The organism is Granulicella rosea, from assembly GCF_900188085.1.
In the GTDB taxonomy this organism is placed as follows: Bacteria; Acidobacteriota; Terriglobia; order Terriglobales; family Acidobacteriaceae; genus Edaphobacter; species Edaphobacter rosea.
Genome location: NZ_FZOU01000003.1, coordinates 113,585 through 169,529, shown reverse-complemented (window position 1 = coordinate 169,529; position 55,945 = coordinate 113,585). Strand labels below are relative to the sequence as shown.

54 protein-coding genes and 2 tRNA genes (2 of these 56 cut by a window edge) are annotated in these 55,945 nt (G+C 63.6%); 25 read left to right on the top strand and 31 right to left on the bottom strand.

The window, feature by feature from the left end; genetic code table 11:
- Positions 1-892 carry the 3' portion of a pyridoxal phosphate-dependent aminotransferase gene (locus CHB87_RS09985; protein WP_142988295.1) on the top strand. The gene continues 191 nt to the left of window position 1, outside the view, so the window shows 892 of its 1,083 coding nt (coding positions 192-1,083); its start codon lies beyond the left edge, outside the window; the stop codon is at positions 890-892.
- Here the strand turns inward: CHB87_RS09985 and CHB87_RS09980 are convergent.
- Complete coding sequence (locus tag CHB87_RS09980; protein WP_089408289.1) at positions 889-1,908, bottom strand: ROK family protein; 1,020 nt, start codon at positions 1,906-1,908, stop codon at positions 889-891. The two genes, CHB87_RS09985 and CHB87_RS09980, sit on opposite strands and share 4 nt — an antisense overlap.
- Positions 1,909-1,956: 48 nt before the next feature.
- Between CHB87_RS09980 and CHB87_RS09975 the strand changes: the two genes are divergently transcribed.
- Both CHB87_RS09975 and CHB87_RS09970 read left to right on the top strand, forming a co-directional pair.
- Positions 1,957-3,363 carry an outer membrane beta-barrel protein gene (locus tag CHB87_RS09975; RefSeq protein WP_245817919.1) on the top strand — a complete coding sequence of 469 codons (1,407 nt, stop codon included), beginning with the start codon at positions 1,957-1,959 and terminating at the stop codon, positions 3,361-3,363.
- A gap of 87 nt (positions 3,364-3,450) precedes the next feature.
- Complete coding sequence (locus CHB87_RS09970) at positions 3,451-3,966, top strand: hypothetical protein (protein ID WP_089408287.1); 516 nt, start codon at positions 3,451-3,453, stop codon at positions 3,964-3,966.
- Between the two features lie 159 nt (positions 3,967-4,125).
- Here the strand turns inward: CHB87_RS09970 and CHB87_RS09965 are convergent, their stop codons facing one another.
- On the bottom strand, positions 4,126-5,136 hold the full coding sequence (locus CHB87_RS09965) for an acetamidase/formamidase family protein (protein ID WP_089408286.1): 1,011 nt from the start codon (positions 5,134-5,136) through the stop codon (positions 4,126-4,128).
- 389 nt (positions 5,137-5,525) lie between these two features.
- Here CHB87_RS09965 and CHB87_RS09955 point away from each other — a divergent pair, with 389 nt between their 5' ends.
- From CHB87_RS09955 to CHB87_RS09945, 3 genes are all read left to right on the top strand, one after another.
- Complete coding sequence (locus CHB87_RS09955) at positions 5,526-6,677, top strand: YeiH family protein (RefSeq protein ID WP_089408284.1); 1,152 nt, start codon at positions 5,526-5,528, stop codon at positions 6,675-6,677.
- Between the two features lie 225 nt (positions 6,678-6,902).
- On the top strand, positions 6,903-8,066 hold the full coding sequence (locus CHB87_RS09950; protein WP_089408283.1) for a pyridoxal phosphate-dependent aminotransferase: 1,164 nt from the start codon (positions 6,903-6,905) through the stop codon (positions 8,064-8,066).
- A gap of 23 nt (positions 8,067-8,089) precedes the next feature.
- Positions 8,090-8,983 carry a VOC family protein gene (locus tag CHB87_RS09945; RefSeq protein WP_089408282.1) on the top strand — a complete coding sequence of 298 codons (894 nt, stop codon included), beginning with the start codon at positions 8,090-8,092 and terminating at the stop codon, positions 8,981-8,983.
- Between the two features lie 35 nt (positions 8,984-9,018).
- On the opposite strand, the gene CHB87_RS21875 is transcribed toward CHB87_RS09945, so the two are convergent.
- Together CHB87_RS21875 and CHB87_RS09930 are read right to left on the bottom strand one after the other, a co-directional pair.
- Positions 9,019-9,657, bottom strand: a complete 639-nt coding sequence (locus CHB87_RS21875) for a DUF3617 family protein (RefSeq protein WP_142988294.1) — start codon at positions 9,655-9,657, stop codon at positions 9,019-9,021.
- Between the two features lie 86 nt (positions 9,658-9,743).
- Positions 9,744-11,375 (bottom strand): DHA2 family efflux MFS transporter permease subunit, encoded by a 1,632-nt coding sequence (locus tag CHB87_RS09930; protein ID WP_089408279.1) that lies wholly within the window; start codon positions 11,373-11,375, stop codon positions 9,744-9,746.
- A 149-nt stretch (positions 11,376-11,524) separates the two neighbouring features.
- On the opposite strand from CHB87_RS09930, the gene CHB87_RS09925 reads away from it, so the two are divergent.
- From CHB87_RS09925 to CHB87_RS09905, 5 genes are all read left to right on the top strand, one after another.
- On the top strand, positions 11,525-12,154 hold the full coding sequence (locus CHB87_RS09925) for a TetR/AcrR family transcriptional regulator (protein WP_089408278.1): 630 nt from the start codon (positions 11,525-11,527) through the stop codon (positions 12,152-12,154).
- A gap of 2 nt (positions 12,155-12,156) precedes the next feature.
- Positions 12,157-13,230 (top strand): family 43 glycosylhydrolase, encoded by a 1,074-nt coding sequence (locus tag CHB87_RS09920; RefSeq protein ID WP_089408277.1) that lies wholly within the window; start codon positions 12,157-12,159, stop codon positions 13,228-13,230.
- A gap of 214 nt (positions 13,231-13,444) precedes the next feature.
- Positions 13,445-16,570, top strand: a complete 3,126-nt coding sequence (locus CHB87_RS09915; protein ID WP_142988293.1) for an efflux RND transporter permease subunit — start codon at positions 13,445-13,447, stop codon at positions 16,568-16,570.
- A 138-nt stretch (positions 16,571-16,708) separates the two neighbouring features.
- On the top strand, positions 16,709-17,203 hold the full coding sequence (locus CHB87_RS09910) for a TadE/TadG family type IV pilus assembly protein (protein WP_089408276.1): 495 nt from the start codon (positions 16,709-16,711) through the stop codon (positions 17,201-17,203).
- A gap of 32 nt (positions 17,204-17,235) precedes the next feature.
- Positions 17,236-17,736: a TadE/TadG family type IV pilus assembly protein gene (locus CHB87_RS09905; RefSeq protein ID WP_089408275.1), complete on the top strand. Its 501-nt coding sequence runs from the start codon at positions 17,236-17,238 to the stop codon at positions 17,734-17,736.
- On the opposite strand, the gene CHB87_RS09900 is transcribed toward CHB87_RS09905, so the two are convergent.
- The 9 genes from CHB87_RS09900 to CHB87_RS09860 form a co-directional block, all read right to left on the bottom strand.
- Complete coding sequence (locus CHB87_RS09900) at positions 17,737-19,095, bottom strand: RsmB/NOP family class I SAM-dependent RNA methyltransferase (RefSeq protein ID WP_245817918.1); 1,359 nt, start codon at positions 19,093-19,095, stop codon at positions 17,737-17,739.
- The gene (fmt, locus tag CHB87_RS09895; RefSeq protein ID WP_089408274.1) at positions 19,092-20,024 is read right to left on the bottom strand and encodes a methionyl-tRNA formyltransferase; all 933 of its coding nucleotides are present in this window, start codon (positions 20,022-20,024) and stop codon (positions 19,092-19,094) included. The genes CHB87_RS09900 and fmt overlap by 4 nt, the downstream gene beginning before the upstream one ends.
- A gap of 315 nt (positions 20,025-20,339) precedes the next feature.
- A complete protein-coding gene (def, locus tag CHB87_RS09890) occupies positions 20,340-20,852 on the bottom strand; it encodes a peptide deformylase (protein WP_089408636.1) in 513 nt (170 codons plus the stop codon).
- An 83-nt stretch (positions 20,853-20,935) separates the two neighbouring features.
- Entirely contained in the window at positions 20,936-22,111 is a 1,176-nt protein-coding gene (aroC, locus tag CHB87_RS09885; RefSeq protein ID WP_089408273.1) for a chorismate synthase, read from the bottom strand.
- Positions 22,112-22,176: 65 nt separating this feature from the next.
- A complete protein-coding gene (locus CHB87_RS09880; RefSeq protein ID WP_089408272.1) occupies positions 22,177-23,097 on the bottom strand; it encodes a polysaccharide deacetylase family protein in 921 nt (306 codons plus the stop codon).
- Positions 23,098-23,199: 102 nt separating this feature from the next.
- A complete protein-coding gene (locus CHB87_RS09875; RefSeq protein WP_245817917.1) occupies positions 23,200-23,454 on the bottom strand; it encodes a HigA family addiction module antitoxin in 255 nt (84 codons plus the stop codon).
- Between the two features lie 8 nt (positions 23,455-23,462).
- The gene (locus tag CHB87_RS09870) at positions 23,463-23,735 is read right to left on the bottom strand and encodes a type II toxin-antitoxin system RelE/ParE family toxin (protein WP_089408270.1); all 273 of its coding nucleotides are present in this window, start codon (positions 23,733-23,735) and stop codon (positions 23,463-23,465) included.
- Positions 23,736-23,778: 43 nt separating this feature from the next.
- Positions 23,779-24,861: a 3'-5' exoribonuclease YhaM family protein gene (locus CHB87_RS09865; protein ID WP_089408269.1), complete on the bottom strand. Its 1,083-nt coding sequence runs from the start codon at positions 24,859-24,861 to the stop codon at positions 23,779-23,781.
- A 69-nt stretch (positions 24,862-24,930) separates the two neighbouring features.
- The gene (locus tag CHB87_RS09860) at positions 24,931-26,976 is read right to left on the bottom strand and encodes a peptidylprolyl isomerase (RefSeq protein ID WP_176441687.1); all 2,046 of its coding nucleotides are present in this window, start codon (positions 26,974-26,976) and stop codon (positions 24,931-24,933) included.
- Positions 26,977-27,242: 266 nt separating this feature from the next.
- Here CHB87_RS09860 and CHB87_RS09855 point away from each other — a divergent pair, with 266 nt between their 5' ends.
- Together CHB87_RS09855 and CHB87_RS09850 are read left to right on the top strand one after the other, a co-directional pair.
- Positions 27,243-28,874, top strand: coding sequence for a S41 family peptidase (locus CHB87_RS09855; RefSeq protein ID WP_089408267.1), 1,632 nt, complete (start codon positions 27,243-27,245; stop codon positions 28,872-28,874).
- A gap of 82 nt (positions 28,875-28,956) precedes the next feature.
- A complete protein-coding gene (locus tag CHB87_RS09850; protein WP_089408266.1) occupies positions 28,957-29,178 on the top strand; it encodes a hypothetical protein in 222 nt (73 codons plus the stop codon).
- 41 nt (positions 29,179-29,219) lie between these two features.
- Here CHB87_RS09850 and CHB87_RS09845 read toward each other — a convergent pair.
- The 4 genes from CHB87_RS09845 to CHB87_RS09830 all read right to left on the bottom strand — a co-directional run bounded on the left by CHB87_RS09845 (position 29,220) and on the right by CHB87_RS09830 (position 32,196).
- Positions 29,220-29,294 (bottom strand) — tRNA-Gly (locus CHB87_RS09845).
- 67 nt (positions 29,295-29,361) lie between these two features.
- Entirely contained in the window at positions 29,362-30,009 is a 648-nt protein-coding gene (locus CHB87_RS09840) for a LutC/YkgG family protein (RefSeq protein ID WP_089408265.1), read from the bottom strand.
- On the bottom strand, positions 29,999-31,456 hold the full coding sequence (locus CHB87_RS09835; protein WP_089408264.1) for a LutB/LldF family L-lactate oxidation iron-sulfur protein: 1,458 nt from the start codon (positions 31,454-31,456) through the stop codon (positions 29,999-30,001). The genes CHB87_RS09840 and CHB87_RS09835 overlap by 11 nt, the downstream gene beginning before the upstream one ends.
- Positions 31,453-32,196, bottom strand: a complete 744-nt coding sequence (locus CHB87_RS09830) for a (Fe-S)-binding protein (RefSeq protein WP_089408263.1) — start codon at positions 32,194-32,196, stop codon at positions 31,453-31,455. Before CHB87_RS09830 ends, CHB87_RS09835 begins: the two co-directional genes overlap by 4 nt.
- Positions 32,197-32,325: 129 nt before the next feature.
- Between CHB87_RS09830 and CHB87_RS09825 the strand changes: the two genes are divergently transcribed.
- Complete coding sequence (locus tag CHB87_RS09825) at positions 32,326-33,513, top strand: L-rhamnose/proton symporter RhaT (protein WP_089408262.1); 1,188 nt, start codon at positions 32,326-32,328, stop codon at positions 33,511-33,513.
- 111 nt (positions 33,514-33,624) lie between these two features.
- On the opposite strand, the gene argG is transcribed toward CHB87_RS09825, so the two are convergent.
- The 4 genes from argG to fbp all read right to left on the bottom strand — a co-directional run bounded on the left by argG (position 33,625) and on the right by fbp (position 36,536).
- Positions 33,625-34,965 carry an argininosuccinate synthase gene (gene argG / locus CHB87_RS09820; protein WP_089408261.1) on the bottom strand — a complete coding sequence of 447 codons (1,341 nt, stop codon included), beginning with the start codon at positions 34,963-34,965 and terminating at the stop codon, positions 33,625-33,627.
- Positions 34,966-35,130: 165 nt separating this feature from the next.
- Positions 35,131-35,206 (bottom strand) — tRNA-Ala (locus CHB87_RS09815).
- A 77-nt stretch (positions 35,207-35,283) separates the two neighbouring features.
- The gene (locus CHB87_RS09810; protein ID WP_245817916.1) at positions 35,284-35,550 is read right to left on the bottom strand and encodes an alanyl-tRNA editing protein; all 267 of its coding nucleotides are present in this window, start codon (positions 35,548-35,550) and stop codon (positions 35,284-35,286) included.
- The gene (gene fbp / locus CHB87_RS09805) at positions 35,550-36,536 is read right to left on the bottom strand and encodes a class 1 fructose-bisphosphatase (RefSeq protein ID WP_089408259.1); all 987 of its coding nucleotides are present in this window, start codon (positions 36,534-36,536) and stop codon (positions 35,550-35,552) included. The genes CHB87_RS09810 and fbp overlap by 1 nt, the downstream gene beginning before the upstream one ends.
- Before the next feature lie 94 nt (positions 36,537-36,630).
- Between fbp and CHB87_RS09800 the strand changes: the two genes are divergently transcribed.
- Positions 36,631-37,893, top strand: coding sequence for a M24 family metallopeptidase (locus CHB87_RS09800; protein WP_089408258.1), 1,263 nt, complete (start codon positions 36,631-36,633; stop codon positions 37,891-37,893).
- Between the two features lie 74 nt (positions 37,894-37,967).
- Here CHB87_RS09800 and ispF read toward each other — a convergent pair whose 3' ends face one another.
- The 3 genes from ispF to ispD are packed head-to-tail and all read right to left on the bottom strand — an operon-like array spanning position 37,968 to position 39,824.
- On the bottom strand, positions 37,968-38,582 hold the full coding sequence (gene ispF, locus CHB87_RS09795; protein WP_089408257.1) for a 2-C-methyl-D-erythritol 2,4-cyclodiphosphate synthase: 615 nt from the start codon (positions 38,580-38,582) through the stop codon (positions 37,968-37,970).
- Positions 38,583-38,584: 2 nt separating this feature from the next.
- Positions 38,585-39,049 carry a GxxExxY protein gene (locus tag CHB87_RS09790; RefSeq protein ID WP_089408256.1) on the bottom strand — a complete coding sequence of 155 codons (465 nt, stop codon included), beginning with the start codon at positions 39,047-39,049 and terminating at the stop codon, positions 38,585-38,587.
- A gap of 58 nt (positions 39,050-39,107) precedes the next feature.
- A complete protein-coding gene (gene ispD / locus CHB87_RS09785; protein WP_089408255.1) occupies positions 39,108-39,824 on the bottom strand; it encodes a 2-C-methyl-D-erythritol 4-phosphate cytidylyltransferase in 717 nt (238 codons plus the stop codon).
- Between the two features lie 61 nt (positions 39,825-39,885).
- Here ispD and tilS point away from each other — a divergent pair, with 61 nt between their 5' ends.
- The 6 genes from tilS to holA all read left to right on the top strand — a co-directional run bounded on the left by tilS (position 39,886) and on the right by holA (position 46,060).
- On the top strand, positions 39,886-40,923 hold the full coding sequence (gene tilS / locus CHB87_RS09780; protein ID WP_089408254.1) for a tRNA lysidine(34) synthetase TilS: 1,038 nt from the start codon (positions 39,886-39,888) through the stop codon (positions 40,921-40,923).
- A 271-nt stretch (positions 40,924-41,194) separates the two neighbouring features.
- Entirely contained in the window at positions 41,195-43,117 is a 1,923-nt protein-coding gene (gene ftsH, locus CHB87_RS09775; protein WP_089408253.1) for an ATP-dependent zinc metalloprotease FtsH, read from the top strand.
- 97 nt (positions 43,118-43,214) lie between these two features.
- Positions 43,215-43,826 (top strand): acyltransferase family protein, encoded by a 612-nt coding sequence (locus CHB87_RS09770; protein WP_176441686.1) that lies wholly within the window; start codon positions 43,215-43,217, stop codon positions 43,824-43,826.
- Positions 43,823-44,284, top strand: a complete 462-nt coding sequence (locus CHB87_RS09765) for a hypothetical protein (protein ID WP_176441685.1) — start codon at positions 43,823-43,825, stop codon at positions 44,282-44,284. The genes CHB87_RS09770 and CHB87_RS09765 overlap by 4 nt, the downstream gene beginning before the upstream one ends.
- An 82-nt stretch (positions 44,285-44,366) precedes the next feature.
- Entirely contained in the window at positions 44,367-44,891 is a 525-nt protein-coding gene (gene lptE, locus CHB87_RS09760; protein WP_089408250.1) for an LPS assembly lipoprotein LptE, read from the top strand.
- Entirely contained in the window at positions 44,891-46,060 is a 1,170-nt protein-coding gene (holA, locus tag CHB87_RS09755; protein WP_089408249.1) for a DNA polymerase III subunit delta, read from the top strand. The genes lptE and holA overlap by 1 nt, the downstream gene beginning before the upstream one ends.
- Here holA and CHB87_RS22570 read toward each other — a convergent pair.
- Together CHB87_RS22570 and CHB87_RS09745 are read right to left on the bottom strand one after the other, a co-directional pair.
- Complete coding sequence (locus CHB87_RS22570; RefSeq protein WP_089408248.1) at positions 46,055-46,429, bottom strand: type II toxin-antitoxin system VapC family toxin; 375 nt, start codon at positions 46,427-46,429, stop codon at positions 46,055-46,057. The genes holA and CHB87_RS22570 overlap by 6 nt on opposite strands.
- A gap of 3 nt (positions 46,430-46,432) precedes the next feature.
- Positions 46,433-46,681: a type II toxin-antitoxin system Phd/YefM family antitoxin gene (locus CHB87_RS09745; protein WP_176441684.1), complete on the bottom strand. Its 249-nt coding sequence runs from the start codon at positions 46,679-46,681 to the stop codon at positions 46,433-46,435.
- 83 nt (positions 46,682-46,764) lie between these two features.
- Here CHB87_RS09745 and CHB87_RS09740 point away from each other — a divergent pair, with 83 nt between their 5' ends.
- Positions 46,765-47,790: a tetratricopeptide repeat protein gene (locus CHB87_RS09740; protein WP_176441683.1), complete on the top strand. Its 1,026-nt coding sequence runs from the start codon at positions 46,765-46,767 to the stop codon at positions 47,788-47,790.
- A gap of 74 nt (positions 47,791-47,864) precedes the next feature.
- Here the strand turns inward: CHB87_RS09740 and CHB87_RS09735 are convergent, their stop codons facing one another.
- Both CHB87_RS09735 and CHB87_RS09730 read right to left on the bottom strand, forming a co-directional pair.
- Positions 47,865-48,524 carry a hypothetical protein gene (locus tag CHB87_RS09735; RefSeq protein ID WP_142988291.1) on the bottom strand — a complete coding sequence of 220 codons (660 nt, stop codon included), beginning with the start codon at positions 48,522-48,524 and terminating at the stop codon, positions 47,865-47,867.
- 329 nt (positions 48,525-48,853) lie between these two features.
- Positions 48,854-50,074, bottom strand: a complete 1,221-nt coding sequence (locus CHB87_RS09730) for a GGDEF domain-containing protein (RefSeq protein ID WP_176441682.1) — start codon at positions 50,072-50,074, stop codon at positions 48,854-48,856.
- 133 nt (positions 50,075-50,207) lie between these two features.
- Here CHB87_RS09730 and gltX point away from each other — a divergent pair, with 133 nt between their 5' ends.
- A complete protein-coding gene (gene gltX / locus CHB87_RS09725) occupies positions 50,208-51,719 on the top strand; it encodes a glutamate--tRNA ligase (RefSeq protein WP_245817915.1) in 1,512 nt (503 codons plus the stop codon).
- Between the two features lie 115 nt (positions 51,720-51,834).
- Here the strand turns inward: gltX and CHB87_RS09720 are convergent, their stop codons facing one another.
- Both CHB87_RS09720 and CHB87_RS09715 read right to left on the bottom strand, forming a co-directional pair.
- The gene (locus CHB87_RS09720; RefSeq protein WP_089408243.1) at positions 51,835-52,308 is read right to left on the bottom strand and encodes a protein-disulfide reductase DsbD domain-containing protein; all 474 of its coding nucleotides are present in this window, start codon (positions 52,306-52,308) and stop codon (positions 51,835-51,837) included.
- Positions 52,305-52,928 (bottom strand): TlpA family protein disulfide reductase, encoded by a 624-nt coding sequence (locus tag CHB87_RS09715; protein ID WP_245817914.1) that lies wholly within the window; start codon positions 52,926-52,928, stop codon positions 52,305-52,307. Before CHB87_RS09715 ends, CHB87_RS09720 begins: the two co-directional genes overlap by 4 nt.
- A gap of 135 nt (positions 52,929-53,063) precedes the next feature.
- On the opposite strand from CHB87_RS09715, the gene CHB87_RS09710 reads away from it, so the two are divergent.
- On the top strand, positions 53,064-54,077 hold the full coding sequence (locus tag CHB87_RS09710; protein ID WP_089408241.1) for a KpsF/GutQ family sugar-phosphate isomerase: 1,014 nt from the start codon (positions 53,064-53,066) through the stop codon (positions 54,075-54,077).
- 55 nt (positions 54,078-54,132) lie between these two features.
- Here the strand turns inward: CHB87_RS09710 and CHB87_RS09705 are convergent, their stop codons facing one another.
- Positions 54,133-54,882, bottom strand: a complete 750-nt coding sequence (locus tag CHB87_RS09705) for a Crp/Fnr family transcriptional regulator (protein ID WP_089408240.1) — start codon at positions 54,880-54,882, stop codon at positions 54,133-54,135.
- 268 nt (positions 54,883-55,150) lie between these two features.
- Here CHB87_RS09705 and CHB87_RS09700 point away from each other — a divergent pair, with 268 nt between their 5' ends.
- Positions 55,151-55,945 carry the start of a proline--tRNA ligase gene (locus tag CHB87_RS09700; protein ID WP_089408239.1) on the top strand. Its footprint extends 978 nt past the window's final position, so only the first 795 of its 1,773 coding nucleotides appear in the window; its start codon is at positions 55,151-55,153; its stop codon lies beyond the right edge, outside the window.

The window sequence follows — 55,945 nt, the reverse complement described above, 5'->3', positions numbered from 1 at the left end:
GAAGCAAGCCATTGCCAGCTACGCGCAGGTCACGGCGCAGAATATCGTCGTTGCCAACGGCTTTGTGCCGCTGCTCGAAGCTGTGCTGCGTACCCTGCCGATTCGCCGCTGCCTGCTGCCCGTACCCGCGTTCAACGAGTACCGTAAGGCGCTCGCGCGTGCGCGTGTGGAGGTCGTACCGCACCCCTTGTCGGAGCACTTGAACTTTCGCTACGACCTAGACAGCGCTCCCCGCACAGACGCGATCCTGATGGCCAATCCGCAGAACCCCACCGGCGTGCTCCACGATCTTGCAACCATCCTCGCGATCGTGAAACGGGCAGCGCGCGAGGGCGTCCATGTCCTGCTCGACGAGGCCTTCATCGACTACACGCCGGAGCACTCGCTCGCGCCGCTGGTTGAACGCTATCCCAACCTGATCGTCTTTCGCTCGGTGACGAAGTTCCATGGCATCCCAGGTCTTCGCGTGGCCTACCTTGCTGCAAACCCCGCGCTGACGGCGGAGATGGAACTCAACCTGCCGCCGTGGCCCATCACCACGCTGGCCGCCGAAGCTGTCCGCGCGGCTCTTACCGACCTGCCATATGCAGAACGCACCCGCATGCTGAACCGGGAGCGCCGCGAATATGTGCAACACGAGTTACATAATCTCGGCATCGCCACTTACCCCGCCGCGGCCAACTATCTGCTGCTTCGTCCGCCGTCGCACATGGACACGAACAACCTGTGGCAGCGCCTCATCCGCGAGCACGGCATCGTGCTGCGCGACTGCGCCAATTACGAGGCGCTCGCGCCCGGCCATCTGCGCGCGGCCATCCGCACCGAGCCAGCAAACGAACGCCTCATCGAAGCTCTACGCCAAGCGATGCAAGGCCCGGCCAAGCAGTCCTAGCCCTTCTTCTCGAGCGGCCACAGCCATGCGGCGCCGCGCACGCCGCTGGAGTCGCCATGCTTGGCTTGCAGCACCGGCGTATCGGCGCCGCCACCGAAGACCAGTCCAGGCAGCGCCGCCGCAATCGCGGGATAGATCCTTCCAATCCGGCTGACGCCGCCGCCAATCACGATCGCATCCGGGTCCAGTACGTCGACGATGCAGGCCAGTCCACGCGCGATCCGATCTTCAAGCCTCACCAACGCAGCGTCGGCCGAAGCCTCCCCGGCCTCGGCAGCCGCCACGATCTCCGCGCCGGTCTTCGCACGACCCGTGGCGCGCTCATAGTCCTGCATCAGGCCGGTACCCGAGATCCACATCTCCATGCATCCCCTGCGTCCGCAAAAACAGGCCGGACCGGGAAACTCCTCCTCTGTGGCCCAGGGCAGCGGCATGTGTCCCCACTCGCCCGCCACGCCATTGCGGCCTGCATGCACCTGGCCGTTCAATGCAATCCCGCCGCCACAGCCCGTGCCCAGGATCACTCCGAAGACCACCCCAAGTCCAGCCGCCGCGCCGTCCGTCGCCTCCGACACCACGAAGCAGTTCGCATCGTTCGCCACGCGCACCTCGCGGTTCAGCGCGACGGAGAGATCCCGGTCGAACGGCCGCCCGTTCAACCAGGTCGAGTTCGCATTCTTCACCTTGCCCACGCGCTCCGCGCCTACGCCATGGAACTCCATCGTGCCCGGTATGCCGACGCCGACCGTCGCCGGTCCAACCTCAGACTCCAGTCTGCGCACAAGTCCTTCAACCGCCTTCACCGTGCCATCGTAGTCGCCGCGCGGCGTCGCCACCCGATACCGCGCCAGTTCCACGCCCGCGCCATCCATCGCCAGCGCCTCAATCTTCGTGCCACCCAGATCCACACCAATCCGTGTCAAAACATCTCCCCCACTCTGTTCCCGTTCCCAGCCGCCGGTGTACCACCCATCCGTGACAAATCCCAGCTCCGGCCGCTCGCCGGATGCGGCCATTGCATCTATCTTCTGATGAAAGTCGTATTCTCGACGTGCAGTAGGCATATGATACCGTTGTCTATCCTGTTCTGGTGTACAAATTCTCACGCCCAGACAGTGACCCAGCCGCAACCTCAAACGGCAGCCGCCGCCACGCTGCCGGAAGCTCCGCATCCCGAGTCCTTCCTCGGACGCTTCACCGATTTCTACCGCCAGGACTGGCATCCGGCGCCGACCGCCGATCCCGCGCCCGAGCGCCGCGGTCTAGCCTCGCCGCTCGACTCTCCGCCCTTTCCCAGTTCGGACTGGTCCTATGGCGGCTCGCCGGTCCTGGGCGAACCGGATACCAACAGCTACCCGATCATGACCGCGCTGAAGCTCGCCGGCAGCCGGACGAAGTTCTACGGCTGGGTGTCGCCCACAGGCAACGTCAGCACCTCCGCGCACAGTAACTCGCCGACCGGAGACGATGCTTACTCCAACCGCGTTGAACTTGGCCAGATCGTCTTCTACCTGGAGCGTCTGCCCAATACCGTGCAGCGCGAACACATCGATATCGGCTATCACTTTACAGCGCTCTATGGGACAGACTATCGATACACGCTGGACAAGGGATATCTCAGCAACCAGTTACTCGTGCATAACCATCAGTATGGCTTCGATCCTGCTCTGGAGTATGTCGATTTGTATCTTCCAAAGATAGCCAAGGGGATGAATATCCGTGCCGGCCGATTTATCTCCATCCCCGGCATCGAGGCGCAACTTACTCCGAACAACTATATGTACAGCCACTCGCTGCTTTACTCCATCGATCCGTTTACCGACACTGGAGTCCTTGCCACGGTGCAGTTATCCGATCAGTGGCTCGTGCAGGCCGGCATCACCGCCAGCCACGATGTCGCGCCCTGGACCGTGGACGCGCAGCCTACCTTTACCGGCTGCGCGAGTTATACGACAAAGTCGGTCGATAATAATTTTTATGTTTGCGCGAATGGTATCAACGACGGAAAATATGCATATAACAACACCCAGCAATACGACGCTACCTGGTACCACAAGTTCTCGAAGAGCTGGCACATGGCGACCGAGGCGTTTGGCATGTATCAGCGCGACGTGCCCACCGTCGGCGGGTCGCTTCCCATCCAGACCAACACCAACGGCGCCGTCTGCCAGGCCGGCCAGACAGCCTGCTTCGCGCCGGAGTGGGCCGTCGTGAACTATGTCAATAAGGAGTTATCCCCGCATAACTTCGTCGGCTTTCGCAGCGACTTTCTGAACGATGAGAAAGGCCAGCGCACGGGCTACAACACGAAATATACCGAGAACACCCTCATGCTCAGCCACTGGATCGGCACTACCATCCAGATGCGGCCCGAGATACGGCTCGATCACGCCTGGGATCGCAGGGCTTACGATCGCGGCACGAAGCAGACCCAGTTCACCCTGGCGACCGACCTGATCTTCCACTTCTAGCCGTTGGCGGATCGGTTACCTCCGGCGGTTTTGGCCTCCATTCCACGATGCAATTCGGCATCATTGAGGATTGGAGGGCCTCTGGCTATGAACCGTAAATCTGTACTTCTGCTCCTGCTTGCCGTGGCGGCGACGGCGCGCACGGCTCATGCGCAGATCGCCGCCGGCATCTCCATCACCGGCCAGAATCTGTCTCAGTACTACACGCCCGGCGCGTCGGAGTGGATCTACGGTCCCACGATCTCGCTGCAGGACGAGCACGGCCACATCCTCAAGCTGGGCGGCGATCTGCGCGCTTCGTTCCTGCGCCGCGACGGCGTCGGCGTTAACTCCTTCGCCGTCGGCCCGCGCGCCTCGTTCAAGCTGCCCGTCGTACCGATCCGCCCATATGCCGAGGTGCTGATCGGAGTGATCGGTGTGCGCTCGACCAACACCGGTCCCTTCACCACGCATGTGGAGTACCAGTACGTCTTCGGCGTCGACCACGCCGTACTGCCGCATGTCGACTGGCGGGTGCTCGAGTACAGCCACGGCGGCGTCATCAACTCGTCCGAGGACAAGCGCGACCAGCTCAGCACCGGTCTGATCTTCCGCTTCTTCTAGCCCAATCTTGTCATCCAGTCCAGGCTGGCTTGTCCTCTTGAGCGAAGCGAAAGACCTGCTTCTCGGACGCACCCAAACTCCTGCGGCAGTCCCCAAAAGCAGATCCTTCGCTACGCTCAGGACGACAGGCGTGGAGGGCTGAATGCTCAAGACACGGCTCTAGCGGCCAGCGAAGATCTTCTTCGGACACATGGCGTGGACACCCACATTTCCATCCACCAGCTGCGTGATGTCCAGATCCACCGCGACGCTCGAGAGCATGTACGCCTCGTCCCGGCTGAGGTGCTTTTCGGTCATCAGGAAGTCGATCATATCGCGCAGTGCGTGCTCGGTCGCCTCCTTCAGATCCTTGCTGAAGCCCATGGAGATGTAGTAATCCGGCGTCTCCGCGCGCGGCCAGATCAGATGCTTTTCCTTGTGGACGATGAACTTGAAGGTGCCCGTGAGGTAGGTCTCGAGCGCCGTAATATCGACCTCGCCGTTGCCCTGCCCGGCGTGACCGTCGCCTGCCTCGAACAACGCGCCCTTGGCCGCGACAGGAATGTACAGCGTCGTGCCGGCGACAAGCTCCTTATTGTCCATGTTGCCCGCATGCGCGAATGGCGGCGCGGAGTCGATCTTGCCGCCCGCCGGCGCCACGCCCATGCTGCCAAAGAACGGATGCAGCGGCAGGTCGATGCCGGGCGCGAAGTGTCCGATCATCTTCGTCCGGTCCAGCGGGATGATCTTCGTCTTGCCATAGGGATACTCCATCGGCAGGAAGCCGCGGTTCAGCCCGAAGCTGTTGCAGGCGAAGTCCGCGTCGAGGTCGATTTTGAGGATCTGCACCTCCAGCACATCGCCCGGCTCGGCCTCGGCGATGGCGACCGGTCCGGTCAGAATGTGCCCACCCGGCCCCTTGTCTTCGGCCCTCACCTCCTTGTAGATGGCGGCGGTATACGGCGGAATCTCTTCCGGCTTCACTCCATTGGCGATCATGCGCTCAGGCGAGCCGCAGGTGGAGAGCGTCTGCATCTTCACCGTCTCGCCCGTATGCACGGTCAGCGCGGGCTTCGCGAGACCGGAGTAGTATCCCCACGCCACGGTCGTGGGCGTCGCCAGCAACGTATGATCCTGCGCTAAAACAGGCGTTGCCAGAGCCAGACCGACCACCATCCAAGCAAAACGCATAGGACCTCACACTGAAGAATGGAAGAGCTTTCGTCCAGTGTAAGCGGAAAATTCATTTGTGACTCAACGCGCCACGTGGTACATCTGTAAGAACATGCAGAGCACCCGCCAATTCGTTGTGCCGTGCCGCATCGCCCCCCGCTGTTGTCGTTAGACAACGGCGCACCCTCGCACATCTCCATCTAAAAAAGCCGCACACGGTCGTTCGTGTACGCGCGTTTGTCTTCCACTCCAGGAGAGTTCTCCATGTCAGTCCCTGCAAAAAAATCCGCCCTTTCGCTCGATGTCTGGGCCGTCATCCTCTCGCTCGCGCTGGCCGTACTGGTCAAGGCTGGCGTCATCCACTCCGTATCCTGGTAATCCAGGGAACGCAGACCCAAGGAAAATTCATGTCTGAAGCCACCCTCGCCCCACCCATCGAATCCGTATCCAGCAAGACCGCGCCCGACAATCCGTACGGCATTGTGGGCCTGATCCCCGGCATCGCCCTGCTGGCCGCCGTCGGCTATGCAGGCAAGTTCATCGAACAGTCCATCGCGCGCTACGGCAAGGCTCACCACCTCGTCCTGCCCAACATCGAGTACGTCCTATGGGCGATCGTCATCGGCGTGATCATCGCCAACACCATCACCCTGCCGCGTATCTTCCGCGCCGGCGTCGCGACGTACGAGTTCTGGCTTAAAGCCGGCATCATCCTGCTGGGCGCGCGCTTCATCCTGGGCGACATCCTCCACCTCAGCGGCATCTCCTTCGTGCTCATCTTTATCGAGCTGGTGCTGGCGCTGACGTTCATGACGTACCTCGGCCGCGGCTTCAACCTGCCGCCGAAGCTCATCACCCTGCTGGCCGTGGGGTCGAGCGTCTGCGGCGTCTCCGCCATCATCGCCACGCAGGGCGCCATCGAGGCCGACGAGGAAGACTCCTCAGTCGCCATCGCGGCCATCCTCGCGCTCGGCGCGATCTCGCTGGTCTTCTTCCCGCTCGTCGGTCACACGCTGCATATGTCCGATCACGCCTACGGTCTGTGGACCGGACTGGCGGTCGACAACACCGCCGAAGCGACCGCCGCCGGCGCCCTCTACTCGGACGCCGCAGGCAAGTTCGCCGTGCTCGCCAAGACCTGCCGCAACGCCTGCATCGGCTTCATCGTGCTGGGTTACGCCATCTACTGGGCGCGCAAGGGACAGGCCGCCGTCATCGAGAACAAGGGCGCCTTCCTCTGGAAGAAGTTCCCCAAGTTCGTGCTGGGCTTCCTGTTCATCTCGCTGGTGGCGACCATCGGCACGCTCGATCCGAAGCTCTACCCGTCGCTCGCCGGGCTGATCAAGTACGGCTTCACCCGCCCGCAGATCGCCGCGCTTGGCAACCTCAGCCGCTGGGCCTTCCTGCTCACCTTCGCCGGCGTGGGCCTGCAGACGAACTTCAAAGCCCTGCTGAAGCAAGGCGTGAAGCCGTTCCTCGTCGGCGCCATCGGCGAGATCGCCATCGCCGTCATCACGCTGGTGCTGGTGCTCGGCGCGGACCACTACTATCACCTGTAAAGAAACGTGCGGTATGGCTGAAGCGCATTGCTTAAGGGCATGGCTTCAGCCATGCCGAAAAGAGCCACCACAAATCCGGCTTCAGCCGCTGGGGTACGCTTTGATTTGGGCTCACGCCGGAAGCGAAACGTGCCTCAGCGGCTGAAGCCGCATTGCAATCCATGCGGTGACGGCACGGCTGAAGCCGTGCCCTTAACACGACTTGACGCCACTAGAATGAGAATCATGCCGACCAATCTCCGCCTCTCCGACATCGCCCCCACCGTCATTCAGTCGGAGATCCGCGCCATGTCGGTCGAGTGCGACCGGGTCGGCGGCATCAACCTCGCGCAGGGCATCTGCGACACGCCGCTGCCGCCCATCGTCGGCAAAGCGGCTACGCAGGCGATTCAGAACGGCTTCAACATCTACACCCGCCTCGACGGCTTCGCGACGCTCCGGCAGGCGGTGGCCGACAAACTCCAGCGCTGGAACCACCTCACCGTCGACCCCGAGACCCAGATCCTCGTTACCTCCGGCGCCACCGGCGCGCTCTACGCCACCGCGCTTGCCCTGCTCAATCCCGGCGACGAGGTTATCCTCTTCGAGCCGTTTTACGGTTATCACGTCAGCACCCTGCTCTCGCAGCGCATCAACCCGGTCATCGTGCCGCTCGACGAGCCGGACTGGACGCTCGACCCCGAAAAACTCGCCGCCGCCATCACGCCGAACACCCGCGCCATCCTCATCAATACACCGTCGAACCCGGCGGGCAAGATCTTCAGCCGTGCGGAGCTCGAAGCCGTCGCCGCGCTCGCCGAGCAGCATGACCTCTTCGTCATCACCGACGAAATTTACGAATACTTTGTCTACAACGGCGCCGAGCACCTCTCGATCGCCACGCTGCCCGGCATGGCCGACCGGACGATCACCATCTCCGGCCTGTCGAAGACCTTCAGCATCACCGGCTGGCGCATTGGCTACCTGACCGCCTCGCCCCGCTGGATCGCCGCCATCGGCTACTTCCACGACCTCACCTATATCTGCGCGCCAGCCCCGCTGCAGATGGGCGCCGCCGCCGGTCTGCGCCAGCTCGCCGACACCGGCTTCTACACCGCGCTCGCCAGCGAGCACCAGCATAAGCGCGACCAGCTCTGCGCCGCGCTCGCCGACGCCGGCCTGCCGCCCGCGATTCCGAAGGGCGCCTACTATATCCTGGCCGACGTCAGCCGCATCCCCGGCGCCACCGCCAAGGAAAAGGCCCGCGCACTGCTGCGCGAGACCGGCGTCGCCGCCGTCGCGGGCTCTGCCTTCTTCCGCCCCGGCGGCGGCGAACATCTGCTGCGCCTCTGCTTCGGCAAACAGGCCGTCGACCTCGACCGCGCCTGCGAACTGCTTCTGAAGCTCTAGCGACCCGCTATCATCGAATCAACATGAGCCACCAAGACCCGGGCATCCACCCGCCAAGCTATCGCCTGCCCGCAACCGCCCACGTGGGCCGCGTCCGCCTGGCGGTCTCGAACCTCGAGCGCTCCATCGCCTTCTACCGCGACATCATCGGCCTTGCCGTCCAGAGCAGCGACGCGCACACGGCCTCGCTCGGCCCGCACGATACGGACAAAGTTTTGCTGGAGCTTGAGGAGCAGCCCGGCTTGAAGCCTGTCCGCGCCCGCAGCCGCCTCGGCCTGTACCACACGGCATTTCTGCTGCCAACGCGCGACGCGCTCGCCAGCTTCGTCCAGCACCTCGCCGATCGGGGCGCGCAGTTCGGCGCGGCCGACCATCTCTTCAGCGAGGCCCTTTACCTCACCGACCCGGACGGGCTTGAGGTCGAGGTCTACGCCGACATCCGCCGCGACCGCTGGGTCTACGAGCGGCGCGCGGAGGGAGTCGAACTAATCGGCGCCGTCAAACCGCTGAACTTCGCCCATCTCCTGCAGACCCCGCCCGAAAAATGGCAGGGCGCGCCCGCCGGAACCACCGTCGGCCACATGCACTTCTACGTCGGCGACCTCGCCCAGGGACGCGCCTTCTACCACGCCGCCCTCGGCATGAGCATCGCCAGTTGGAGCCTGCCGAACGCGCTCTTCGTCTCCGCCGGCGGCTACCACCATCACGTCGGGTTCAACACCTGGGCAGCGCGCTCAGGCCCCGCGACCGATCAGGATGCGCGCCTGCTCTGGTGGGAGCTGATCCTGCCCGACGCGGAGTCGATCCGACAGACCAAAGCGAGCCTCGAAGCTGCGGGCTATCCCGCCGCGGACAATACCTTCGCCGATCCCTGGGGAATCCGCATGGCGCTTAAGGTAGATACAGCCTTGCTATAAAACAGCCAGGACGCTGGTCCGTAGCGGAGCGCCAGCTACTTCACCGACACAACTTTACCCGGTCCGACCGTCCCGCAGTCATCGCTCACGAAGTGGCTCAGCACCTCGGTGTCGGCGATCATCGTTCCTCCGGCAATCGGCCCGAAGGCCGCGTAGGTCGTCGTCGTGTGGACGTGGGAGTGCGCCTTCTCGGTGCTGTCGACGGTGGTCGTGGCCTGCACCTCCATCGTCACCGCCTTGCCCGCCGCGCAGGTCATGCGGGAGAAGATACCCTTCGGCGTCGGGACCGTCTTGGCCGCGGCGCAACCATTGGTCGGTGTGCTGGTCAGGTTCAGCAGCTTCTGCCACGTGTCGGCCGTCAGGCAGGTCTGCGTCTTGGCCGAAACGGTGCTGCCATCGTCCGTGGTCGTCGTGGTGGAGTACTTCTTCTTCAGCTCCGCCAACTGCGGCGGCAGCTTCGTCACCGCCGAGTTTTCCCACAATCCCAGCCGCACCGAAGGCGCGCCCGGAACCGGCGACGCCGTTGCGGGAGCCGGCGGCGCGGCAGACGCAGGCGCAGGGGCCGTCTGGCCCCACGCCGAAGCCGTACAACCCAAACCCAGGGCCAACATCATCCACACACGCATCGCGGTCTCCTCGTACAGCGCCGCCACCAACTCGAAGCCAGTGCCCAATTATGCCGCCGCAGGCGCCTGAAAGAAAAGGAGATTCGCCAGACGGTTCCGCGCCAGCCAACAAACTCGCGCGCTCAGAATGAAAATCAGTGCGCGTCTAGTTCTATATGCTTCTGGACCGGCGGACGCTTCAAAAAGAAGACGAGCGGCAGCATGCAAAGCATCATGACCGCCAGCATCTTGAACTGGTCCATGTAGGCCAGCAGCGTGGCCTGCCGCTGCATCTGCGCGTACAGGTTGGCCAGGGTGAAGTAAGCCTGATCCGGCCCCTGGCCGCGCACCGCCTGCTGGACCGCGCCGGTCGTAGCCGTAATATGCTGGCCCAGCGTCATCTGAAACATCTGCGTCCGGCGCTGCAACATGGTGCTGACCAGCGCAATGCCCAGGCTGCCGCCCTCGTTCCGCACCAACGCGTATAGACCCGCCGCCTGCGAGCTCTCCGTTTTCGGGATGAAACGGAAGACCATCGTGCTGACCGGCACCGTGATCAACCCAAGTCCCAGCACCTGCACGATGCGCGGCAGGATCATGCTCTTCTCCGAGATATCCAGGTTCAGCGAGCCCATCCACCAGCACGCGGAGGCGATCAGGATCATGCCCGAGAAGACCATCTTGCGCGGGTCGTACCCTCGCGTCAGCACGAATCCGACGATGGGCACCTCGATCATCGTGAAGAGTCCCGCAGGCGAAAGAGCCAGGCCGGCGGTGGTCGCGTCGTAACCCAGCATCTGCTGCATGAAGACCGGCAGCAGGTAGGTCGTCGCGTACAGCACGCCGTAGAGCCCCAGAATGATGAGGCAGCAGAAGAGAAAGTTCCGCTCCTTCAGCAGCCGAAGGTTCACCACGGGGTGATCCGTATAAAGCTCCCATAGAACCGCAGAGACGAGCGCAATCAATGAGATGGAAGCAAAAGCTACAATAAAGGATGAACCGAACCAGTCCAACTCCTGCCCTTTGTCGAGGACAATCTCAAGCGTCGCGAGGCCGATCGAGATGAAGCCCAGGCCGGCCCAGTCGACCGAGAGCTTGCGCGCCCTGGCCTTCGCCTCGATCATATGCGGCGGATCCTGCAGGACCATACGGGTCAGAAAGACGCAGAGCATGCCGACGGGAATGTTGATGTAGAAGATCCAGCGCCAGGAGTAGTTGTCTGTGATCCAGCCCCCGAGCGTCGGCCCCAGCACCGGCGCAACCAGAATCGCAACCGTGTAGAGCGCCATCGCCATGCCGCGTTTCTGCGCGGAGAAGGTGTCCGCGAGAATCGCCTGGACAGACGGCTGCAACCCACCGCCGGCCAGCCCCTGCGCCACGCGGAAGAGGATCAACATCCCAAGCGTCGGCGCCAGGCCGCACGCGGCGGAGAAGACGGTGAAGAAGAAGACCGAGATCAGGTAGAAGCGCTTCCGGCCCAGGATCGACGACAACCATCCGCTGATGGGTAGAACGATTGCGTTTGCAACAAGATAGCTCGTCAGCACCCATGCGCCCTCGTCCTGCGAGGCGGAGAGACTGCCAGAGATGTGAGGCAGCGCCACGTTCGCGATCGAGGTGTCGAGCACCTCCATGAAGGTGCCGATCGTGACCACCAGCGCGACAATCCACGGGTTGAAGACGCGCGGCGCGGCCGCCGGTTGGTTGTCGAAGGCGGGAGCGGCCTCGGCGAGCGATTGCTCGGCCTCGGCGATGACGTGTTCGTGCGGTTCTGCGGTAGCTGGCATGTGAAATGACTCTTCGGTCTATGAGATGACCGGTCGGTCATTTTGGTCGCAGGAGTATTTTCCTGGATGATATAAAGGTCGTCTATCTCCCTGAACGGCGCTCGACGCGCCCACGCCAAATCAAGGTTCGCCGGTTTACTCTGAATAAGATGAGTTCCGCTCCCCCCATCCTCGAGATCAAAGACCGCAAGCAGCAGCTCGTCGCAGACCTTCGCCGGTCGGAGATCCTCGCCGCCGCGACCCAGGTCTTCGGCGACAACGGCTTCGAAGCCACGCGCATGGAGGAGATCGCCCGGGCGGCGCAGCTCGCCAAGGGCACCCTCTACCTTTATTTTCAATCCAAGGACGAGATCTACCAGGCCACCGTGCAGCAGGCCATCGTCGAGCTGGCCGCGCTCACCGAGGAGCACATCGGCAAGGAGTCTCACTTTGCCGGCCGGTTCGCCGCGTTCATCCGCGTCCGCATCGCGTTCTGGCAGGAGAAGCAGTCGCTCTACCGGGTCATCCTGTCGCTGAGCCGCGACAACCACCACCGCCAGCGCAGCATGGCCTGGCAACTGGGAGCGGTCCGGCAGCTTCAGGCAATCTTCGAGACGGCCGCAGCAGCCGGTGAGATTCCGCCGCAGGACTTTCTGGCCGCCGCATGGACCACCATGGACGCGATCCGCGGGGTGAACGAGCGCCGCGTCTTCGCCGATCAGGATGCGCGCTCGACCGAGGACGATACGTTGTTCCTCACCCAGTTTCTGCTCACCGCACTGGGAGCGGCTGGTCGGTGAGGATGGTTGGTGGCGCAGGCAAGACGCAGATTCTTCGGCTGCGCTGCGCTTCGCTCAGATTGAAAGGCCCTGCAACGATACGAGCGATTTCTCTTTCGATTCTTTTATTTACGGCGATTACCTCAACCTTCGCGCAAAGCCCTGAGGCCTATCGGCTCTCCGGCGATGTCGCGGGCGCGCACGATCCGTCCATCATCCGCCAGGGCGATCGCTGGTATGTCTTCACCACCGGCAAGACCCGCGACGGCGGTCTGCTGGGCATCCGCTGCTCGTCCGACGCGCATGAGTGGAGGCTCTGCGGGCATGTCTTCGACACAATGCCGGCCTGGATCGCCCAGCGCAGCCCAGGCACGCACGACCTCTGGGCGCCGGACATCACGTTCGCGAACGGCGTCTACCGGCTCTATTACTGTTACTCGCTCTTCGGGAAGAACGCCTCCGGCATCGCGCTCGCGACCAACAAGACGCTCGACCCGGCCAGCCCGGACTATCGCTGGGTCGACGAGGGGCTCGTCCTGCAGTCCCGCGCTGGAGACGACTTCAACGCCATCGACCCGGCCTGGGTCGCCGACGAGCAGGGCCACGGGTGGCTGACCTTCGGCAGCTTCTGGAGCGGCATCCAGCTCGTCCGGCTGGACGACGCCACTGGCAAGCTGCCCACGCCCGTCACCGGCGTCATGGTCTACCCCCTCGCCCGACGGTCGAAGGAGGACGGCCACGCGGTGGAGGCGCCGTCGATCCTCCACCACGACGGCTGGTTCTACCTCTTCACCTCGTGGGACGCCTGCTGCCGCGGCGCGAAGAGCACCTACCGGACGGTGGTTGGCCGCTCCCGTCGTATCGCCGGGCCGTACCTCGACCGGTCCGGCAAACCGCTGCTCGAAGGCGGCGGAACCGAGCTTCTGACCGGCAACGCCCGCTGGGCCGGGCCGGGTGGCGAGACTGCCTATGCCACGGCAACCGGCGACCTGCTGGTCTTTCACGCCTACGACGCGACGACCGGCAAGCCTTATCTACAGATCTCGCCGATCGATTGGGTCGACGGATGGCCGAAGGTCGCGCTGGGCGCCCCGTGATCGTCGGCGCAGAGCGCTTTAGCCTTTTCAAAATCCCAAGCCCACGATCGCTTTCGCTTCGTTCGAGCGATCATGGCGCACCCAGATTCAAGCCAAAATTCGCCAATCCAATCCAGCCGATACGCCCTCGCGCAAGCGCTCCTCCGAGCCTCCGCGAGTGTCGTATGGTGGAGTCAGTCCGTTCATTTTCAAGCCCGAAGGCCCTTCAGCACACGTGACGCACATCTCCGCGCCCTTCATCCGACGCCCCATCGCCACGACGCTGCTTGCGCTGGCGTTGATGCTGGCGGGCGTGCTGGCGCTGGTGTATCTCCCTGTCGCGTCGCTGCCCCAGACGGAGTTCCCCACCATCTCCGTGCAGGCGCAGTTCCCCGGCGCGAGTCCGGCGGTGATGGCGTCGTCCATCGCCACGCCGCTCGAACGCCAGTTCGGGCGCATCGCCGGCGTCAACGAGATGACCAGCGTCAGCAGCCAGGGCGCCACCACCGTCAACCTCCAGTTCGACCTCGACCGCAGCCTCAACGGCGCCGCGCGCGATGTGCAGGCCGCCATTAACGCCGCGCGCAGCCAGCTTCCGTCCGACCTGCCGGCCGAGCCCAGCTACCGCAAGGTCAACCCCGCCGAGCCCTCGATCCTCATCCTCGTCATCGAGTCCGACACGATCCCCCTGCGCGAGCTGTACGACATCGCCGACACGACCATCGGCCAGAAAATAGCGCAGGTGCAGGGCGTCGGGCAGGTGACGCTGAACGGCAGCGCCAAGCCCGCCGTCCGGGTCGAGGTCAACCCGCTCGCGCTCAACGGCTACGGCCTTGGCTTCGAGCGGCTCCGCACCGTGCTCGGACAGGTGAACGTCAACCAGCCCAAGGGACGCCTGCTCGACGAGACGCGCCAGTTCAACCTTGCCGCCACCGACCAGCTCACCCGCGCCGACCAGTACCGGCCGCTGATCGTTTACAACAACCACGGCGCCGCGGTGCGGGTCGAGGACATCGCACGGGTGGACGACTCGGTCGAAAACATCTACACCGGCGGCCTGATCAACGGCCGCCACGCCATCCAGATCATCGTCAGCAAGGCGCCCGGCGCGAACGTGATCGTCACGGTGGACAGCATTCTCGCGATGCTGCCCGAGATTCGCGCGGGCCTCTCGCCCGCCATCCGGCTCTACCCCATGATGGATCGCACGACGACGATCCGCGCGTCGATCAAGGACATCACCTTTACCCTGATCCTTTCGATCCTGCTGGTGGTGCTGGTCGTGCTGGCTTTTCTGCGCGAGGTCCGGTCGACGCTCATCCCAACCGTCTCCGTGCCGCTGTCGTTGCTGGGCACCTTCGCGGTCATGAAGGTCTGCAACTACACGCTGGACAATCTGTCGCTGATGGCGATCACGATCGCGACGGGGTTCGTCGTCGACGACGCCATCGTGGTGATCGAGAACGTCGACCGCTACCTACGCCAGGGCATGAAGCCCGTCGCCGCGGCCATTCGCGGGTCGAGCGAGGTGGGCTTCACCGTCGTGACGATGAGCATCTCGCTGGTCGCGGCGTTCATCCCGATGCTGCTGATGGGCGGCATCGTCGGGCGGCTCTTCCGCGAGTTCGCGATCGTGCTGTCGATTGCCATCGGCATCTCGCTGGCGGTCTCGCTGACGGTGACGCCGATGCTCTGCTCCGTGCTGCTGGAGCCGCACGGCACGCGCACCCACGGACGCGTCTACATGGCCGGCGAGGTGTTTCTGAAGAAGCTCGAAGACTGGTACGCGGCCGGCGTGCGCCTCGTCCTGCGTTACCAGGCCGTGGTCTTCGGCGTCGCGCTCTTCACCTGCGCGCTGACCGTCTATCAATACATTCAGATTCCCAAGGGCTTCTTTCCCATTCAGGATACGGGCCGCATCACCGGCCAGATCCGCCTCGCGCAGGATGTCTCGTACGACGAGCTCGAAAGCAAGGCCAAGCAGGTAGAGGACATCATCGCGAAGGACCCCGCCGTGCAGGATGCAAGCTCCTTCTACGGCGTTGGCAGCTACGGCGCGTCGCCGAACTCGGCCAGCATCTTCATGGTGTTGAAGAAGGAGGACGAACGCCACGGCGTCGGTTCGCTCGAGGTCATCAAGCGGCTGCAGCCGCAGCTCGCGAAGATTCCCGGCGCGACCGTCGTCCTGACCGAGCAGCAGGAGCTGAATGTCGGCGCGCGCTCCTCCGCCGCGCAGTTTCAGTACACGCTGTCGAGCGAAAAACTGGACCTGCTGAACGAGTGGGCGCCGAAGATGACCGCCCGCCTGCAGAAGCTGCCGCTGGTCCGCGACGTCACCAGCGACCAGTTGAACAACGGCCTGATCGCCAACCTCGTGATCGACCGCGATACGGCGAGCCGTCTCGGCGTCAGCCCGCAGACGATCGACGACACGCTGTACGACGCCTTCGGCCAGCGCCAGGTCTCGACCATCTACGGGCTCGCGAACCAGTACCACGTCGTCATGGAGGTCTCGCCCGAGTACCAGGCAAACCCCACCGCGCTCGACCATGTGTATGTGCCGGCCAGCAATGGCGCGATGATTCCACTCTCCGTCTTCACCCACTTCGCGACCGAGAAGACGCCCATCGTCGTCAACCACCAGGGCCAGTTCCCCGCCGCAACCATCTCGTTCAACCTCGCGCCGGGCGTCTCGCTTGGCGACGCGGCGGACGCGATCCAGAACCTCGGCCCGGAGATCGGCATGCCCGAGGCCGTGCATGCGCACTTCGCGGGAACGGCGCAGGTCTTCCAGGCCTCGCTGGCCTCGCAGCCCACGCTCATCCTGCTCGCGCTCATCACCATCTACCTCGTGCTCGGCATGCTGTACGAGAGCATGGTCCATCCGATCACGATCCTCGCGACGCTGCCCTCTGCGAGCGTGGGCGCGCTGCTGGCGCTCAACGTCTCGGGCAACGACTTTTCGGTCATCGCGATGATCGGCGTCGTGCTGCTGATCGGCATTGTGCAGAAGAACTCCATCATGCTGATCGACTTTGCGCTACAGGCCGAGCGCACCGAAGGCAAGACGCCCGAGGCGAGCATCTACGAGGCCTGCAGGCTGCGCTTCCGGCCCATCCTGATGACGACCATGACGGCGCTGCTCGGCGCGCTGCCGCTCGCGCTCGGCTCGGGCATCGGCTTCGAGCTGCGGCGTCCGCTGGGCATCAGCATCGTCGGCGGCCTTGCGCTTTCGCTGCTGCTTACGCTTTTCACGACGCCTGTTCTCTATCTGTATTTCTCGCGCTTCGGCCGCCTGCTGGCCCACATATGGAAACGCCAGCCCCACTCGCTCGCGGCGCCCGTGCTGGCCGAGAAGTAAGCGATCTATACGCGATCGCGTACACGATCCGGGACGCTGCCCAGAAAGTGCTATGTTGCCGCACCTATCGGTAACATTACCTTGATGACAGCGGCAAGGCTGCATCTCTCAGCCCCTCGTCACACCCGGAGCAGTTCGATGACGAAGAAAATATCAGGTCCGATCAGGCAGGCGACTTATAAGTCCAGGCGGCTCCGCGCTTACCTGCGACGGGACGACGGCGCAAGTCTCATCGAGGTTGCGATCATCATGCCTGTGCTGCTTCTGTTGCTGGTCGGCGCGGTCGACTTCGGCCAGGCCTACTATGCCGCGATCGAAGTCTCGTCCGCGGCGGAGGCAGGCGCGCTGTACGGCGTGCAACAGCCCACCGACACCGCAGGCATGCAGGCCGCGGCGATTCTCGATGCGCCGGACGTCGCCACCATCGCCGCCGTCGCCACTTATGGCTGCCAATGCTCCGATGGGACCGGCGTCTCAGCCAACTGCTCGTACGCACCGACGAACTGCTCGTCCAACATCGTGAACTATGTCCAGGTGTCCACCACGGCGACTTACACCTCGATCCTGCGCTTCCCCGGAATACCGATTCATATTCCACTTACCAGCGTCGTTCGCATGCGATCCGCTCACTAAGTTGAGTAAGTTCGTCTAAGTCGGGAGTTATCATGCCGAACCTGCAAAACATCCAAATTTCGAAGCTCTATCGCGACGAAAGCGGCAGCATCCTCATCGAGTTTGCCGTCAGCTCACTCGTCATGCTCACCGTGATCTTCGGCATCCTCGACTGCTGCCGCGCCATCTACGCGGAGCACTTCGTCGCCAACGCCGCGCGCAACGCCACCCGCTACGCGATGGTGCGCGGCTACACCTGGACCGGAACCTCCTGCAGCAGCACCACCGCGGTCAACTGCTTCGCGACCGCCAGCGACATCGCCGCCTACATCCAGAGCACGGTCCCCACCGGCGTCACCCTCGCGAACGTCAGCGTCAACACCACCTGGCCCGGCACCTCGCCAGCCGGCGGATCGTGCTACGGCACGTCCAACGCCAGTCCCGGCTGCGTCGTCACCACAAACATCCACTACCCGTTCAACTTCCTGTTTCCCTTCATGCCGAAGAATGCGTTCGTGCTGACCAGCACCTCGTCGGTCGCCATCCAGCAGTAGTCAGCGCTCCAGTACGACCGCGTAGAAGCCGTCGCATCCATCCACTCCGGGCAGAGTCCGCAGCACGCCCTCGCGGACGAGCCCGGCGGCCTCGGGCGTCAGCCCTGGGACACGCTTCATCAACTCCGCGACAGGCACCCGCACAGCGGCGCCCGCAGCGGCTGAAACCACCACCTCGTTCTCCTCCGGCTCCAGCGAGCAGGTCGAATAGACCAGCCGGCCACCCGGCGCCAGCCGCTTCAACCCCGCGGCCAGCAGACCCCGCTGGCGGGCCGATTGTCGTGCCAGCTCTTCAGGCTGGAGTCGAAGCCGAATCTCCGGATTCCGCGCGAGCGTGCCCGTCCCGCTGCACGGCGCGTCGCACAGAATCAGGTCGAAGAGCCCTTCATCCTCCGGCAACTGCGCCGCATCTCCGACGCCGTAGCGAACCTCGGACGCATACCCGTACCGCCGCATCCGGGCCTCCATCTGGTCCATGCGCTTGCCGCTCACGTCGGTCGCGAAGATATCCGCCCCGGCGAGCCGCAGCGCCAGCATCAGCGTCTTGCCGCCCGGCGCGGCACAGCAATCCCACACCCGCAGCTTGCGCCCTTCGACGGCAGGCGCAGCCGCAGCGGCCAGCTCCGCCACCAGCCGCGAACCCTCGTCCATCTGCGGCATGCGGCCGCCTGCCGCTCCCGCCGCGCCGTTGGCTTCGTCGTCCGTCAGCGCAGCGAAGAGGCCGCCAGAGGCAGGCTCCGCCTGGTCGGCCTCGCAGATCTTCAACGCCGCGTCGCGCCCATAGTTCTTCGCCCAGCGCTCGACCAGCCATGCCGGATGCCCCAGCCGCTCGGCAAACGCCGCCGGCGTCTCGAAGAGCTTCTTGCCTGGCGCGGCGGCCGAGGCCACCTTGCGCAGAATCGCGTTCACCATGCCGGTCGCGTAGGGCGCGCCGCCGACGCGACACATCTCCACGCTCTCGCTCAGCGCCGCGTGCGCGGGGATGCGGTCCATGTGAAGCAGTTGAAACGCGCCCAGCCGAAGGGCCAGCGCCACCGGCTCCGGCAGGTTCTCGTCCGGGCGCGCGAGATACATCCGCACCCGCGCGTCCAGCGCGATCTGCCAGCGCAGCACACCCATCACGAGCGCCGTCGCCAGGTTGCGGTCTTCCGGCGAAAGCGCGTCTGTGCGGACGCCGTGCAGCAGCTCGTCCGAGTGGCCCTTGCCCTCGCCGACCAGCGTCAGAATCTCATACGCGACTCGGCGCGCGGGCGTGATCTTCGCCTGCGCCTGCTTCATCCCGAGCGTCGGGCCAGCCTGCGCCGGACGCGCCTTCACGAACTTCTTCGGCGCCTTATCGGTCTTCGATCTTTCGCTCACAGCCCCAACCTCTCGCCGCTCTTCACCTGGTAGCCATTCAGCAGATCCGCCGCGCTCATCCGTTTCTTGCCTTCCAACTGCACTTCGATCAGTTCCAAAACCGTTCCTTCTCCACATCCGGCAAGCAGATGTCCATCCCGTACTTCGAACTCCCCGGTCGCGACAGCGCGCGCGTCGGAGACCTTCATGCTGTGAACGACAAGTTTCTTTCCACGAAAGTTCGTAAACGCCCCCGGCCACGGCTGGAAACCGCGCCAGCGATTCACCAGCACCTGCGCCGTGCGGTCGAAGTCCATGCGGCCATCTTCGCGGGTCAGAATCGGCGCCAGCGTGGCTTGCGAGTGGTCCTGCGCGACCGGCTCGATCTCGCCGCATGCGAGGCCGGCGAGCGTCTTCACCATCAGCCGGGCGCCTACCTTGGCGAGGCTCTCGAAGAGGTCCGCCGCGGTCTCTTCCGGGGCAATCGCGCGTTTTTCCGCCAGCAGCATCGGCCCGGTGTCGAGGCCGGCTTCGAGCAGCATCGTGGTCACGCCGGTGATGGTCTCGCCGTTCGCCACCGCCCACTGAATCGGCGCGGCGCCGCGGTACTTCGGCAGTAGCGAGCCGTGCAGATTGATGTTGCCAAAGCGCGGAAGCTGCAGCATCCAGTCTGGGATGATGCGTCCGTAGGCGACGACGAGGATCGCGTCCGGCTGAAGGCTCTCAAGCTGCGCGCGGAATTCGAGGTTGTTCTTGATCTTCTCCGGCTGCACGATCGGCAGACCGTGGCGCAGGGCTGCCGCCTTGACGGCGGAGATGTGCGTCTCCATGCCTCGGCCTGCGGCGCGGTCGGGCTGGGTGACGACGAGCGAGACCTCATGGCCGGCGGCGATCACGGCGTCGAGGACGGGTACGGCGAATTCGGGTGTTCCACAGAATACGAGCTTCATGGATGCTCCATCTCTTGCCGGCAGCGGCTGCTCCAGCGGCAAAGAAGCGTACCTCAGCGGCTAAAGCCGCGCACTCGCTGCGGCGGTGATGGCACGGCTGAAGCCGTGCCCTTAAGCAAGACGACCGGCGGAAAGGTTGTCGCCGGCCCGAAAAGCAGATCCTTCGCTACGCTCAGGATGACAAATATTTAAGCTTGTTGCCTTCCACCTGAGCGATGCCGAAGGGGGAAAAATCCTGTATTTTGCGGTTGCTCTTGCCGTTGCTGCGGTCCTTTAAGGTTTCACCGCGAAGCGGTCCAAGACGGCACGAAGTGCCTACCATTCGCCGTTCTTTTGCGCTTTCTTGATCTTGCGCATGACCAGTTCGCGCTTCAGCCGGCTGATCTTGTCAATGAAGAGGATGCCGTCGAGGTGGTCGATCTCATGCTGCAGCGCGCGTGCGAGCAGCTCTTCGCCTTCGACTTCGAACCACTCGCCGTGGACGTCCTGCGCGCGGACCTTGACCCACGCGGCGCGCGACACCTTTTCGCGAATCTCCGGCAGGCTCAGGCAGCCCTCTTCTTCGAGCTGCTTGCCCTGCATCTCGACGATCTGCGGGTTGACCAGCGCGATCTTCTCCTCGGGATTCTTCTTGAAGCTGAGGTCGATCACGGCGATGCGCTTCGAGACGGCGATCTGCGGCGCCGCCAGGCCGATGCCCTGCGCCTCGTACATGCTCTCGAACATCTCCTCGACGAAGGTCTTCAGCTCTTCGTCGAAGACGGTGACCTCTTCCCCGCGCGCGGCCAGCACCGGGTCGGGATACTTCACCACCTGGTGAATCCGCACCAGCTTCTTCGCTGCGTGCCTCTTCGCCGGAGTCTTCTTTGCCGCTACGCTCGTATTCGCCACGCCATTCGCCTTCCCTGTTCCTAGTACGCCTTGATCTGTTCGCGGTACCCGTCGAAGTTCCGCTTCAGCTCGCGGATTGAGTCGCCACCGAACTTATCGATCACCAGCCGCGCAATCGTGAGCGCGACCATCGCCTCCGCCGCCACGCCGCCAGCCGGGACGACACACACGTCCGACCGTTCGTACGCCGCCTTGACCGGCTCGCGCGTCTCGAAGCTGACCGAACCCAGCGGCCTGCGCAGGGTCGAGATCGGCTTCAGATACCCGCGCACGATCACGTCCTCGCCGTTCGAGATGCCGCCTTCCATGCCGCCAGCGTTGTTCTTTTCGCGCGAAAACTTCGTGAAGCCATCGCCCGATCCGTCATAACTGATCGCGTCGTGCACAGTCGAACCCATCGACTCCGCCGCCGTGACGCCGCGGCCCAGTTCGACCGCCTTCACCGCCTGCAGACTCATCACCGCCTGCGCCAGCAGACCGTCCAGCCGCTCGTCCCAGTTCACATGCGTACCGACGCCGGGAGGCAGGCCGTGGACCACGACCTCAAACACGCCGCCGACGGTGTCGCCCGTGCGCAACGCGGCGTCCACCTCGGACTTCATCCGCGCCTCGGCCTCGGGGTCCACGCAGTTCAGCAGAACCTCATCCTTCGCGTTCGACGCGGCGACCTCGGCCCACGTCGCATCGCGCCCCAGCTCCTGCTTGCCCACGCGGATGACGTGGCTGCCGACGAAGATTCCCAGCTCGCGCAGCAGCGACTTCGCCATCGCCCCACAGGCCACGCGCGCTGCGCTCTCGCGGGCGCTGGCGCGCTCCAGCACGTAGCGCGCGTCCTTGAAATCGTATTTGAGCGAGCCCGGAAGGTCGGCGTGGCCCGGACGCGGACTCTTGACCGCCTTGTGCTTCTCGGCGTCGCCCTCTTCGACCGGCAGAATCTCGTTCCAGTTCTTCCAGTCGTTGTTGGCGAGCGTCATCGCCACGGGCGACCCGATCGTCTTGCCGTGCCGCACGCCGCTGAGGATGTGCGCCGTGTCGCGCTCGATCCGCATGCGTCCGCCGCGCCCATAACCCTGCTGCCGCCGCCAAAGCTCACGGTCAACGAACTCCTGGCTGACCGGCACACCCGCCGGCAAACCGCTTACCAGCGCCACCAGGCTCTCGCCGTGGCTCTCACCTGCTGTAGAAAATCTCAACATTCGCTCACTCTACCCAAACCCCGATTGTACCAATTCGGAGGGCCGCATCAGGGCGGAGAACGAATCTACTTGCACATCTTCTCGAGGATGGGGGTGGGCAGCTCCGGGTGGGGCGCGTCGTCCATCGTGCTGGCCTGCATCAGGTCGTCCAGAAAGGTGCCGCCATCGTTCACCATGCCGGGGTCCAGGGCGTAGACCGGGTCGGCCTGCGCCTCGGGCAGCGTGACGAGCGTAAAGCCCTGCTGCTTCAACAGATCGAGCAACTGCGGCAGCATCACCGCCTCGAACGAGCCGAAGTGCAGCAGCATCACGTAGGAGATCTCCCGATGAAAGAGCATCTGCGACCGCGCGCGCGAGAGCCGGATCGACTCCTTCGCCGCATCCATATACAGCGTGTGCATGCGGACGATGGAGGCGTTGTCGCCCTTCGCGATGCAGCGCGCGTAGGGATCGTTGAAGGCGTGGTCCTCGAAGTCGATGGTGACCTCGGCGATCTTGTAGCCGTGGTCCGAGAGGTACTTGCGGATGGCGACACGGCGTTCCAACGTCGCACCTTCGGCCAGGAACGGGTAGCGAAACCAGTGCCAGTCCTGGCCGACCATCAGCTTGCGCAGCACGGGCTCGTTGCGCGCGATGTCGCGCTCATAGACCGCCAGCGGCTTCTCGTCCGCGCTGTAGTGCGACCAGGTATGGTTGCCCAGCAGGAACCCCGCCGCTCGCCAGCGCTCCAGCAGGTGCGCGACATCGGGATCGTCCAGCGTGCCGGCGTTGACGAACCCGTAGACCTGCGGGGCGTGCGCGTCCTTGAGCGCCTTCGTGATGCGGGCCGCAATCTGCGCACGCGACATGTCGGGCGGCAGATCGCCCGTCTCCGGCAGGTCGTCCACGGTCAGGGCAATCTTCTGCGCGCGCACCGGCGCCGCCGTTCCAAGGCTAAAAATGATCGACAGGGCAAGCGCGCCCGCCCATCCGATTCGATACCGCATGACCTCACCCAGCCCCCGGGTCCTCTCGCCATTAGAGCTGTTCCGCTCCTTATGAAAGACCCGTTGGAAGATAGTAACCCACCTTGGTCCTGTGACAAGTTCTTATGCGGCGAGATCGTCGGAAGCGAACTTCAGCGGACGAACTTTCTTGCGTTTGGCGTGCGAGGCATGCCAGAAGTCGTACTCGTTTTGCATCCGGAACCAGATATCGGACGAGCCTTGCCCGAATGCCTCGCTGAGCTTCAACGACATGAGAGGGGTGATTCCTGCGTGGCCGTTCAGAACACGTGAAAGCGCGACGCGGGACACGCCAATGTGAGCGGCGAAGTTTGTAACGGAAATAGAAAGCTCTTTCAACGCGCGCTTTACGACCCCGCCGGGATGTGGGATTGCATTTCCGCCTCGAAGCGGAACGTCAGCCGCCAATTTCCGTTCACCTTCACGGACCAGTGGCCAGGCATATCGCCTTTGAGCGCATGAAGCCGCCAGCTCGGCAGATTCATTTCAACCGGTACCTTGGCATTGTTCAGGGCAAAGAGTTGATCGTTGAGCTTCGTCGCGTGACTCGGGTTGATCCCTTTCTTCGAACCCGTCTTGAAAAGGTCCTCGAGCCCGGCATGCCTGAATGACTTGATCATCCGCGAAATGCGTATCGCGTGGCGATACGGCAGTCAACAGAGCCTAGTCGAACAGCGAAGGAGGCGCCTCGATCACCACTTCCCTTTCCACCACCTTCGCCGGCGCGACGGGTGCAGGGGGAGTGGCCACCGCGGCCTCCTTCGTTCCCTCCGCCAGATACGCCTGCGAGTTCAGCAGCGGGCGCTCCATGCTGCGCACCCACTCCGTCATCCCCGCGCCGCTCTTGCCGGCGGCGAGTTCGCGGTCGAACTCCGACCGCATGTTCTGCATCTTCGCCTCCAGATCGTCGAGCACGTTCAGCAACAGCGCCTCCGGCGTCATCGGCAGCTTGGGCGAGCCGAACTCGTACTTGCCGTGGTGGCTCAGGATCATATGCTCGACCAGCACGCCCAGCCGCTCGGGAAACGGCGACAGGTCTCGCAGCTTCTCCCGCAGCATGCCCTGCGCGATCGAGATATGCCCGATCATCTGGCCTTCGATCGTGTAGCCGAAGCTCGGCTTCCAGTGCAGCTCGCGCGTCTTGCCGATGTCGTGCAGGATCGCCCCCGTCACGAGCAGGTCCGGGTCAACATCCGGGTAGAACGGCGCCGTCGCCCGGCACACCCGCACCAGCGTCAGCACATGCTCCAGCAGCCCGTGCAGCCACGCGTGGTGGAGATACTTGGCCGCGGGCGCGACGCGGAAGGCCGCGCCAATCTTCACGTCGTCCAGAAACGCCAGCACCAGCCGCCTGAGGTCGTCGTTCCGGAACTCGGCGACGTACCGCCGCAGCTCGGCCTCCATCTCCGCCGGGTCGAAGCGCGAGACCGGCTGAAAGTCGCTCGCGTCGACCTCGGACTCGCTCGCCAACCTCATCTGCTGCAGCGTGATCTGGAACTTGCCCTGGTACTTCGAGACCTGGCCCTTGGCCTTGACGTAGCAACCCTCATTGCACTGCGCGACCGTGTCGGCGAAGTTGTCCCACATCCGCGCCTCGAACGTGCCTGTCCTGTCGCCCAGTGTGATCGCCAGGTACTGGCCGCCGCCGGTCTTTTTTTCGCGCGTCGCGATCGAGGTCAGGCAGAAGTAGCTCGTCACCACCTCGTTTTCAAAGCGAACGGCGTCGGAGATATAAAAGTCTTTCATCCCTTTCAGCATAAACAAAACGTGAGAGCCGAAGCCCTCGCGTGTTGAAAACGAAGTTGAAACCGCTGCTTACTGCGGAGGCTGAGGCTGCGTTGCCGGAACCGGCTGACCGGTCGGATTCGCACCCGGAACCGGCGCATTCGCCGGCGGCAGAGTCGTCTGGTTGGAGGTCGGCGCCGTCTTGGTCGAAGGCGGCAGATCGGAGGTCGGCGCGAGCAATGGATTGGCCGTCGGCGCAATCTCTGGCGCGGGAGCCGCCACATCCTTCGGCTTCTCCTGCAGACGAGCCTTGTCCGGCTTCGGATCGCCCTTCTTGCGCTTGGTCGGCTTCACCTTCTTCTTCTTGGTCGTATCGCCGTTCAGACCCAGCGGAGCGGCCTGCGTCTGCGCGGCGGCCTTCTCTTCGTCCGTCATGGCGACCGGGGTGGAGTTCAGCTTCTCCAGCCGCTTGGCCGAGAGCGCCTTCGCGGCCGACTCCTTATGGACGTCCGGACGCGCCGCGAAACGCGTCTTCTTGGTCGGCGCCTGCTCCTGCTGCGCCAGCGGATTCTCGGGGTTCGCGATCTCGGGCGATGTGCCGATCGAGGCGATCGCCGCGCCTGGGGCGATCGTCGTACCGGAGCCGCTCTGTCCCGCCAGCGTCGTCGAGCCGCCGATGTCGCTGCCCACCGAAGCCGTCGCCGTACCGGCCGGCAGCGAGTTCCGCGGCGCCTGTCCGAAGCGGACCTTCTCCCGCTTGATCTTGTGCCGCTTGCCCGGAGCGCCTGGCTTGCTGGCCGTGCTTACCGGCGTAATCACCGCAAGGCCCGTCTTCTTGTCGACCGCCGGAGCGGGCTGCGCATCGGCGCCCGTCAGCGTACGGCCGCCCGTCGTATCGGGCGAAGCAACCACCGGCTTCGCACCGCGCGCGCTATCGAAGCGCGCCTTCTGCACGACCTTCTTCTTCTTGACGACCGGCGCGGAGTACGCCGAGAACACCGGCTTCGTCTCCTTCGGGCTGGCGCCGGAGTCCACAAAGCCCGGCTTGATGTCGATGTACGCATCTTCGCGCAGCTTGGTCAGATAGGCGCGCAGCGCGGGCTGCATGGCCTGCATGTAGAGCGCCTCCTGAATCTGCGGCTCCACATCCTTCATGGGCGGCGCGCCGGCCTGCATGTGCTCGGTCACCTTCAGAATCACGTATCCCTGCCGCGTGCGGATCGGCTGCGTGCTGTCGCCCGCCTTCAGGGCAAAGGTCTGATCCTCCAGCACCTTCGCCAGCGCGCCGCGCTTGAACAGGCCCAGGTCGCCGCCCTGCGTCGCCGTGGGGCCGCCAGAGTACTGCTTCGCCAGATCGTCGAAGCTCGCGCCAGCCGCGGCCTTGCTCTTGACTTCGTTCGCCTTCGCCTGAGCCTGCGCCACCACCTCGGGCGTCGCGTTCTCCGGCACCGGGATGAGAATCTCGCTCAACCGCACCTGCTCCGGCTGGCTCAGCTCGGCCTTGTGCGCGTTGTAGTACGCAACCTCTTCGGACTGCGACATCTGCAGACGCCGGCCCACCTCGTCGCGGACGACCTGCTGGGTCAGCAGGCCGTTTCGGATCTGCGCCTTGAAGTCCTCGAAGCTGACGCCCTGGGAGCGGGCGGCCTTTTCAAGATCCTCCATCGAGTCCAGCTTGTTCTGCTTGCGAATCTCGTCCAGCCGGCGGATGACCTCGGCGTCGGCGTTCAGGCCAAGCTCCTTCGCGCGCGACAGCAGCAACTGCTGGTCGATCATGTCGCGCAGCATGTCCTTCTGCTTCTGGGCGGCCTCGGCGGAGCCGGCGTTACTCTGCTGCAACTCCTGAATCAGCTGCGCCTGGCTGCGTTCGAGATCGCTGCGGCTGATGATCTGGTCGTTCACCCGGACCACCACATCCTCGACGACCGTCGCGCCGGGCGTAATCGCGGGGGGCAGCGGCGCCGCCACAACCTGCGGGGTGGGCGCGTTCATGCCGCTCTGATACCTGGGCGCCTTGACTACCTGGGCGAAGCCGGTTCCGGCCAGCAACGTGCTTGCCACCACGGCAAACGCCGCCTGCTGAATCGCCTTCCGGCTCGGGACCCAACCCCACGTACGCGTCGAATAAAAGTTCAAAGTCAAATCTCTCTCGCTTCCAGATGCCCTTCGGCCACACTTCTCTCGAACACACCGGGCCCCGTCGTTGGAATCACAGTCGTTGGACTCACGAGCCGCACAGTGGGTATCCGGTCCCACCATTCTATATCTGTCTCCGCTGTGGGTGGCCGGGTGGAGTGCAAATCGAGCATTCTGCTCACCCTGCGGTGTATACTCCGTCCAAAGCAGGATAGCGGCGCAGGTCCGGAATCTGCCCGGCAGCGCCGCCGAGGATACCCCGACTGATGGTTACCAGCACACGCCGCGCACTCTTCTCCGTCACCGTCTTCCTCGCCACCTGCGGCGTTCTGGGCAGCGTCATCAGCCAGAAGGTCGCCGCGCAGTCCGCGTCGGACGAGTCCACTCTGCGCGACTCGCTGCACTCCTTCACCAATGTCTACTCGCTCGTCGAGCAGAACTACGCCGACAAGCTGGATGCCGATCACGTCGACAAGGCCATCTACGACGGTGCCATCCCGGGCATGCTCCACACGCTCGACCCGCACTCTAACTTCTACGATCCAAAGGCCTACGCCCAGATGCGGGAGGATCAGCACGGACGCTACTACGGCGTCGGCATGACCATCCAGCCGCAGAATATCGAAGGCAAGATGAAGATCGTCGTGCTGGTTCCGGCCGAGGGCACGCCCGCCTACCGCGCCGGCATCCGCCCCGGCGACATCATCGAGACGGTCGATGGCAAGTCGGCCGATGGCCTGGACTCCGCCGCCGTCGCCGCCCTGCTCAAGGGACCGCGCGGCACCCATGTCATCGTGCAGATGTCGCGCGAGGGCAAGGACAAGTTTCTCTCGTTCGACCTGATGCGCGATGAGATTCCACGCCACTCCGTCGACCTCGCCTTCCAGCTCAAGCCCGGCATCGGCTACATGCACGTGACTCAGTTCATGGAGACGACCTCCCGCGAGGTCGGCGACGCGCTCGAAAACTTCCAGAAGGATGCCCCGCTCAAGGGCCTGGTCATCGACCTGCGCGGCAACCCCGGCGGTCTGCTGAACGAGGCCGTCAATATGAGCGACAAATTCCTGCAGAAGGGACAGATCGTCGTCTCGCAGCATGGCCGCAGCTTCCCGGATCAGGTCTATCGCGCTTCGAAGGGTGAAGAGGGCCAGGGTAAGTACCCGATCGTCATCCTCGTAAACCGCAACACGGCCTCGGCGGCCGAGATCGTCTCCGGCGCGCTGCAGGATCATGACCGCGCCCTGATCGTCGGCGAGACGACCTTCGGCAAGGGCCTCGTCCAGACCGTCTTCTCGATCAGCCAGAATACCGGCCTCGCGCTGACGACCTTCCACTACTACACGCCGTCGGGACGGCTCATCCAGCGCCCCTACGACCACATGAGCCTCTACGACTACTACTACGTCCGCGACGCCTCGAACCCCAAGGACAACAAGAATCGCGAGGTCAAACTGACCGACAGCGGACGCACCGTCTACGGCGGAGGCGGCATCACGCCGGACGAGAGCATCGAGCAGGTGAAGAGCAACCACGAGCAGGACGTGCTGCTGCAGCACTACGCCTTCTTCAACTTCTCGAAGCACTACCTGGCCAGCCACACGGTCGACAAGAACTTCGTGGTCGACGACGCAGTCCTCAACCAGTTCAAGGACTTCCTGAAGGCAAAGAAGATCGACTACACCGACGCCGACATCACCGCCAATCTGGACTGGGTGAAGGAGAGCATCAAGAGCGACCTCTTCACCTCGCAGTTCGGCCAGTTCGAGGGGCTGAAGGTGCGCGCCGAGTGGGATCCGCAGATCAACAAGGCCGTCAGCTTCATGCCCCAGGCCCAGGCGCTCGAAGAGCACCTGAAGGCCGCACAGAAGAACGTCACCACCGCGCAGAATCAGAAATAACCTGCACGACCCGATCCACACGAAAGGCCGTGCTCCCCAAGAGCACGGCCTTTCCTACTGCCTTGAAACACTGGAGTCTGAAATGCCTTTTCCCATCAAAGTCTGCGTCGTCTGTTCCGAAGAGTTCGAGTTGAAGCCCGACAAGCCCGGCTTCGCCAATCGCTGCTGGGAGTGCAGCACCGCGGAGGCCGACGACGATGGCGGCAAGCAAAAGATGGACGCCGACGAACGCAAATCCATCGCCGAAGCCAACGAAGCCCGCCGCGCGGCGATGAAGAATCTGCTGTACCGCAAGGACAGCTAAAACACGAAGGCGTCACTCATGCGAGCGACGCCTTCAATTCTTGGAGCGGGAGACCGGGATCGAACCGGCGACATTCAGCTTGGGAAGCTGACGTTCTGCCACTGAACTACTCCCGCTCGTACTTCGAATGATAGCGTCTCCAGGGCGGCTCGTCCAACACCGGCATAGGAGACGCTTTCACTTTCAGTGGACCAGAATCACATCCAGAAACCGTGGTCCGTGGACGCCCTTGATGCGCGTCATCTCGATATCCGCCGTCGCCGACGGGCCGGAGATGAAGGTGGTCGCCAGTCCGGCGGTGGCCTGCAGCGCGGAGATCGCCTCCGGCACCGTACCGACCACCTTCGCCACATCGACGACGCAGAGGTGGTAGTCCGGCACCAGCGAACCCGCGCGGCGACCCTGTCCGGCGACGTTCTGGAGCACCAGCGAGCCGGTCTCGGCGATGGCGAGCGTCGCCTCGGTCAGTACGCCGCCGCAGGCGTCCAATTCCGCTGCCGACAGACCTGTGTCGACGGTAAAGTCGACGCCCTCCGGCAGCAGCGCATTGGACAAGCCTAGCGGAATCAACATCTTCGTCGCGCCGCGCGCGGTCAGCATCTTCGCGACGCCGGCCTTGAGGTCGGTCGCTTCGACCTCCAGCACCTGCGCGTCGTAGTCGTGCAGGCGGTCGATGAGGCGCTCGATCAGCTCGGACTTCGTGCCGGTGGAGACACGAACGTAGTCGCGCGGCAGCCCGGCCCAGGCGGCTGCGGCAGCCTCGGGTGTCGCCTTCGTGCCCAGCGCGGATCGGATCTTCGAGAGGATTGCGGTGCGTGCGTCAGTTGCCATGCTTGCCTCCCTTGGCATCCGCACGCTTCTCCCACCAGTCGCGGAAGGTCTCCTTCGGCATCTCCTGCAGGTCGCGCACCTGGGTCCAGCCGCCGAGCAGGCCGGGCAGCCAGCCGATCCAGCCTTCGCCGTTCCCGTCCTTGCGCACCAGCGGCGTCTCGGCCATGCGGCCGAAGCGCTGCGCCGCGCGGAAGCGGGCCTCGCTGCGGAAGATCATCGCCATGCCGCGCATCGCGAGCGCCTCCGGACCGAACGGCCCGTTCTGCTTCACCACCTTGTTGCGCAGGTGGATGAGCACCTCCGGGATGTTGATCTTGACCGGGCAGACCTCGTAGCAGGCGCCGCACAAGGACGAAGCATAGGGCAGCGTCTGCGCGTGGTGCATCTCCTGCAACTGCGGCGTCAGGATGGCGCCGATGGGCCCGGCGTAGACCGAGCCATACGCATGCCCACCGGTCTGCCGGTAGACCGGGCAGGCGTTCTGGCAGGCGCCGCAGCGGATGCAGTTCAGCGTCTGGCGGCCCTCTTCGTCGGCCAGAATCTCCGTGCGCGCATTGTCCATCAGAATGACGTGGAAGGCCTTCGGGCCGTCGCCGGGGTGGACGCCGGTCCAGACCGAGTTGTACGGATTCATGCGCTCGCCGGTGGCCGAACGTGGCAGAAGCTGCAACAGAACTTCGAGGTCCTGGAAGCGCGGGACGACCTTGTCGATGCCAGCGATCGTGATGAGTGTCTCCGGCAGCGTGAGACACATGCGCCCGTTGCCCTCGCTTTCGACGACGCAGACGCCGCCGGTCTCGGCGATGAGGAAGTTCGCGCCGCTGACGCCGGTTTTCACCTTCAGGAACTTCTCGCGCAGGAAGAGCCGCGCCGCGTCGGCGAGGTCCTGCGGGGTGTTGCCGAGGTCGGGCAGGTTCATCTCGCGCTGGAAGATCTCGCGAATCTGCTGGCGGTTCTTATGCAGCGCCGGGACGACGATGTGCGAGGGCTGGTCTTTACCAAGCTGGATGATGAGCTCGGCGAGGTCGGTCTCGTAGGGACGAATGCCCGCGGCTTCGAGCGCCGTGTTGAGCTGAATCTCCTCCGTCGTCATGGACTTGATCTTGATGACCTCATTCGATCCCGAGGCCTTCACCAGGTCGATGACGATGCGCTTCGCCTCTTCGCCGTTGCGCGCCCAGTGCACGACGCCACCCGCAGCCGTGCAGTTGCGCTCGAACTGTTCGAGGTACACGTCGAGGTGCTTCATGGTGTGCTCGCGCAGGCTCTTGCCGGCCTCGCGCAGGCCTTGCCAGTCGGGCATCTCGCCGACGACCTTGGCGCGCTTGTTCTGGATGACGTCGGTCGCGTGGCGCACGTTCTTGCGCAACTGCGTGTCGCCCATCAGCTTGTGGGCGGCCATGGGGAAGGTGGGTGCCGTCCGTGGGTCTAACGCCGTTCCGCTCATGCGATCACCGCCCCGTCTTCGCTCGCAAGAATCTCCGCGAGATGGATCGTGCGCACCGGCGTCCGCTGGCGATGCAGCGCGCCCTGGATGTGCATCAGGCAGCTATTGTCGCAGGCGGTACATGCTTCCGCCTTGGTATTCAAAATTGCGTTGGTTTTTTCAGCCAGCATGGCGCTCGAGACCTCCGCGTTCTTGACCGCGAAGGTGCCGCCGAAGCCGCAGCACTGTTCGAGTCCTGCGATCTCGACGAGGTCGATTCCCTTCACCGCGCGCAGAAGCTGCTGCGGACCGTCGCCCAGACCGAGGTTGCGCAGGCCGTGGCAGCTCGCGTGGTAGGTCACCTTGTGCGGGTAGTAGGCGCCGACGTCGGTCAGGCCCAACCGCTTGGTCAGGAACTCCGAGAACTCGTAGACGTTCGGCAGCAGCTTGTTCAGCTCGGCCGTCAGCTCCGGCTTGCCGATGTGCTCGGCCATGATCGGGTAATGATCGCGCATCATCGCAACGCAGGAGGACGACGGCACGACGACCGCCTCCGCCCCCTTGAACTGGGCGACGAAGCGTTCGAGCAGCGGCATGGCCTCGGCCTGATAGCCGGTGTTATAGTGCATCTGGCCGCAACAGGTCTGTCCGGCGGGAAACTCGACCGTATGGCCGAGCCGTTCCAGCACCCGCACCACGGATTTACCCGTATCTGGAAACAACGTGTCGTTATAGCAGGTGATGAAGAGCGAGACTCGCAGACAAACCTCCGAAGACCGTGGCGCGCCGTGACCGGCAACCTATTCAATAGAGAGTATATTTCCCATACGCACTTTGCGTCAGCTAAGATGGTACCGCTTTCACACTAAACTCTTCACCCTGAGGCTTCCGTGGGTCCAAATCCGTTTCTTGGCGTTATCTTTCATTGGATCGGCGGCTTCGCCTCCGCCACCAACTTCATCCCATTCCGCGGAATCAAGCGGTGGTCGTGGGAGATCTACTGGCTCATCCAGGGCATTGCCGCCTGGCTCTTCGCTCCGATCGTGCTGGCGTCGCTGCTGGTGCCCCACCTTTTTACCATCCTGCATAATGCCCCGTCGAAGAGCCTTGGCTATGCGATCCTCTTCGGCGCGCTCTGGGGCGTCGGCGGCCTGACCTTCGGGCTGGCGATCCGCTACCTCGGCATCGCGCTCGGATACGCCATCGCGCTGGGCCTCTGCACGGTATTCGGCACGCTCATTCCGCCCATCTACAACGGGCAGATGGGCGCCATCGCGCATGAGCGCTCCGGCCAGTACATCCTGCTGGGCATCCTGGTCTGCGTGATCGCCGTCGCGGTCAACGGTATGGCCGGTCTGTCGAAGGAAAAAGAGATCACCCCGGAAGAGAAGGCCGAGGCAGGCGAGCGCGACTTCTCCTTCGTCAAAGGCATCACCATCGCGGTGCTGGCCGGCTTCATGAGCTCGTTCTTCGCCTTCGGACTCTCCGCCGGCGCGCCGATCGCGGAGCTTGCCAAAGCCGAGCTTCTGGCACAGCACAAATCCGATCTGTGGCAGAACCTGCCCGTGCTGGTCGTCGTCCTGTGGGGAGGCTTCATCACCAACTTCGTCTGGACGGCGATCCTGATCCTGAAGAATCACAGCGGCGGCCAGTTCCTGGGCGAGCCGGGACGCAACCCGATGCGCGCAGCCGCTCCCTCGGGCGATACGCTGGCCGACTTCAACCCGCTGGACATGGGTCCGGACTTCTCGCTGCGGCTTTCGGGCGGCACGCTCGTTCGCAACTACATCTTCGCGGCGATGGCCGGCGTCATCTGGTACTTCCAGTTCTTCTTCTACTCCATGGGCCAGACGAAGATGGGCAAGTACGACTTCTCCAGTTGGACGCTGCACATGGCGAGCATCATCATCTTCGCCACGCTGTGGGGCCTGGCCCTGAAGGAGTGGCGCGGCACCAGCGCACGCACCAAGGGCCTGGTAGCAATCGGCCTGGCGCTGCTGATCGGCTCGACCATCATCGTCGGCTACGGCAATTACCTGCAGGCAGCGGTTACGGCTGTGAAGACCGCGGCACAGTAAGAAAAGGCCTGACACCGATTTAAACCGATGAAACCGATCAAAGACGGAAGATATACTTTTCTCCGTTCCTGATCGGTTTCATCGGTTTAAATCGGTGTTAAGTTTTTGGTCTTATTCCTTATCGCCCGCGCTGCTCAGTTGCGGCATCTCGGTTCCCTTGCTCAGGGTCAGCAGACCGGTCTGCGCGTAGGTGAGCAGCTTGGCGCGGGTGTCCGTGATGTCAAGATTGCGCATCGTGAGCTGGCCGATGCGATCGCGTGGCGAAAAGGTCGATTCGCCCTTCTCCATCGTCAGCCGCTCAGGCTGGAAGGTCAGGTTCGGCGAGTCGGTATTCAGGATGGTGTAGTCGTTGCCGCGACGCAGCTCGAGCGTCACCGTGCCGGTGATGGGCTTGGCGACCCAGCGCTGTGCGGCCTCGCGCAGCATGATGGCCTGCGGATCGAACCAGCGTCCCTGGTAGAGCAGACGGCCCAGCTTGCGGCCGCTGTCGCGATACTGCTCGATCGTGTCCTCGTTGTGGATGCCGGTGATCAGTCGCTCGTACGCGATGAAGAGCAACGCCAGGCCGGGCGACTCGTAGATGCCGCGGCTCTTGGCCTCGATGATGCGGTTTTCGATCTGGTCGGACATGCCGAGGCCGTGGCGGCCGCCGATGCGGTTGGCCTCGAGCATCAGCTCGACCGGATCGGGGTACTCGACGCCATTCAGCGCGACCGGGAATCCCTCTTCGAAGCGGACCGTGATCTCTTCGCGCTTGATCTCGACGTCATCCTTCCAGAAGGCGGCGCCCATGATCGGAACGACGATCTTCATCGAGCTGGTCAAGAGTTCGAGGTCCTTGGCTTCGTGCGTCGCGCCGAGGATGTTCGAATCCGTCGAGTACGCCTTTTCGGACGACATCTTGTAACCGAAGCCGGACTTCGCCATGAAGGCCGACATCTCCGCCCGGCCGCCAAGCTCGTCGATAAACGTCGCGTCGAGCCACGGCTTATAGACCTTCAGCTCCGGATTGACCAGCAGGCCGTAGCGGTAGAAGCGCTCGATGTCGTTGCCCTTGAAGGTCGAGCCGTCGCCCCAGATGTTGACGTCGTCTTCCTTCATCGCCGTGACGAGCATGGTTCCGGTCACAGCCCGGCCGATGGGCGTGGTGTTGAAGTACGTGACGCCGGCGGTGGTGATGTGGAAGGCGCCGGACTGCAGCGCGGCGATGCCCTCGCGCACGAGCGGCCCACGGCAGTCGATCAGGCGAGCCTTCTCGGCGCCGTATTCGAGCGCCTTGCGCGGAATCTCTTCGTAATCGGCCTCGTCGGGCTGGCCGAGGTTGGCGGTGTAGGCGTACGGCAGGGCGCCCTTCTGCTTCATCCAGTGAAGCGCGGCGCTGGTGTCGAGCCCGCCCGAGAAGGCGATGCCCACCTTCTGGCCAAGGGGCAGGGTTTCGAGAATGACGGACATGTGTTTTGAGACCTCTAAGGGTTTCAGCGAACGCTGAAAGATTCTTCCCTATTCTACTTGGCATCCACGCGGCAGACGCGATCAAGGGGCCAGATTCACGACCGCGTCATAAAAAGCATACGGCGACACCGAAGTGTCGCCGTCTCGTCTCCCGCGCAGATTCTTTGGTGGAGTTGAGCGGGATCGAACCGCTGACCTCCTCGTTGCGAACGAGGCGCTCTCCCAACTGAGCTACAACCCCATGCCGTGACCGCCGCCTTATGCAGGCATCGCTATCCCGGTGGACCTACGTCAGTGTAACAGTGTTTGCCATGCGGCTCAAGCGGCCACATGCCGGCTGCCGACCACGTCGGTTCCGGCAGCCAGCGGTTTTTCCACCATATGCCAGACGACGCCCTCCTCGTCGACCGACACCGCTACGACAGGAATTTCGAGCCGCGTGCCGCTGCGTGTGACGGCCTCGAGGACGCCCGTATCGCCGGGGACGAACTCCGTGCGGTCGAGCGACATCTGCCAACGGCCGTGGATGCCAGTACGCGACTCCAGCCGGATATCGGCGACCACTGCTGCGAACGAATCTGCCACTACGCCTCCAGACATTTCGCGAGCGTCTCCATCTCGAACCTGCTGCCGACCATGAACGGCGTCCGCTGGTGGATGCCCCTGGGCTCGATCTCAAGGATGCGTCCCGTGCCGTTCGTGGCCATACCGCCGGCCTGCTCGGCGATGAAGGCGAGCGGGTTGGCCTCGTACAGCAGGCGCAGCTTGCCGCCGGGCTGTTTCGCGGTCGGCGGATAGAGGAAGACGCCGCCCTTCAGCAGGGTGCGGTGGAAGTCCGCGACCAGGCTGCCAATGTAGCGCGAACTGTAGGCCTTGCCCGCCTCGCCCTCGCGGAGCTGGCGCAAATACTCCTGGTAGCCAGCCGGAAACTGGCTGGCGTTGGCCTCGTTCACGCTGTAGTACTGGCCCTGCTCGGGCATCTTCATGTTCTCCTGCGTGGTCACGAAGGCGCCGATCGTCGGGTCGAGCGTGAACGAATGCACGCCATTGCCGGCCGTGTAGACGAAGACCGTCGACGGGCCGTAGACGACGTAGCCTGCCGCGACCTGCTTCGTTCCCGGCTGCAGGATCGAGGCGTCGAGATCGCCCTCGGCCGCCGGCAGCCGCTTGTGAATGCTGAAGATCGTTCCGACATTCACGTTCACGTCGATGTTCGACGAGCCGTCGAGCGGGTCGAAGATGATGATGTATTTGCCGGTCTCGGGACTGCGGTCGAAGGTGACCGGCTCTTCGTCTTCTTCAGAGACGAGCGCGGCGACGGTGTCGCGCAGGCCCAGGCAGTGCAACATCACCTGATTGGCGTAGACGTCGAGCTTCTGCTGCTGCTCGCCCTGCACGTTTTCGGCGCCAAAGGCCCCCAGCACGTCGCCCAGACCGGCGGTGCGGATCTTGGCTTCGATGATCTTGGTCGCCAGCGTGATGCCGCTGAGCAGATAGCTGAAGGTCCCGCTGGCCTCCGAGCCAAACTCCTGTTGCTGCTGCTGAAGGTGCTGCTGCACGGTGATGATCATGTTGGGAAACTTTCCTCGCCACACCATCCTATCCGCAACCGGAAACAATTTCGAGAATGCAGACCGCTAACCGCCCCGTACACTGAGGATTACCATGCCGACACGACGCCGATTCCTCCGCTCCGCCGCTGCTCTGCCTGCCGTCCTCGCCATGCCCGTGGTGGGTGAGACCGCGCCAACGGCCAGCGCATTGCCGCCGCCCATCGCAGCGTTGAAAGACCGCAGCCGCGAGGCCGCGCCGATCTCCACCGCCGAGCGGCAGGCGCGCGCAGACAGAGCACGCGCGCTGATGGCCGAAAAGAAGATCGGCGCGCTCTGCATCACCGGCGGCGCCTCGCTCAGCTACTTCACCGGCATCCATGCGGGGCAGTCGGAGCGGCTCTTCGCCTGGATCCTGCCTTCCAGCGCCGCACCGTATATCGTCTGCCCGGCGTTTGAAGAGGCTCGCATGACCGAGCAACTGGCGCAGATCCCCGACGGCGCCCGCACGAAGATCTACACCTGGAACGAGGACGAAGATCCCCACAAGCTGCTGGTGCAGCATCTGCCCGCGGGCTCGCTCGCCATCGACGAGCGCGTGCAGTTCGTCTTCGCCCAGCGCATCGCCGAGGCCGACCCCACGCGCCGGATCGTCTCCGGCATCCCGATCACGGCCGGCTGCCGCGCGATCAAGTCGCCCGCCGAGCTGGCCCTGATGCAGCTTGCGAACGACATCACGCTTTCGGTCTACCGCGCGGCCTGGCAATCGGCAGGACCGGGCATCACCAATCGCGGCTTCACCGATCTGATCGACCGGGGCTACGCACGTTGCGGCGTCGAGGGCGAGGCATCCTGCCAGGTGGGCGAGTGGTCCGCGCTGCCGCACGGCTCGCTCAAGCCGCAGGTGATCCGCGAGGGCGAGATCGTCCTCATCGACGATGGCTGCGTCGTCGAGGGCTACCAGTCGGACATCTCGCGCAGCTTCGTCTACGGCAAGCCGACCGACAAGCAGCAGAGGGTCTTCGAGACGGTCCACCGCGCACAGGCCGCGGCTCTGGCAGCCGCACGACCCGGCGCGCCGTGCCAGACCATCGACATCGCCGCGCGCAAGGTCGTCACGGACGCGGGCTTCGGGCCGGGCTACAAATTCTTCTCGCACCGGCTGGGCCACGGCATCGGCATGGACATGCACGAGTGGCCGTATCTGGTCGGCGGCAATATGCAGCCGCTCGAAGTGGGTATGTGCTTCTCGGACGAGCCGGGCATCTATATCCCCGGCGAGTTCGGCATCCGGCTGGAGGACGACTGGCACATGACGCCCGACGGCGGCAAGCTCTTTACGCCGCAGAGTCCTGGGCTGGAGCATCCGTTCGGGTGAACGCATGCCACAAATAAATCGGCCAGCCACGATCTCTCGCGGCTGGCCGGTTGTCTAAGCCCTGCTCCCTGCTCTTACGTCAGGTCGTCCGTATCGAACGCAGGCATCTTCCGCCCAAGCGCCGAAGTGTCCCGCACCCCGACGACCAGGCTTTCGACGACCTCATTGACCTCGCCGATATCGGCAGTGGCGGTCATCGCACGCGGCTCGCCCGGCTCGGCGAGGCTTTCGAGCAGCACCGTCGCATAGGCCACGGCGACGCCATCCTGATTCAGCCCCTCAGGCGTCTTGGCCTTGATGCCGACGTCGCCCGGCTTCACCCCCAGCAGATCGGCCACGCGCTGACGCATCTCGCCTGCGATGGGGACAATCTTCGGCCGCATCAGCACGAGCACGGTGTCGATGTTGACGATGCGGTAGCCGGCGGTTGCAACCTCTTCGAGCGCCGTCTCCAGAAAGACGCTCGAATCGGCGCCCTTCCAGCGCGGGTCGCTCGGCGGGAAGAACGTTCCGATATCGCCGGCCGAGACCGCGCCCAGTAGAGCGTCGGTGATCGCATGCAGCAGCACGTCGCCGTCCGAGTGGCCCGCAAGACCCTCCGTATGCTCGATCTTCAGCCCGCCGATGACCAGCGGAACGCCAGGCTTGAACGCATGCGAGTCAAACCCCTGCCCAATTCTCATCCCCATCTTTACCTCACTTCGGCAGAAGGCTTGACACCGATCTGCACCGAGTTCACCGATTTTTCTATCCGCTTCTTGGCTTCGTTATCCATTACAAATCTCTTGAACCTGGGTGCGGTTCCAAAGTTCATGAGCAGAGCTACTTCGATTGTTGTCGCTCTCAGATAATGCAATGTCTGGCTTTCGTGCTCGCGTACCAAGGCATCGCAAGCCTTCAACTCAATCAAAACTCTATCGTTCACGATCAGATCGGCCCGAAAGATTCCTACCACCGCGCCGCGGAAATGAACAGGCACCGGAACCTCTACAGCCACTGTAAATCCAGATTGGACCAATGCCAGCCGCATGGCCTCCCGATACACCGATTCGAAAAAGCCATAGCCCAGTTCGTTATACACATCAAAGAAGACCCCAATGATGCTCTGAGTAAGCTCGTCATGCTTACCGCGAACTGGCCGATTCTCAACGCTCATGCCTTAAAGTCTTTCATCATGATCTGGTTTTGATCGGTTCAATCGGTGAAAATCGGCGTTAAGCCTTCGCCTGCCCCAGGTAAAACTCCGCGAGTTCGAGGTCTCCCGGCTGTGTGATCTTGAAGTTTTTCGCTGAACCGGCGACGACGTGGACCTCAATCCCAGCGCGTTCGAGCACGCTCGCCTCGTCCGTACCTTCAAAGCCGTCGGCTTTGGCTTCGTCGAAGGCCTTCTTCAGCAAGCCGTACTTCGCGCCCTGCGGCGTCTGCGCATGGACCACGCGCTCGCGTGGAATGGTCGAGGTGACGATCGCGCCGTCCGCCGTCCGCTCCACCTGCTTGATCGTATCGACCGCAGGCAGCCCGACGATGGCGGCGCCATGCTTTTCGACCGCGTCGATCGTCCGCTCGATCGTCGCGGGGTCGATCAGCGGCCGCACAGCGTCATGCACCAGCACGATGTCGTCCGCCTCGGCTTCGAGCAGCGCAATGCCGTTCGCGACCGAGTCCTGCCGCTGCGCGCCGCCTTCGACGACCTCGACCTTGCCGTCGAGCCCGTATTCGGCCACCAGCGCCTGCACCCGGTCGATCTCGGTCGCGCGCACCGCGACCAGCACCGACGCGACCGAGGCCACCGCCGCAAACGCACGCAGCGTATGCACCAGCACCGGCACGCCGGCGATTGCCAGAAACTGCTTCGCGGCCACGGGCGTGCTGCCGCCCGAAGACATCCGCGTTCCGATACCCGCTGCTGGAAGAATCACAAAGACACGCATAGCCCATCCACTATAACAAGACCGGCGGCGAAAGCCGTGGTCCATCTATTCTTGAGGTTGAATGCTTACCCTACCCCGCCACCACTTCACCCCGGGCGACCGTCTCTGCGTCGCCATCTCCGGCGGCGCCGATTCCGTCGCCCTGCTGCTGCTGTTGCACGAGGCGAACACCGCCGCCCGCAACGCGCTGGGCGTCGGGTTGTCCGCCGTCCACATCCACCACGGTCTGCGTGCCGAGGAGTCGGACGGCGATCAGCAGTTCGTCGTCGAACTCTGTCAGCGGCTCGAAATCCCCCTCCACCTGCACGGAGTCGACACGCTGGCCCACGCCTCGGCCAACCGCCTCGGAATCGAAGAGGCCGCCCGCAACCTGCGTTACGCCGCCTTCCACACCTTATTGAACGAGGGCAAAGAGGACACGATCCTAACCGCGCACACCCTCGACGATCAGGCCGAGACCGTTCTGATGAAGCTGCTGCGCGGCGCCTGGACCGAGGGCCTCAGCGCGATTCACCCGGCACTTGCGCTCCCGAGGGGCAAAATTCTTCGTCCGCTGCTCGGTCTGCGGCGGGACGACCTGCGGACGTACCTGAAATCGAAGGAGCAGCCCTGGCGCGAGGACTCCTCCAACGCCGACGAGGCCTTCACCCGCAACCGCATCCGGCATACCGTCCTGCCGCTTCTCCGCGAGGAAAATCCTGGCCTCGACCAGACCCTTGCCAACATGGCCGAGATCGCCCGCGACGAGGAGGCCCGCTGGCAGGTCGAACTCGCCCGTCTGCTCCCGCAGGTCGTCCTGCCGGGCAAGCCGGTGCGTGGCGGCGGTCGGTCGAACTCCACCGCGCCGGGCGAAGCCGCTGTGGCCATTGAGCTGGAGCGTCTGCGCGCAATGGACCCGGCCCTGCGCCGGCGGGTAATCCGCGCGGCCGCCCGGCAGATCGGGGCGCGCATCTCGTTCGAGGAGACCGGCCGCATTCTCGCGCTGGGCGGATTCCAGGCAGATCCGACCGTCCCGAGCAAGCCCGGAGCGATCCTGAAGCTGGCCAACGGCGTGGTCGCGGAGCGCTCCGCGCGCGAAATTCGCATGGCCAGGGGCTGAACCGGCGGTTGAGTTCAGCCCAAACGGTAGGCTTCCAGCCGGGTTAGAGGCTTCTTAAGTGTGCATCTCACACACAAGGCGTAGAATCTTATGTGATTGAGCAGGCGTATATCAAATAGACTGGTGAGTGCCGGTACGCCAGATCGAAATGAAGGCGTCTAACGCTGTAGCAGGACGCCGCAGAGGACGCCGGAGGTTGCAGGCATCTCCTCCGAAGTTCGGCAAGTGAAGTAATATAAGGGCTTTCGTACCAACCATGAGGGAAATCCGCTTGAACTCGACCGTCAAACAAATTCTGATGTGGGTCTTCCTGGTAGCCTGCTGCGTCATTCTTTGGCAGTTTGTGGCCAAAAGCGCTGGCGTGGGCAAGGAAAAGAGCGTCAATCTGTCGCAACTGCAGAACGACGCGGACCAGGGCAAGATCAACGACGTCACCATCAATGGCACCGACGTTACCGGCCATTACCGCGGCGACGATAAAAACGAGTTCCACACCACCATTCCGGCCAGCTACCCCGATCTCTACAAGGATCTGATCCAGCACGGCGTCAGCGTCACCAACAAGGATCAGAGCCAGAGTGTGTGGGTGAACGCCCTCATCTCGCTCGCTCCCGTGGCCCTGCTGCTTTTGCTCTTCCTGTTCATGATGCGGCAGATGCAGTCCGGCGGAAACAAGGCGATGAGCTTCGGCAAGTCGCGCGCCCGCCTGCTCTCCATGCAGCAGAAGAAGATCACCTTCAAGGACGTCGCCGGCGTGGACGAGGCCAAGGAGGAGCTCAAGGAGATCATCGAGTTCCTGCGCGAGGCTCAGAAGTTCCAGCGCCTCGGCGGTCGCATCCCCAAGGGCGTGCTGCTCGTCGGACCTCCGGGAACCGGCAAGACCCTGCTTGCCCGCGCCGTCGCGGGTGAGGCGAACGTGCCGTTCTTCTCGATCTCCGGTTCGGACTTCGTGGAAATGTTCGTCGGCGTCGGCGCCAGCCGCGTCCGCGACCTGTTCGAGCAGGGCAAGAAGAACGCGCCCTGCATCATCTTCATCGACGAAATCGATGCCGTGGGACGTCACCGCGGCGCAGGTCTCGGCGGCGGACATGACGAGCGCGAGCAGACCCTGAACCAGCTTCTGGTCGAGATGGACGGATTCGAGTCGAACGACGGCGTCATCCTCGTCGCCGCGACCAACCGCCCCGACGTGCTCGATCCCGCGCTGCTGCGTCCGGGCCGCTTCGACCGCCGCGTCATGGTCGATCGCCCCGACATCCGCGGCCGCGAAGAGGTTCTGCGCGTCCACTCGAAGAAGGTACCGATGGCGGAGGACGTCAACCTCGGCGTACTCGCACGCGGAACACCGGGCTTCTCCGGCGCCGACCTGGCCAACATGGTCAACGAGGCTGCGCTGACCGCTGCACGGTTCAACCGCAAGGCCGTCCATATGTACGACTTCGAAGTCGCCAAGGACAAGGTCATGATGGGCGCCGAGCGCAAGTCCATGCTGCTCTCGGACGACGACAAGAAGGACACGGCCTATCACGAAGCCGGTCACGTTCTCGTCGCCGCCATGCGCGATCACTCCGACCCGCTCCACAAGGTCACGATCATCCCGCGCGGTATGGCTCTGGGCGTCACGATGCATCTTCCCGAGGAAGACAAGCACACCGTCACCAAGGACTACCTCGATACGCAGCTCGCCGTGCTGATGGGCGGACGTTGCGCGGAGGAGATCTTCATGGGCCGCAAGACGACCGGCGCCGGCAACGACATCGTGCGCGCCACCGAGCTGGCCCGCCGCATGGTGTGCGAGTTCGGCATGTCGGACATGGGACCGCTGACCTATGGCAAGAAGGAGCAGGAGGTATTCCTCGGACGCGATCTGGCTCAGGCCCGCGACTACTCCGAAGACACCGCCCGCAAGATCGACGCCGAGGTGCGCAGCTTCGTGGATGCGGCCTACAACTCGGCCTATTCGATCCTCAACAACAACCAGGACATCATGCACCGCATGGCCACCGCCCTGCTGGAGCGTGAGACGCTCGACGCCATCGAGATCAAGCTGATCATCGAAGGCAAGGAGCTGCCCGCCGCCAAGTCGCCTCTCTCGGCCCCGGACCCCGGCGCCGGCGGAGACGTCCAGAAGGTGCTGAAGCCCGAGAACGGTCGCAAGACCGGCTTCAACGAAGGACAGCCCAGCCCGGCGTAGTTTTTATTGCATGTCAAATGGCAAAGGCACAGCTTCCGAGCTGTGCCTTTGCTATTTTCTAGAGATGCCAGTCTCCCTCTTCAGAGTTTCGAAATCCATGACCAGCGTTCGCCTCGACGAGCATGAACACGGGAAGAACAACAATCTGAATCTGATTCGACTGATTCTTGCCTCCCTGGTGATCCTTTCTCACTGCTGGATCCTGCTCGGGGGAGTGGAGACCGAACCGCTGTACAGACTGACTGGCAATCTGGATCTGGGCGGCGTAAGCGTCATTGGCTTCTTCTTCATCAGTGGCTATCTGATCCTGAAGAGCGGCTTACGGTGGAGCAGCCCACAACACTACGTGGCGGCTCGTGCTCTGCGTATCTTCCCCGCACTCCTGCTTTCCGTAGTTCTATGCGCCGTCGTCCTCGGACCTTTCGCGACGAAGCTTTCGATCCCGGATTACGTGTTGAACCCACTTACGCGGCAGTTTTTTTGGCAAGCCACCCTGCACAAGGTGCACCTCGCGCTGCCTGGCGTCTTTCAGGACGGACGACGTCTTCAGGAGGTCAACGCGCCGCTCTGGACCCTGCCGACCGAATGGACGATGTATACGACCGTCATGACGATCTGTCTCCTGCATAAATGGAGGTTCTCTCTCGATCGATCAGCCTGGCGACCGGCGCGGCAGTCCTTTTCGCCATCCTGCTTACGCTGCAGATGATGCCTCTGCAATGGCCCTTTCCTACAGTATGGATAGAGGCGTTCGCGCTGGGGTCGACCGGCTATCTATTCAGGAGGCACATCCGCCTGTCGATTCCACTTGCGCTACTCGGGTCGACCTTATCGCTGACAGCCTTGCACTACCACGTTCGCGGCCTGCGCTTAGTCTTTTTCATGATCACCTTTGGTTACTCTCTCTTGACCTTCGGCTTCCATCCGAAGGTCCACTACGCGAAATTTCATCGGATCGGCGATTACTCCTACGGGCTCTACATTTTCGCGTTTCCGATCCAACAAATCTTCCTGACGCATTTCAACCGGCCGCTCGCTCTGTTTGCCATCAGTTATCCGATCTCGCTCGTCGCCGCGATCGTTTCATGGCATTTCATCGAATCTCCCAGCCTTGCCTTCAAAGACAGCCTACGCAGGCGTTTCTCATCGTCGTCTTCCAGAACATAACCGCCCATCGCCCCGTACCATCCCCACTACCCCTTCCCACAGCATCCCCACAGCCTGCTGGTGCGACAATAGACCAGCAAGCATGCGTGGAAATCTTCTCACTCTCTGCCTCCTCATCCCCGCGCTAACCGGCTGCGACTATCACACCGCCGGCTCGGCGACGCATCTGCCCGCCAATGTGCGGACCCTCGCCGTGCCCGTCTTCCAGACCAGGGCGCAGGCCTTCCACACCGAGATGTCCTTCACCAAAGCCGTCGTGCGCGAGCTGGACACGCGCACGAAGTACCGCGTGCTGCAGTCCGACAAAGACATGCCCGACGCCGACGCGACGCTGACCGGGACGATCCTCTCGCAGTCGGCCTCGCCCCTGACCTACGATTCATCCTCCGGCCAGACCTCCAGCTACCTCATCACGATCAGGGCGAAGGTGGTGCTCAAGGCGCACGACGGCCGTGTACTCTACGAGAACGATGCGCTGGCCTATCGCGAGCAGTACCAGTCCACGCAGGATCTCAGCGGCTTCATCCAGGAGGATGCGCCGGCGGTACAGCGCCTCTCGCGCGACTTCGCCCAGGCGCTCGTCTCCGATATTCTGGAGTCCTTCTAATGGCCGCCATCAAGTCGTTTGCCAGCTCCGACCGGTTCCTTGCCGAGATTCAGACGCCGCAGATCCGGCCCGGCTACGTGCTCGCCGGGGATGAGGCGTTCCTCTACCAGCGCTGTCGCGCGGGCGTGCTCGAAACGCTCGCGCCGCCGGACCAGCGCGACTTCTGCCTGCACGATCTCGACCTCGCCGAGACGACCATCTTCGATATCCTCGACCGCGCGCAGACGCCGTCGCTGATGGCGCCGTTCCAGGTCATCTTCGTCCGCAACCTGAAGACGCTCTACACCCGCGGCGCGAAGAAGGAAGAGTTTGCCGCCATCGACGCGTACTTCCGCCGCCCGAACCCGCAGGCGCTCTTGCTCTTCGTCGCCGAGCACCTGCACATCCCCACCGACCTGCGCCGCATGGATATGCAGGACAAGGAGCGCTACGAGCGCATCCGCGAGACGCTGGGCGAGTGGTGCGGCATGGTCGAGCTCGCCCGCGTGGAAGAGGGCGACGCCGTACGCTGGCTCGCCGAGGCCGCGCTCGCACGCAACATCCGCTTCGACTCCGACGCCGCCCGCGAGCTGGTCGACGCCCTTGGCGCGGACATGATGCTGATCTCGAGCGAGTTCGAGAAACTCTGCCTGTACGTGCAGGGCAAGCACCTGCTTGTCAGCAAAGAGGACATCCCCCAGAACATCACCCTCGGCGACGTCGAGACGATGGTGCTCGCGGCCAAACAGCGCAGCCTGTACGAGCTGACCGACGCCATCAGCTCGAAGGACCGGCCGCGCGCCGTGGCGCTGCTGCACGGGCTGCTGAACGCATCGGACGGCGGCGAGGATTCGGCCATCGGTCACCTCTACATGCTGGCCCGGACCTTCCGCCAGATGCTCATCATCCTCGAAAAGAACGTCCGCGACTCGCGCGCGATCTGGGGTGTGCTGTGGCAGGGCTTCCGTATGCCGCCGTTCGCCGCCGAAGACCTCATCCGCCAGGCCCGCCGCTACCAGAGCCGCAGTGACCTCACGCGCGCGCTACGCCTGATCGCCAAGGCCGACCTCGAGATCCGCAGCTCCCCGCCGGATAAGCGGCTGGTGCTGGAGCGGCTGATCCTCGCGCTGGCCAGCGAGCCCAGACCGCAGACGCCGGAGCTGCTGAATCAGTTCGCGATGGAGCTATAGCAGGAGTTGAATTCCGTACTCCGCGACGCGGCCATCTACAGTCGCAAAGACCAGATCTTCTGCGATTGCTTGGGCCACGAGCATTCTATCGAAGGGATCCTTATGAATCATGGGCAGAGCGGCAGCTCGCTGTCCATGATTTAAGGTGATCGGCAGTTCGATAAATCCGAAGCGGCGGCAAAGAGTCTGCAGCGAATCCACGAGTATTAGCTTCCCGCTCGCCTTCTTAATGCTGAGCTCCCACTCACTCGCGGCGCTGACGAAAACTTCATTCTCCCGGTCACCAATCGCGACGCGTTGAGCTTCGGAAAGTCTCCTTAGGTCCGAGTCCCACCAGAGGGCGATATGCGAGTCCAATAGCAGACGCACGCGTCAGTAGCCCCAATCTTTCAGCTCTTCGTCGCTCATCGGCTCATCGAAATCCGGGGCAATGTAGGTGATGCCTAAAAGATTCTGGCCGCCAACGCGGCTGCCTGGAGGCAGTTCGAGACGAGGAATCAGCACCAGCTTCGTCGCAGCGCGACCGGCGCGCTCGATGACGATCTCTTCGCCGCTTTCGACCCTGTCGAGCAACTCCGCCAGCTTCTCCTGCGCTTCCTGCAAAGCCACGACACTGGCCATCGCGAACCTCCTGCTCGACCTCAGTATATCCACATCGACCAAAGTGATCGATAAACCTTTCATTCCGTTGTACGATAGCGGCCATGCGCAAATCTGTCGGGTCTCGCATCGCCGTTGCAGCGGTCGCATCGCTGCTTGTCTCTACGTCTCTTACCGCACCTGCTCAGGCGAAGCCAGACAGGCCGGTTATGCTCTCCACCTGGTTTGGCGTGGGCGCCATTCCGTTGCCGGCAGGCACGCCGTGGAAGCTGGAAGGGGTGAAGGTCTACGACAAAGGCCAGCGGCCGGTGGCTACCTATCATCGCGAAGACAACTCCGTCACGCTCTCGTATATTGTCTTCGAGAATCTATCCGGCCAGCCGACCGGCAAGGGCTGCCAGGGAGACGTGATCGACCCGCTCGCGGAGCACTTCAAAAAGACAATCTCCGGGCGCGCGGACGGCGAGGTCAAGGACGCAGCCGGCAACGCAATGGCCACGACCTCGTATCTGCTGGAGCTTGCGCCGGGCGTCAAGCAGAAGCAGCACAATCTCTTCGGCTTTGTCGGTACGGCGAAGACCTGCTTCGAGATCCATCTTTCGAATGTCACCAGCAATCCGGCGGATGAGACTGTCATGGCTGAGACCCTTGCAGCCTTCAGGCCTGAACTTGCCTACCAGCCAAACGCGATGGACTACTTCACGCTCGCGTCGCTCCTCTTCCCCACCGAGCCGGGCTCAGCCGCGCCCTACTACAAGGAGTCGCTGGACAGAATGTCCGACGGACCTGAATCCATCACGCCAAGGCGTGTCGCGACGGATCAACTGGTGATCTCGCTGGGCATGAGCGGCGATCTCAAGAACAGCCGCGCGGTGGCGGAGATGGCCGTCGCAAAGGATCCGGACTACCCGCTCAACTACTACAACCTTGCCTGCGCCGACGCCGAGGAAGGCAAAGCGGCCGAAGCGAGACTCCACCTGCAGCAGGCCTTCGACCAGCGCGCCAACGTTCTGCCCGGCGAACAGATGCCCGACCCGGTAAAGGATGACTCCATCCTGAAGCTGAAGAAGGACAAGGCGTTCTGGAGCTGGGTGCAGACGCTGCCGCGAAGCGGTCAGCCGACCGCGTAAAAAGACGCTGATAAACCATAAGCTCCGCACCTCGGTTGTGAGGTGCGGAGCGGGTACTGCGTTCTAAAACTTATTTACTGCTGGACCGGACGTACGACCCAGTTCTCTTCCCCGCGGCGCTCGGAGAGGGCTGCGCCTTCGTTCTCGGCCTTGTAGGCCTTGGGGCATTTCTGAGCAGTCACGAGCAGGTCCTGCACGGTTTCGATGCTGAGCTGGCCGAGCTTCTGGTCGTACTTGCGGCCGGTCTTCGCCATCAGGTCGGAGAAGAGGTCGTCGACCTCCGCGTCGCGCATGCGCAGGTCGCCGCGGAGCGTGTCCGCCATGCGCGTGCGCAGGCCGTAGCGGCAGAAGGGCAGCAGCAGGCGGAAGGCCTCGCGCGCTACCTCGGGCTGAACCTCGTGCTTGGCGGCCGACGAGACGAAGCCGTTCAGCGTCACCGCCTCGCGCCACGTCAGCGGACGATTCTTCTCCTTGCTCCACGCAGCCTGCTTGCGGCTGAGCCAGAAGGCGTAGCCGACCACCGCGAACATGCCGATCAGCACGAAGGGCAGCGCGGCGTTATACGCCTTGCCTACCTGTTCGGTATGGGCCTGCGAGCTGCTGTAAAAGCCGCTGAATAGGTTGTCGAAGAAGTTCTGCGTCCCGCCGAAGTTGAAGACGTAGGCCGTGAAGAGCACTCCGCCGGAGACCATCGAGACCAGCTTGGGCTTCGCGAAGGGCGAGCGCGCGGGCATGATGGGGTCCAACTGATGCGCTGGCGCAACGGTGGGATCCTGTGGAGCGAAGCGTCTTGTTCCCTTCGGTCCCCGACGATCCCGGACCTCATTCTCAGTATTGGGGTTCAATCTTTCGCTCATGGTTTGCACCTTTCAAGTGTCGTGTTCGAATCGATGACGGCCACGTTGTCGTCGCCGGTAAGGGAGAAGACGTCTCTTGAAGGGAGTTGTGGTATGGCCTCAACAAACACAAGATTAGATGGGTACCTTCGTACCTCTCCATCCCCCTTTGGTGGGAGCGGGCCGAACGAAAGCTGGCGCGTGCGAAACCCCGCGGCGGAGGGCAGTTACGCGACCTGGCTGGGTCTCTTCTCCACGCCCAGCAAAGCGCTCTCGGGGCCTTCCGGATAGATCCGGCAGGTGTTGCGCCCGGCTCGTTTGGCGGCGTAAAGCGCCAGATCCGCCTCGTTCAGCAGACCGCTCCACGTCAGCCCCTTGCGCCCTCCGGTAAAGGTGATGCCGAAGCTCGACGTGACCTGCAGGCCCTCTTCGCCCAGGGGAAAGGCGGTCTCGGCGAGCGCGATGCGCAGCCGTTCGACCAGCAACCGTGCGCCGGGCAGCTCGGTGCCGGCCAGCAGCAGCACAAACTCCTCGCCGCCCAGCCGTCCGAGCACGTCCGTCTGGCGCAGATAATGCTGCAAGAGCCCAGCCGTGCGGGTGAGCACCATATCTCCCGCGGCATGGCCGAAGGTGTCGTTGATGCGCTTGAAGTGGTCGAGGTCGGCGACGACGAGAGCGAAGTCCATGCCGAAGCGCACGTACCGGGCCAGCTCCCTTTCACCCGCCAACTGCAGTCCGCGCCGGTTCAGCAGCTCGGTCAACGGGTCCGAGAGCATCTTCAGGTTCAGGTTTGCGTGCAGCCGTACATTCATCATCCAGATGAAGGCCAGCGGCAGGATCGAGCAGGCGACGACATAGACGATGCCGCTTGCGATCTCCACCCGGTTGGCGAACCCGCCGGGCAACTCGCCGGGCATGTGGCCGGTGCGCAGATAGACCGCCACACGAAGGTACTCGACCAGCGCGTAGACGGAGAGGAAGCCGCCCATCGTGGCGCGCGCCCACCGTGTGACGTGGTCGCTGGTGGTGAAGAGCAGCCACGCCGTCAAGGTCGTCTGCAGGGCGAGGATGAGGTCGTTCAGCGTGGAAAGCTCAGCCGACCACCCATTCCCGGCCAGCCCCATATAGAGGTAGAACGGCAGAGAGACGATCGCCATAGCCGCCGAGATCCACAACAGGCGCTTGCCCCGGCCGAGAAAGTGCGCGACCCCGGCATAGTGGAACGCGTACGCGATCGGCGTCGCCTCCATCATCACCGTCACGCGCAGCCAGTGCGGCAAGGCGTGGCCCGCGAGTCCGGCGACGCCATAGACCAAACCCGCCACATAGGCGCATGCCAGCCAGCGCAGACTGCGGTTCTCGCGGTCGTCCCACGCCATCAAAATGAAGACGGCGGCAAAGCAGATCAGTTGCACGTTCTGGATGAAGCCGATCGCGTAGGTCAGCATAGAGCTTACTTGGATGTGGGGCGCCAGAGAAAAGATTACACCCTCGCCCAGGGAATCCGCAGGAGAAGATTGGAACGGAGGATGAATCGGAACCAAATCGGGCCACGCGCCCCCTCCGGCCCATCCTGATACCATGATCTCTGGACCTAACGAACTCATGACCGACCACAGCACCAGCTCCGCCGCACCCATCCGCGTCCGCATCGCCCCTTCGCCCACCGGCGACCCGCACGTCGGCACCGCCTATATCGGGCTTCTGAACTACATCTACGCCAAACAGCGCGGCGGGCAGTTTGTCCTGCGCATCGAGGACACGGACCGCACCCGCTTCGTCGCCACCTCCGAGCAGGAGATCTTCGACTCCCTGCACTGGCTGGGCCTGCAGTGGGACGAAGGCCCGGACGTTGGCGGCCCCTATGGCCCGTACCGCCAGTCCGAGCGCACCGAGATCTACCGCGAGCATGTCGAGTTGCTGCTCGCCAACGGCACAGCCTACAAAGCATTCGAGACCGCCGAAGAGCTCGAGGCGGTCCGCCAGTCGCAGATGGCCGCCAAGCTGCCCTCGCGCTACAACGGCGCGCACCGCGAGCTGACCGCCGCGCAGATCGCCGCGTTTGAGGCCGAGGGCCGGCCGTATGTCGTCCGCCTCAAGGTTCCGGTCGACGGCGAGACCGTCTTCCGCGACGAGCTGCGCGGCAACATCGCCTTTGCCCACAAGCAGGTGGACGACCAGGTGCTGATGAAGTCAGACGGCTTCCCCACGTACCACCTGGCGAACGTCGTCGACGACCACCTGATGCGGATCACCGACGTGATCCGCGCCGAGGAGTGGATCTCGTCCACGCCCAAGCACGTGCTGCTCTACAAGGCGTTCGGCTGGGATCTGCCGCGCTTCTGGCATATGCCTCTGCTGCGCAACGCCGACAAGGGCAAGATCTCGAAGCGCAAGAACCCCGTCTCGCTCATCTTCTACCGGCAGGCCGGCTTCCTGCCCGAGGCGGTCATCAACTTCCTGGGCCTGATGGGCGGCGGCATGCCCGCGCCCACCGAGAAGAACGACACCGCCGAGATCTTCGACATCGCCGGCATGCTGGAGCGCTTCGATTTCGCCAAGATCTCGCTCGGCGGACCGGTCTTCGACCTCGTCAAGCTGAAGTGGCTGAACGGCGAGTACCTGCGCAAGCTCACGCCGGAGGCCTTCTTCCATCAACTGCGCCACGTCCTCTTCTCGGACGACTACCTGCGCCAGATCGCGCCGCTCGTCCAGACGCGCATCGAGACGCTGGGCCAGTTCGGCGACCTCGCGGACTTCTTCTTCCGCGACGACGTCACGCCCGCGGCCGAGGTCTTCGTGCCGAAGAAGCGGACGCTGGAAGAAACGGTCGCCTTCGCCGGCGAACAACTCGCGGTCCTCGAGGGCTGCGACTGGAGCCTCGAAGCCCTGGAAACCACCCTGAAGGCGCTGGGCACGGCGAAGGAGTGGTCGGTGAAGGAGAACTTCATGCTGCTGCGCGCCATCGTCACCGGCCGCACGACCAGCCCGCCGCTGCTCGAAAGCCTGATCGTCTTCGGCAAGGCGCGGTCGCTCGATCGCGTGCGGCGATTTGTGGATGGGCAGAAGAAGCTGGCGAACGGGCGGAAGTAGAAGACAAACAAAGAACAACAGCCGGTCACTCGTTGAGAGCTGACCGGCTGTCGCTTTGGTTTGTCATTCCCGCAGGGAATCTGCTTTTGCGCTTTGAACCCAAAACGGAGCCGGCCTACTTCGCGGTAAACAGAACCTGCACCGGCAGCGTCTTCGGCGGGTAGCACGCGGCCGTGTCGCAGGCCTGATACTTCAGCACTCCGTCGACCTGGTGCTCCCCGGCCGTGGCGGTCACCGGCAGCTTCACCGTGAACACCTCCGAATACACGTCGAGCTTCTCGGCGGGCGAGAAGCTGAAGCTGTAGCTCTTGCCCACCGGATACTCGACCGGCCCAGCCTTGACTCCGTTCGCGGGCTGAAACTCCAGCCGCGTCGGGATCAGGAACTCCGACTTCGGCGTGTGCGAGTTCACGTGGAAGCCCGGCTGCACGTGGAAGCGAAGCTCCAGCTCCGCCTTCTTACCCGCCGGGACGACCTGCGACTCCGCCTGGTACGTCACGTAGCTCTTCTTCGCCGGAGCGTCGAAGCTCTGGGCCGGCAGGAAAAGACCTGGCAGCAGCGCACCCGCCAGCAGCACGCGCCCGATCACTGGCCACCTGCCGCGAGCAGCCGTTTGATGTGCGCCTCGACCTGATCCTTGTCCGCAAGTCCGGCAGTCTCTTCGACCACCACGCCGTCCTTGCCGACATAGAACGACATCGGCAGGTAGTCCACGCCGCCGTACTGCTTGCCGATCTTGTCATCCTGCAGCAGGATCGGGTAGGTGACGCCGGCCTTTTTGGCGACCTTGCCGATCTCGTCCTTGCCCACCGTCTCGTCGTCCATCGAGACGCCGAGAATCTCAAAGCCCTGCGCGGCGTACTTCGTACGGAACTCCTCGAACCACGGCATCTCCAGCTTGCAGGGCGCGCACCATGTCGCCCAGAAGTTGACCAGCACCGGCTTGCCCTTGTAGTCGGCCAGCGAAACCTTCTTGCCCTCGAGGTTGACGAGCGTGAACGCCGGTGCCGCCTTGCCCCTCAGCGCGGGCACGGGCGAGTCCGTGCTGGTGCTGGCGTCGCCTGCCGGCGCGGCCTTCTGCAATACGATGTGATCGGCCTCGGCCTTCTGCTCGGCGAGCATGCGCTCACGCCGGTTATGAACGCCAGCCCAGATCAAAAGCGCAATCAACACCACTACCGCTGCCACAACCGCCGCACTTCGCTTCACGTTCAACCTCATTCGGGAGCCGCTTCGCGCGCGGTTCTCCAGCATCTTCAAGTCTATCTGCAAAGCAGCTAGGACATAGACGCGCCCACAGGCGAAGAAGTTACAGAGTCTCTGCTAGCATCGGACAGCGACCGTATGGCGAACGAATCCGCAACTCCGCTCCCTGGCAAAGACAACTCCGCCGCGCGCTTCGTCCGCGTGGAGGCGGCGGCGCTGCTGGAGCTGGCGGCTCGGCTGGAGAACGATCAGCGGGCGGCGCTCGAAGCCGCGCTGCAACTGCTCGAAGGCTGCGCGAGCGGCGGCCATCGCGTCGTCGTCACCGGCATCGGCAAGAGCGGCATCGTCGCGCGCAAGATCGCCGCGACACTGCGTTCGACCGGCACGCCCGCTCACTTTCTGCATCCGGCGGAGGCGCTCCACGGCGACCTCGGCATGGTGGCGCCGGGCGACCTGGTCCTCGCGCTCTCCTACTCCGGGGAGACGGCCGAGGTGCTGCATCTGCTGCCGGCCTTCGCCCGCATCGGGGCGAAGGTCATCTCGCTGACCGGCTGCGCAACCGGCACGCTGGCCGCGGCAAGCGCCGTCTCGCTCGACGTCGGCGTCTCGGAGGAGGCCTGCAGCAACAACCTCGCCCCGACCGCCTCCACCACCGCCATGCTCGCGCTGGGCGATGCGCTGGCGCTGGAGCTGAGCCGCCGGCGCGGATTCCAGCCCGAGGACTTCGCCGATCTGCATCCGGGGGGAAATCTCGGTCGGCGGCTAGCGCGCGTGCGCGACCTGATGCACGCAGGCGAGGCTCTACCCGGCGTGCGCCCGCAGACGCCCATGCCCGAGGTCATCTACGAGATGTCGCGCAAGCACCTGGGCATGACGACCGTGCTCGACGAGAGCGGACGTCTGGCCGGCATCATCAGCGACGGCGACCTGCGGCGGCTGCTCGAACGGGATGGCGCCCACGCCATGGAAAAGACCGCGGGCGAGATCATGAATCCGCACCCGAAGACCATCTCACCCGAGACCTTCGCCGAGACCGCGCTCGTGCTGATGGAGCAGAAGAAGATTACGTCGCTGATCGTGGTGAACCCGCTGGACGGGCGCGTCGAAGGAGTCGTCCACCTGCACGACCTCATCGATCCGAAGGCAGGTTAGCAGGACCGCACCCGCCCAGAACCTTGTCGTCCTGAGCAAAGCCCAGTTCCCAGCGCTAATAGTTCCGGCCGATCATCCGGTCGTATGCTCCGCGCACGATCCCGTAGCACTCGCAGGCCGCGCCCTCGAGCGCCGGACGGTCGGCAATTCTTACCTTACCCCGAGTGTAGTCGATCAGCTTGCGGCGCTGCAGCTTGCCGGCGGCGACGGTCACGGTGGATCGCCTGGTGCCGAGCATCTGGGCCAGATACTCCTGCGTCAACTGCAGTATCTCGGTCTGCTGGCGGTCGCTGGCGGTCAGCAGCCAGCGCGCCATCCGCGCCTCGACCGTATGCAGACGATTGCAAAGCACCGACTGCGCCGCCTGCACGGTCTGCAGATAGATAAAGTCGTAGACGAGCTGAGCGAAGACCCCACCCTTGAGAAACTCCTCGCGCAGGATGGAGGCGCGAATTCGAAATCCCGCGCCCGAACCCTGCATGACGGCATCGTGCGCCATCTGCGGATGACCCAGGAGCGCCGGCAATCCTGTAAAGCCTTCACGGCCCAGCACGCCCACCTCCACCGACTCGCCCTTGGCCGTCAGCGCGTCGATCGAGACCAGGCCGCTGGTGAGAAAGTAGACGAACTCGATCGGCTGATTGGGTTCGGAAAGACGGGTTCCCAAAGGCAGTTCGCACGGGACCAGAGATCTCTGGATGAAGGCGAACTGCGCCTCGGGCATCTTGGTCAGGATGAGATTTTTCGGCCTGGTGGAGACCCCATTCCGAGCGGCGCCATCGATCGTCACTTGCTCGTAGGACATGGATTGGGTTCTTCCCTCGTACACAAGTTATTTGCCTTTATGAATCTGGCAACCGTGGCGATTCCCCAACTTTATGGATTAGTAGCTCAGGCGTCTGTCTGTTACCGAACACAATCTCTCTTGCGTGCAACTATTTCTGTGCAGCGCATCCTCAGATCTTTTTTTCGTGCATCGCACGCGCTCCAGCGCTCCGTCGCGCCTGGAAGTTAGAATGGAAGCTCAAGGTCAGGTTCCGCACCGAGCGGAACCCGGAAGGCACGAGAAAACAATGCAGCGCTGGTCCAAACTCTTCATCCCCACCCTTCGCGAGGCGCCCGCCGACGCGGAGGTCGCAAGCCACAAGCTGCTGCTGCGCGCCGGTTACGTGCGCCAGCTCGGCGCCGGCATCTACAGTTACCTGTTCCTCGGCAATCGCAGCATCAACAAGATCGTCGCGATCATCCGCGAGGAGATGGACGCCATCGGCCAGGAGTTCCTGCTGCCGACCATCCACCCGAAGGAGGTCTGGGAGCAGAGCGGCCGCTGGACCGGCATGGGCGACAATATGTTTCGCCTGAAGGATCGCAAGGGCGCCGAACTCTGCCTCGGCATGACGCACGAGGAGGTCATGACCTCCATCGCGCGCAACGAGCTGCGCAGCTACAAGCAGTTGCCGCAGATCTGGTACCAGATCCAGACCAAATTCCGCGACGAGCCCCGGCCCAAGTCCGGCCTGCTCCGCGTGCGCCAGTTCATCATGAAGGACGCCTACTCCTTCGACATCGACGCCGCGGGACTGGACGCCAGCTACGATGCCCACGACCGCGTCTACCGGAAGATCTTCAACCGCTGCGGCCTGGAGTTCGTCGCGGTCGAGGCCGACTCCGGCGCCATGGGCGGCTCGCAGTCGCAGGAGTTCATGGTCTACACCGAGGCCGGCGAAGACCTGATCGCCAGCTCGGCGTCGGGCTATGCCGCGAACCTCGAAAAGGCCACCAGCATCCTTTCCCCGGTCGAAGATCTGGAGGCAACTTCAGACGCGCCCGAGGAGATTCACACCCCCGGCTTCCGCACCATCGACGAG

Bases quoted from the DNA above. Each gene is read 5' to 3' on its own strand.
- CHB87_RS09730 (WP_176441682.1), bottom strand. From the start codon at position 50,074: ATGCTGACCTACGCGATCGGCTTCATCCAGAACGTGCAACTGATCTGC.
- CHB87_RS09930 (WP_089408279.1), bottom strand. From the start codon at position 11,375: ATGCCAGCTACCGCAGAACCGCACGAACACGTCATCGCCGAGGCCGAG.
- CHB87_RS09735 (WP_142988291.1), bottom strand. From the start codon at position 48,524: ATGCCCGCGCGCTCGCCCTTCGCGAAGCCCAAGCTGGTCTCGATGGTC.
- CHB87_RS09765 (WP_176441685.1), top strand. From the start codon at position 43,823: ATGATGCCTCTGCAATGGCCCTTTCCTACAGTATGGATAGAGGCGTTC.
- CHB87_RS09800 (WP_089408258.1), top strand. From the start codon at position 36,631: ATGCCGACACGACGCCGATTCCTCCGCTCCGCCGCTGCTCTGCCTGCC.
- CHB87_RS09925 (WP_089408278.1), top strand. From the start codon at position 11,525: ATGAGTTCCGCTCCCCCCATCCTCGAGATCAAAGACCGCAAGCAGCAG.
- fbp (WP_089408259.1), bottom strand. From the start codon at position 36,536: ATGATCATCACCGTGCAGCAGCACCTTCAGCAGCAGCAACAGGAGTTT.
- CHB87_RS09965 (WP_089408286.1), bottom strand. From the start codon at position 5,136: ATGCGTTTTGCTTGGATGGTGGTCGGTCTGGCTCTGGCAACGCCTGTT.
- CHB87_RS09910 (WP_089408276.1), top strand. From the start codon at position 16,709: ATGACGAAGAAAATATCAGGTCCGATCAGGCAGGCGACTTATAAGTCC.
- holA (WP_089408249.1), top strand. From the start codon at position 44,891: ATGGCCGCCATCAAGTCGTTTGCCAGCTCCGACCGGTTCCTTGCCGAG.
- CHB87_RS09970 (WP_089408287.1), top strand. From the start codon at position 3,451: ATGAACCGTAAATCTGTACTTCTGCTCCTGCTTGCCGTGGCGGCGACG.
- CHB87_RS09740 (WP_176441683.1), top strand. From the start codon at position 46,765: ATGCGCAAATCTGTCGGGTCTCGCATCGCCGTTGCAGCGGTCGCATCG.
- CHB87_RS09835 (WP_089408264.1), bottom strand. From the start codon at position 31,456: ATGAGCGGAACGGCGTTAGACCCACGGACGGCACCCACCTTCCCCATG.
- CHB87_RS09790 (WP_089408256.1), bottom strand. From the start codon at position 39,049: ATGAGCGTTGAGAATCGGCCAGTTCGCGGTAAGCATGACGAGCTTACT.
- CHB87_RS09710 (WP_089408241.1), top strand. From the start codon at position 53,064: ATGGCGAACGAATCCGCAACTCCGCTCCCTGGCAAAGACAACTCCGCC.
- CHB87_RS09975 (WP_245817919.1), top strand. From the start codon at position 1,957: ATGATACCGTTGTCTATCCTGTTCTGGTGTACAAATTCTCACGCCCAG.
- tilS (WP_089408254.1), top strand. From the start codon at position 39,886: ATGCTTACCCTACCCCGCCACCACTTCACCCCGGGCGACCGTCTCTGC.
- gltX (WP_245817915.1), top strand. From the start codon at position 50,208: ATGATCTCTGGACCTAACGAACTCATGACCGACCACAGCACCAGCTCC.
- CHB87_RS09920 (WP_089408277.1), top strand. From the start codon at position 12,157: ATGGTTGGTGGCGCAGGCAAGACGCAGATTCTTCGGCTGCGCTGCGCT.
- CHB87_RS09705 (WP_089408240.1), bottom strand. From the start codon at position 54,882: ATGTCCTACGAGCAAGTGACGATCGATGGCGCCGCTCGGAATGGGGTC.
- CHB87_RS09855 (WP_089408267.1), top strand. From the start codon at position 27,243: ATGGTTACCAGCACACGCCGCGCACTCTTCTCCGTCACCGTCTTCCTC.
- CHB87_RS09945 (WP_089408282.1), top strand. From the start codon at position 8,090: ATGAGCCACCAAGACCCGGGCATCCACCCGCCAAGCTATCGCCTGCCC.
- CHB87_RS09870 (WP_089408270.1), bottom strand. From the start codon at position 23,735: ATGATCAAGTCATTCAGGCATGCCGGGCTCGAGGACCTTTTCAAGACG.
- CHB87_RS09950 (WP_089408283.1), top strand. From the start codon at position 6,903: ATGCCGACCAATCTCCGCCTCTCCGACATCGCCCCCACCGTCATTCAG.
- CHB87_RS09840 (WP_089408265.1), bottom strand. From the start codon at position 30,009: ATGGCAACTGACGCACGCACCGCAATCCTCTCGAAGATCCGATCCGCG.
- CHB87_RS09770 (WP_176441686.1), top strand. From the start codon at position 43,215: ATGACCAGCGTTCGCCTCGACGAGCATGAACACGGGAAGAACAACAAT.
- argG (WP_089408261.1), bottom strand. From the start codon at position 34,965: ATGTCCGTCATTCTCGAAACCCTGCCCCTTGGCCAGAAGGTGGGCATC.
- CHB87_RS09880 (WP_089408272.1), bottom strand. From the start codon at position 23,097: ATGCGGTATCGAATCGGATGGGCGGGCGCGCTTGCCCTGTCGATCATT.
- CHB87_RS09905 (WP_089408275.1), top strand. From the start codon at position 17,236: ATGCCGAACCTGCAAAACATCCAAATTTCGAAGCTCTATCGCGACGAA.
- fmt (WP_089408274.1), bottom strand. From the start codon at position 20,024: ATGAAGCTCGTATTCTGTGGAACACCCGAATTCGCCGTACCCGTCCTC.
- lptE (WP_089408250.1), top strand. From the start codon at position 44,367: ATGCGTGGAAATCTTCTCACTCTCTGCCTCCTCATCCCCGCGCTAACC.
- CHB87_RS09955 (WP_089408284.1), top strand. From the start codon at position 5,526: ATGTCTGAAGCCACCCTCGCCCCACCCATCGAATCCGTATCCAGCAAG.
- CHB87_RS09850 (WP_089408266.1), top strand. From the start codon at position 28,957: ATGCCTTTTCCCATCAAAGTCTGCGTCGTCTGTTCCGAAGAGTTCGAG.
- CHB87_RS09745 (WP_176441684.1), bottom strand. From the start codon at position 46,681: ATGGCCAGTGTCGTGGCTTTGCAGGAAGCGCAGGAGAAGCTGGCGGAG.
- aroC (WP_089408273.1), bottom strand. From the start codon at position 22,111: ATGTTGAGATTTTCTACAGCAGGTGAGAGCCACGGCGAGAGCCTGGTG.
- CHB87_RS09865 (WP_089408269.1), bottom strand. From the start codon at position 24,861: ATGAAAGACTTTTATATCTCCGACGCCGTTCGCTTTGAAAACGAGGTG.
- CHB87_RS09980 (WP_089408289.1), bottom strand. From the start codon at position 1,908: ATGGCCGCATCCGGCGAGCGGCCGGAGCTGGGATTTGTCACGGATGGG.
- ispD (WP_089408255.1), bottom strand. From the start codon at position 39,824: ATGCGTGTCTTTGTGATTCTTCCAGCAGCGGGTATCGGAACGCGGATG.
- ispF (WP_089408257.1), bottom strand. From the start codon at position 38,582: ATGGGGATGAGAATTGGGCAGGGGTTTGACTCGCATGCGTTCAAGCCT.